Source organism: Solimonas variicoloris DSM 15731 (genome assembly GCF_000382285.1).
Taxonomy (GTDB): Bacteria; Pseudomonadota; Gammaproteobacteria; order Nevskiales; family Nevskiaceae; genus Solimonas; species Solimonas variicoloris.
Map to the genome: position 1 here is coordinate 1 of NZ_KB907942.1, position 55,231 is coordinate 55,231.

Annotated in this window: 56 protein-coding genes (1 of these 56 cut by a window edge); 24 read left to right on the forward strand and 32 right to left on the reverse strand. The window is 71.0% G+C overall.

What is annotated here, in order from left to right; translation table 11 throughout:
- The first annotated feature begins 571 nt into the window (after positions 1-571).
- The 5 genes from H149_RS23655 to H149_RS0115800 all read left to right on the forward strand — a co-directional run bounded on the left by H149_RS23655 (position 572) and on the right by H149_RS0115800 (position 4,401).
- Positions 572-895 carry a hypothetical protein gene (locus H149_RS23655; protein WP_169518364.1) on the forward strand — a complete coding sequence of 108 codons (324 nt, stop codon included), beginning with the start codon at positions 572-574 and terminating at the stop codon, positions 893-895.
- 487 nt (positions 896-1,382) lie between these two features.
- On the forward strand, positions 1,383-3,038 hold the full coding sequence (locus H149_RS0115785) for an outer membrane protein assembly factor BamB family protein (protein ID WP_020650738.1): 1,656 nt from the start codon (positions 1,383-1,385) through the stop codon (positions 3,036-3,038).
- A gap of 43 nt (positions 3,039-3,081) precedes the next feature.
- Positions 3,082-3,351 carry a YcgL domain-containing protein gene (locus tag H149_RS0115790; RefSeq protein ID WP_039749214.1) on the forward strand — a complete coding sequence of 90 codons (270 nt, stop codon included), beginning with the start codon at positions 3,082-3,084 and terminating at the stop codon, positions 3,349-3,351.
- A gap of 100 nt (positions 3,352-3,451) precedes the next feature.
- Entirely contained in the window at positions 3,452-3,736 is a 285-nt protein-coding gene (locus tag H149_RS0115795; RefSeq protein ID WP_020650740.1) for a hypothetical protein, read from the forward strand.
- On the forward strand, positions 3,733-4,401 hold the full coding sequence (locus H149_RS0115800; protein WP_020650741.1) for a glutathione S-transferase: 669 nt from the start codon (positions 3,733-3,735) through the stop codon (positions 4,399-4,401). Before H149_RS0115795 ends, H149_RS0115800 begins: the two co-directional genes overlap by 4 nt.
- Before the next feature lie 68 nt (positions 4,402-4,469).
- Here H149_RS0115800 and H149_RS0115805 read toward each other — a convergent pair whose 3' ends face one another.
- From H149_RS0115805 to H149_RS22340, 3 genes are all read right to left on the reverse strand, one after another.
- Complete coding sequence (locus tag H149_RS0115805) at positions 4,470-4,841, reverse strand: VOC family protein (protein WP_020650742.1); 372 nt, start codon at positions 4,839-4,841, stop codon at positions 4,470-4,472.
- Between the two features lie 83 nt (positions 4,842-4,924).
- Positions 4,925-5,629 (reverse strand): MBL fold metallo-hydrolase, encoded by a 705-nt coding sequence (locus H149_RS0115810; RefSeq protein ID WP_020650743.1) that lies wholly within the window; start codon positions 5,627-5,629, stop codon positions 4,925-4,927.
- A 171-nt stretch (positions 5,630-5,800) separates the two neighbouring features.
- Positions 5,801-6,394, reverse strand: a complete 594-nt coding sequence (locus H149_RS22340) for a porin family protein (RefSeq protein WP_020650744.1) — start codon at positions 6,392-6,394, stop codon at positions 5,801-5,803.
- 238 nt (positions 6,395-6,632) lie between these two features.
- On the opposite strand from H149_RS22340, the gene H149_RS0115820 reads away from it, so the two are divergent.
- From H149_RS0115820 to H149_RS21330, 6 genes are all read left to right on the forward strand, one after another.
- On the forward strand, positions 6,633-7,706 hold the full coding sequence (locus tag H149_RS0115820) for a diguanylate cyclase (RefSeq protein ID WP_020650745.1): 1,074 nt from the start codon (positions 6,633-6,635) through the stop codon (positions 7,704-7,706).
- An 88-nt stretch (positions 7,707-7,794) separates the two neighbouring features.
- Positions 7,795-8,703 carry an oxidoreductase gene (locus H149_RS0115825; protein WP_020650746.1) on the forward strand — a complete coding sequence of 303 codons (909 nt, stop codon included), beginning with the start codon at positions 7,795-7,797 and terminating at the stop codon, positions 8,701-8,703.
- 86 nt (positions 8,704-8,789) lie between these two features.
- Complete coding sequence (locus H149_RS0115830; protein WP_020650747.1) at positions 8,790-9,245, forward strand: YybH family protein; 456 nt, start codon at positions 8,790-8,792, stop codon at positions 9,243-9,245.
- 17 nt (positions 9,246-9,262) lie between these two features.
- Entirely contained in the window at positions 9,263-9,661 is a 399-nt protein-coding gene (locus H149_RS0115835) for an NINE protein (RefSeq protein WP_020650748.1), read from the forward strand.
- Positions 9,662-9,809: 148 nt separating this feature from the next.
- Entirely contained in the window at positions 9,810-11,744 is a 1,935-nt protein-coding gene (locus tag H149_RS0115840) for an OPT family oligopeptide transporter (RefSeq protein ID WP_020650749.1), read from the forward strand.
- Between the two features lie 61 nt (positions 11,745-11,805).
- Entirely contained in the window at positions 11,806-12,585 is a 780-nt protein-coding gene (locus H149_RS21330; RefSeq protein ID WP_020650750.1) for a hypothetical protein, read from the forward strand.
- Positions 12,586-12,595: 10 nt separating this feature from the next.
- Here the strand turns inward: H149_RS21330 and rssA are convergent, their stop codons facing one another.
- Together rssA and dinB are read right to left on the reverse strand one after the other, a co-directional pair.
- On the reverse strand, positions 12,596-13,561 hold the full coding sequence (rssA, locus tag H149_RS0115850) for a patatin-like phospholipase RssA (RefSeq protein WP_020650751.1): 966 nt from the start codon (positions 13,559-13,561) through the stop codon (positions 12,596-12,598).
- Positions 13,562-13,610: 49 nt separating this feature from the next.
- Entirely contained in the window at positions 13,611-14,711 is a 1,101-nt protein-coding gene (dinB, locus tag H149_RS0115855) for a DNA polymerase IV (RefSeq protein WP_020650752.1), read from the reverse strand.
- A 286-nt stretch (positions 14,712-14,997) separates the two neighbouring features.
- Between dinB and H149_RS22345 the strand changes: the two genes are divergently transcribed.
- The gene (locus tag H149_RS22345) at positions 14,998-16,002 is read left to right on the forward strand and encodes a hypothetical protein (RefSeq protein ID WP_020650753.1); all 1,005 of its coding nucleotides are present in this window, start codon (positions 14,998-15,000) and stop codon (positions 16,000-16,002) included.
- An 87-nt stretch (positions 16,003-16,089) separates the two neighbouring features.
- Here H149_RS22345 and H149_RS22865 read toward each other — a convergent pair whose 3' ends face one another.
- Positions 16,090-16,254 carry a DUF1328 domain-containing protein gene (locus tag H149_RS22865; protein ID WP_020650754.1) on the reverse strand — a complete coding sequence of 55 codons (165 nt, stop codon included), beginning with the start codon at positions 16,252-16,254 and terminating at the stop codon, positions 16,090-16,092.
- Positions 16,255-16,272: 18 nt separating this feature from the next.
- Entirely contained in the window at positions 16,273-16,491 is a 219-nt protein-coding gene (locus H149_RS0115870) for a CsbD family protein (RefSeq protein ID WP_020650755.1), read from the reverse strand.
- A gap of 176 nt (positions 16,492-16,667) precedes the next feature.
- Between H149_RS0115870 and H149_RS0115875 the strand changes: the two genes are divergently transcribed.
- Positions 16,668-16,943 carry a hypothetical protein gene (locus tag H149_RS0115875; RefSeq protein ID WP_154654862.1) on the forward strand — a complete coding sequence of 92 codons (276 nt, stop codon included), beginning with the start codon at positions 16,668-16,670 and terminating at the stop codon, positions 16,941-16,943.
- A 34-nt stretch (positions 16,944-16,977) separates the two neighbouring features.
- Here the strand turns inward: H149_RS0115875 and H149_RS0115880 are convergent, their stop codons facing one another.
- Entirely contained in the window at positions 16,978-17,871 is an 894-nt protein-coding gene (locus H149_RS0115880) for a c-type cytochrome (RefSeq protein WP_020650757.1), read from the reverse strand.
- Between H149_RS0115880 and H149_RS23365 the strand changes: the two genes are divergently transcribed.
- Positions 17,870-18,022, forward strand: coding sequence for a hypothetical protein (locus tag H149_RS23365; protein WP_154654863.1), 153 nt, complete (start codon positions 17,870-17,872; stop codon positions 18,020-18,022). The two genes, H149_RS0115880 and H149_RS23365, sit on opposite strands and share 2 nt — an antisense overlap.
- Here the strand turns inward: H149_RS23365 and H149_RS0115885 are convergent.
- Together H149_RS0115885 and H149_RS0115890 are read right to left on the reverse strand one after the other, a co-directional pair.
- Positions 17,989-18,780 carry an acyl-CoA thioesterase gene (locus H149_RS0115885; protein ID WP_020650758.1) on the reverse strand — a complete coding sequence of 264 codons (792 nt, stop codon included), beginning with the start codon at positions 18,778-18,780 and terminating at the stop codon, positions 17,989-17,991. The two genes, H149_RS23365 and H149_RS0115885, sit on opposite strands and share 34 nt — an antisense overlap.
- A 106-nt stretch (positions 18,781-18,886) precedes the next feature.
- Entirely contained in the window at positions 18,887-21,025 is a 2,139-nt protein-coding gene (locus H149_RS0115890; RefSeq protein ID WP_020650759.1) for a M3 family metallopeptidase, read from the reverse strand.
- Between the two features lie 177 nt (positions 21,026-21,202).
- Here H149_RS0115890 and H149_RS21340 point away from each other — a divergent pair, with 177 nt between their 5' ends.
- From H149_RS21340 to H149_RS0115915, 5 genes are all read left to right on the forward strand, one after another.
- Positions 21,203-22,144 carry a lysylphosphatidylglycerol synthase domain-containing protein gene (locus tag H149_RS21340; protein ID WP_169518365.1) on the forward strand — a complete coding sequence of 314 codons (942 nt, stop codon included), beginning with the start codon at positions 21,203-21,205 and terminating at the stop codon, positions 22,142-22,144.
- Positions 22,125-23,159, forward strand: a complete 1,035-nt coding sequence (locus H149_RS0115900) for a glycosyltransferase family 2 protein (RefSeq protein ID WP_020650761.1) — start codon at positions 22,125-22,127, stop codon at positions 23,157-23,159. The genes H149_RS21340 and H149_RS0115900 overlap by 20 nt, the downstream gene beginning before the upstream one ends.
- On the forward strand, positions 23,152-24,687 hold the full coding sequence (locus H149_RS0115905; RefSeq protein WP_020650762.1) for an ArnT family glycosyltransferase: 1,536 nt from the start codon (positions 23,152-23,154) through the stop codon (positions 24,685-24,687). Before H149_RS0115900 ends, H149_RS0115905 begins: the two co-directional genes overlap by 8 nt.
- 12 nt (positions 24,688-24,699) lie before the next feature.
- On the forward strand, positions 24,700-25,524 hold the full coding sequence (locus tag H149_RS22350) for a phosphatase PAP2 family protein (protein WP_020650763.1): 825 nt from the start codon (positions 24,700-24,702) through the stop codon (positions 25,522-25,524).
- 145 nt (positions 25,525-25,669) lie between these two features.
- Positions 25,670-26,470: an aspartyl/asparaginyl beta-hydroxylase domain-containing protein gene (locus tag H149_RS0115915; RefSeq protein ID WP_020650764.1), complete on the forward strand. Its 801-nt coding sequence runs from the start codon at positions 25,670-25,672 to the stop codon at positions 26,468-26,470.
- Between the two features lie 19 nt (positions 26,471-26,489).
- Here the strand turns inward: H149_RS0115915 and H149_RS0115920 are convergent, their stop codons facing one another.
- The 15 genes from H149_RS0115920 to H149_RS21370 form a co-directional block, all read right to left on the reverse strand.
- Positions 26,490-27,689: a phosphorylase family protein gene (locus tag H149_RS0115920; RefSeq protein WP_020650765.1), complete on the reverse strand. Its 1,200-nt coding sequence runs from the start codon at positions 27,687-27,689 to the stop codon at positions 26,490-26,492.
- A 23-nt stretch (positions 27,690-27,712) separates the two neighbouring features.
- On the reverse strand, positions 27,713-29,263 hold the full coding sequence (locus H149_RS0115925) for an amidase (RefSeq protein WP_020650766.1): 1,551 nt from the start codon (positions 29,261-29,263) through the stop codon (positions 27,713-27,715).
- 14 nt (positions 29,264-29,277) lie between these two features.
- A complete protein-coding gene (locus tag H149_RS0115930) occupies positions 29,278-30,804 on the reverse strand; it encodes an amidase (RefSeq protein WP_020650767.1) in 1,527 nt (508 codons plus the stop codon).
- Between the two features lie 11 nt (positions 30,805-30,815).
- Positions 30,816-32,345, reverse strand: a complete 1,530-nt coding sequence (locus H149_RS0115935; RefSeq protein ID WP_020650768.1) for an amidase — start codon at positions 32,343-32,345, stop codon at positions 30,816-30,818.
- Positions 32,342-33,919 carry an amidase family protein gene (locus H149_RS21350; RefSeq protein WP_020650769.1) on the reverse strand — a complete coding sequence of 526 codons (1,578 nt, stop codon included), beginning with the start codon at positions 33,917-33,919 and terminating at the stop codon, positions 32,342-32,344. Before H149_RS21350 ends, H149_RS0115935 begins: the two co-directional genes overlap by 4 nt.
- Before the next feature lie 5 nt (positions 33,920-33,924).
- Complete coding sequence (locus H149_RS21355; protein WP_020650770.1) at positions 33,925-35,586, reverse strand: amidase; 1,662 nt, start codon at positions 35,584-35,586, stop codon at positions 33,925-33,927.
- On the reverse strand, positions 35,574-37,667 hold the full coding sequence (locus tag H149_RS0115950) for a TonB-dependent receptor domain-containing protein (protein WP_169518366.1): 2,094 nt from the start codon (positions 37,665-37,667) through the stop codon (positions 35,574-35,576). Before H149_RS0115950 ends, H149_RS21355 begins: the two co-directional genes overlap by 13 nt.
- A 199-nt stretch (positions 37,668-37,866) precedes the next feature.
- Positions 37,867-38,973, reverse strand: a complete 1,107-nt coding sequence (locus tag H149_RS22355) for a FecR family protein (RefSeq protein ID WP_020650772.1) — start codon at positions 38,971-38,973, stop codon at positions 37,867-37,869.
- A complete protein-coding gene (locus H149_RS21365) occupies positions 38,970-39,566 on the reverse strand; it encodes an RNA polymerase sigma factor (protein WP_020650773.1) in 597 nt (198 codons plus the stop codon). The genes H149_RS22355 and H149_RS21365 overlap by 4 nt, the downstream gene beginning before the upstream one ends.
- A gap of 238 nt (positions 39,567-39,804) precedes the next feature.
- On the reverse strand, positions 39,805-40,443 hold the full coding sequence (locus H149_RS0115965; RefSeq protein WP_020650774.1) for a PqiC family protein: 639 nt from the start codon (positions 40,441-40,443) through the stop codon (positions 39,805-39,807).
- A complete protein-coding gene (locus tag H149_RS0115970) occupies positions 40,443-42,098 on the reverse strand; it encodes a PqiB family protein (RefSeq protein WP_020650775.1) in 1,656 nt (551 codons plus the stop codon). Before H149_RS0115970 ends, H149_RS0115965 begins: the two co-directional genes overlap by 1 nt.
- A 22-nt stretch (positions 42,099-42,120) precedes the next feature.
- Positions 42,121-42,798 carry a paraquat-inducible protein A gene (locus H149_RS0115975; protein ID WP_020650776.1) on the reverse strand — a complete coding sequence of 226 codons (678 nt, stop codon included), beginning with the start codon at positions 42,796-42,798 and terminating at the stop codon, positions 42,121-42,123.
- Positions 42,795-43,403 carry a paraquat-inducible protein A gene (locus H149_RS0115980; RefSeq protein ID WP_020650777.1) on the reverse strand — a complete coding sequence of 203 codons (609 nt, stop codon included), beginning with the start codon at positions 43,401-43,403 and terminating at the stop codon, positions 42,795-42,797. Before H149_RS0115980 ends, H149_RS0115975 begins: the two co-directional genes overlap by 4 nt.
- A 100-nt stretch (positions 43,404-43,503) precedes the next feature.
- The gene (locus H149_RS0115985) at positions 43,504-43,890 is read right to left on the reverse strand and encodes a group II truncated hemoglobin (protein ID WP_020650778.1); all 387 of its coding nucleotides are present in this window, start codon (positions 43,888-43,890) and stop codon (positions 43,504-43,506) included.
- Positions 43,891-43,914: 24 nt separating this feature from the next.
- Positions 43,915-44,433, reverse strand: a complete 519-nt coding sequence (locus H149_RS21370; protein ID WP_169518367.1) for a TlpA family protein disulfide reductase — start codon at positions 44,431-44,433, stop codon at positions 43,915-43,917.
- Between the two features lie 259 nt (positions 44,434-44,692).
- On the opposite strand from H149_RS21370, the gene H149_RS0116000 reads away from it, so the two are divergent.
- Together H149_RS0116000 and H149_RS0116005 are read left to right on the forward strand one after the other, a co-directional pair.
- On the forward strand, positions 44,693-45,379 hold the full coding sequence (locus H149_RS0116000) for a phosphoadenylyl-sulfate reductase (protein WP_020650781.1): 687 nt from the start codon (positions 44,693-44,695) through the stop codon (positions 45,377-45,379).
- Positions 45,380-45,404: 25 nt separating this feature from the next.
- Complete coding sequence (locus H149_RS0116005) at positions 45,405-45,791, forward strand: RNA-binding S4 domain-containing protein (protein WP_020650782.1); 387 nt, start codon at positions 45,405-45,407, stop codon at positions 45,789-45,791.
- 76 nt (positions 45,792-45,867) lie between these two features.
- Here H149_RS0116005 and H149_RS0116010 read toward each other — a convergent pair whose 3' ends face one another.
- The 4 genes from H149_RS0116010 to H149_RS0116025 all read right to left on the reverse strand — a co-directional run bounded on the left by H149_RS0116010 (position 45,868) and on the right by H149_RS0116025 (position 50,224).
- Positions 45,868-46,203, reverse strand: a complete 336-nt coding sequence (locus tag H149_RS0116010; RefSeq protein WP_020650783.1) for a BON domain-containing protein — start codon at positions 46,201-46,203, stop codon at positions 45,868-45,870.
- A 206-nt stretch (positions 46,204-46,409) separates the two neighbouring features.
- Positions 46,410-47,537, reverse strand: coding sequence for a transaldolase (tal, locus tag H149_RS0116015; protein ID WP_020650784.1), 1,128 nt, complete (start codon positions 47,535-47,537; stop codon positions 46,410-46,412).
- Between the two features lie 135 nt (positions 47,538-47,672).
- On the reverse strand, positions 47,673-49,478 hold the full coding sequence (locus H149_RS0116020; protein ID WP_020650785.1) for an ABC transporter transmembrane domain-containing protein: 1,806 nt from the start codon (positions 49,476-49,478) through the stop codon (positions 47,673-47,675).
- Positions 49,475-50,224 (reverse strand): alpha/beta hydrolase-fold protein, encoded by a 750-nt coding sequence (locus H149_RS0116025; RefSeq protein ID WP_039749243.1) that lies wholly within the window; start codon positions 50,222-50,224, stop codon positions 49,475-49,477. Before H149_RS0116025 ends, H149_RS0116020 begins: the two co-directional genes overlap by 4 nt.
- A gap of 86 nt (positions 50,225-50,310) precedes the next feature.
- On the opposite strand from H149_RS0116025, the gene H149_RS0116030 reads away from it, so the two are divergent.
- A complete protein-coding gene (locus tag H149_RS0116030; RefSeq protein WP_083931057.1) occupies positions 50,311-51,690 on the forward strand; it encodes an MBL fold metallo-hydrolase in 1,380 nt (459 codons plus the stop codon).
- Between the two features lie 38 nt (positions 51,691-51,728).
- Here the strand turns inward: H149_RS0116030 and H149_RS0116035 are convergent, their stop codons facing one another.
- The 3 genes from H149_RS0116035 to purM all read right to left on the reverse strand — a co-directional run bounded on the left by H149_RS0116035 (position 51,729) and on the right by purM (position 54,322).
- Entirely contained in the window at positions 51,729-52,481 is a 753-nt protein-coding gene (locus tag H149_RS0116035) for a DUF3108 domain-containing protein (RefSeq protein WP_020650788.1), read from the reverse strand.
- A complete protein-coding gene (gene purN / locus H149_RS0116040) occupies positions 52,478-53,140 on the reverse strand; it encodes a phosphoribosylglycinamide formyltransferase (RefSeq protein WP_020650789.1) in 663 nt (220 codons plus the stop codon). Before purN ends, H149_RS0116035 begins: the two co-directional genes overlap by 4 nt.
- A gap of 150 nt (positions 53,141-53,290) precedes the next feature.
- Entirely contained in the window at positions 53,291-54,322 is a 1,032-nt protein-coding gene (purM, locus tag H149_RS0116045) for a phosphoribosylformylglycinamidine cyclo-ligase (protein ID WP_020650790.1), read from the reverse strand.
- 171 nt (positions 54,323-54,493) lie between these two features.
- Here purM and H149_RS0116050 point away from each other — a divergent pair, with 171 nt between their 5' ends.
- Together H149_RS0116050 and H149_RS0116055 are read left to right on the forward strand one after the other, a co-directional pair.
- On the forward strand, positions 54,494-55,120 hold the full coding sequence (locus tag H149_RS0116050; RefSeq protein WP_020650791.1) for a DUF8605 domain-containing protein: 627 nt from the start codon (positions 54,494-54,496) through the stop codon (positions 55,118-55,120).
- Positions 55,120-55,231 carry the 5' portion of an AI-2E family transporter gene (locus tag H149_RS0116055; protein ID WP_020650792.1) on the forward strand. Its footprint extends 1,004 nt past the window's final position, so 112 of the gene's 1,116 nt are visible here — the first part of the coding sequence; the start codon lies at positions 55,120-55,122; the stop codon falls past the right edge of the window. The genes H149_RS0116050 and H149_RS0116055 overlap by 1 nt, the downstream gene beginning before the upstream one ends.

The window sequence follows — 55,231 nt, forward strand, 5'->3', positions numbered from 1 at the left end:
TCTCCGAAACCGACCGAATAGGCCGCCACGATCGAGTCCTTGTGAACGTCCAATCCCACAAAGACGGTGCTATCGTTTGCCATGCTGACCTCCGCTAAAGGAAACCGATCCATGAGCGTAGTGCTTACTCGCTCCTGCGGCTCTGGCGCTTCGCTAACCCGCGTTACGGCCTTTGCGGAGGTCAGCGCCTCTGACTGCGGAAGTCATACTGTCTGGGCCTAAACGAACAGATGAGAAAGCTCATTCCATTTCTCCTGGCTTTCGCGGCGTCGGTCATTAGCGCGGTTTTCTGGGCAACCATCTTTGAGGGTGATCGGTGCGCTGACGCCGGCGGTGCATTCAACCTCACAGGCTGGTCCTGCTCAGTGGCTAGCGGTGAGGCCTACGTTCCTCTCTTTTCGCGGCCCGGCCTTTATGTCTTCTGGGCTTTGTTCGCATTGCTTGTAGCAGTTCCCGGTTGGCTCACCTTTCTTTTCACTCGTAGGACTGTGCTTGGCCCAACCAAAGCTTCAAGCGGACGGGCCATAAAGCCGGCCCGCCGCTTAAGCTGAGCGTTGCCCCCCACAAAAGCATGGTATCTGAGCGCACATTCATACGGTGGTTTCGGCTCTCGCTTGTCTTCGCGTGTGGCTGGCTCTTCGTTGCTGCTCTTTTGCTCGTTCAGTTTTGGCCGTCCATTCCTCAAACCAAAACTCAATGGGCGCTGTTCATCGCTTTTGCTCCACCGTCGTATTTTTTGGTGGAGTTCGTCATGGAAAAAATCCTTCCAGCAGAGCACGGCTCTCACATTGCACCAGAGGGTTTTTCTTTCAAGCGTGTCTTTGTTGCGCTGTCTGTCGTCTTTGCCTTTCTTGCCGTCGTTTTGGGTGTTACATGGCTGCTTGCTCGGCAATAGTCAGGCCCAACAACGCGTACATGGACTCCTCCCGCAAGCCCGCAGGTGAAGTGAAACGCTGATCGCGGCGTGCGAAGGTGGTTGCAGTCGTACATTCGGCTTCGTCGAGGGCCGGCGATGCAGGCAGAGCCTTCCTGGGAATCCGCGCCGGGAAGGCCACACGTTCGCAACGAGCTTTGCCTCGCTCACGCTGGTTATCGGCTTTGTTTCCCGGACGGTCCGACCGTCTACGCCATGATCCCGCCTCCGGCAGTTCTGCCGCTGAACCTGGACGTCGCGGAGCCTCGCCGATCCGTCATGCCATCTCGATAGATCTCACGTCGAGCCCCGTCGACACGCCGGGACCGCGAACGCGTCCATGTCGCTGTGCGAAATCAGCGCGCGCCCTTGTCACCCGGACGCGCAACACTGGAGCGGACCGACGAACGGTGCCGCGCGAACGCATTCGCTGACTATCGTGGCGCCGCATTCCGGCCGGAAGCCCCGCATGCGCCAGCTCGTGTTCGCCTTCGCCCTCCTGTCGCTGGCGCTGGCGACCGCTGCGCCGGCGGCGGCGGGCGCGATCTGCACCGAAGCGCTCGACGTCGCCGCTCCCGTGCTCGCCAATGGCTTCGCCGCCGACCGGCGCAACACGCGGCGCTATGCCTCGGCGATCACCGCGGACAATGTGGCGACACTGCAACTCGCCTGGGTCGACGTCGCCGCTGGCAGCACCGAAAAGCGCGGCACGCCGGCCGTCACCGAGCAGGCGGTGTTCTTCTCGGCCGGGCGGCGGATCGTCGCCGCCGACCGGCGCAGCGGCTGCCGCTATTGGGAGTACGAGATTCCGGCCAAAACCACGCCGCTGGTCGGCAGCAACGCAGTGCGCTCGTCGGCGATCTACTTCGTTGCCCCCGACGGCGACCGGCCGGCGCTGGTCCTGGCCGGCGACTTCTACGGCAACTTCTACGCGCTGAACGCTGCCGACGGCCGCCTGCGCTGGTCGCGCTTCCTCGGCACCGAGCGCGATCACCACATGATCACCGGCGCACCGCAACTCGCCGACGGCAAGCTGCTGGTGCCGGTATCGAGCAAGGAAGTGCTGTCGACGATCGTCGAACTGCTGCGCCCCTGCTGCAGCAGCCACGGTCTGCTGCAGGCGCTCGACCCGTACACGGGCACGACGCTGTGGACCTACCACGCCACCGCCGACGCGAGATACCAGTTCGGCAGCGGCAAGATGGCGCCGAACGGCGTCAGCCTCTGGGGCACGCCGGCCGTCGATCTCGCGCGGCGCCGCGTCTACGTCGGCACCGGCCAGAACCTGACGCCGCCGACGACCGACAACAGCGACGCGGTGCTCGCGCTCGATCTCGACAGCGGCGCGCCGCTGTGGACGTTCCAGGCCACCGCCGGCGACGCCTTCAACGTCGGCTGCGAACTCAACGCGCTGCTCGGTTTCGACTGCGTGCGTCCGGGCGGGCCGGACTTCGATTTCGGCGCGCCGCCGATGCTGGTGCACACGAGCGCCGGCGACGCGGTGATCGCCGGCGCCAAGAACGGCGTCGTCTACTCGCTCGATCCGGACCGCGGCACGCCGAACTGGTCGCGCCGCGTCGGCGCCGGCGGCACGCTCGGCGGCATCCACTGGGGCATGGCCAGCGACGAGGCGCGCGTCTACGTCGCGGTCAGCGACGTCACCACGCGCAAAAGCTCGGGCCTCAGCATCGGGCAGCGGCTGGAAAAGGCGCAGATCACGCCGGTCGAGGGCGCGCGGCCGGGCATCTACGCGCTCGACGCGGCCAGCGGCGCCTTGCTGTGGGAAACGCATCCGACGCATCCGGCCGACGGCGTGCCGACCCCGTCGATCTATTCGGCGGCGCTGAGCCTGAGCAATGACCTGCTGTTCGCCGGCGCACTCGACGGCGAGCTGCTCGCCCTGCGCGCCAGCGACGGCGCCGAGCGCTGGCGCCACGCGAGCGCGGTGCCGGTCACCGGCGTCGACGGCAGCGCCGGCAACGGCGGCACGATCGATTCGGTCGGGGCGATCGCCGCCGGCGACAGCCTGTTGCTGAACTCCGGCTACGACACCTTCGGCAGCCGCAACGCCCACCAGGCCGGCCCCGGCAACGCGCTCTACGTGTGGCGCCTGCCGCCGCCGTAGCCGCGCCTTGCCGCAGCGCGCGCGGCTCGCGGACAATGCGCCGATGCGCACCCCCTGTCTCATCTACCGCTGTGCCAAGCAGGACGAGATGTATCTCTACCTGCGCGCCGATCTCAGCCTCGACGACGTCCCGGAAGCGCTGCGCCAGCGCACCGGCCGGCTGACCGAGGTGATGAAGCTGGAGCTGACGCCGGAGCGCCGGCTCGCGCGCGCCGATGCCGCGACGGTCATCGAACGTCTGCGCGAAACAGGCTACTACCTGCAGATGCCGCCGCAGGCGCAGATCAAGGCGCAGCTCTACTTCGGCGACTGAGCACGGCGTCGCGCCGCGACTTGCGGAGGCCGGCGTTTGCCGGAACACTGCGGACGTCACCGGCCATCGTTCCGCCCGGCCGGTCCGCCAGGAGACTCGCATGCCGCGCGCCCAGATCATCGTCCACCTGCCCTCGCACCGGCGCACCGCGCTGAAGATCGAGGGCGATACCCGCGAAGCTGAAGAAACCTACGACGGCCAGATCGGCGCCTATCTGGAATTCCTGAAGCGCGAGGCGCTGGCCGCCGGCTTCCAGATCGAGACCGACGAGCGCGACTGGGGCCCGGTCTTCACCATCGACGAGCTCGACCACGACGCCAAGAAGGCCGCGCACGACTGGCTGAACACGCAGCCGGACTTCTGGAACTGGCTGCCGTCGGCGTGATCGTCGTCCACCACCTCAACAACTCGCGCTCGCAACGCGTGCTGTGGCTGCTCGAGGAACTCGGGCAGCCGTACGAGGTGCGGCACTATCAGCGCGATCCGAAGACCCTGCTGGCGCCGCCGGCGTTGCGCGCCGTGCATCCGCTCGGCAAGTCGCCGGTCATCACCGACGGTCAGGTCACGCTGGCCGAGACCGGTGCGATCATCGAATACCTGCTCTCGCGCTACGGCAACGGCCGTCTGCAGCCGGCAGCCGGTTCGCCGGAATGGCTGCGCTACCTGTACTGGATGCACTACGCCGAAGGCTCGCTGATGCCGCTGCTGGTGATGCGCCTGGTGTTCGGGCGCATCGCACCCCGCACACCGGCGCTGCTGCGGCCGGTGGCGCGCCTCATCGTGCGCGGCGTCGAGCAGGCTTTCATCGCACCGAATCTCGACACGCATCTGGCCTACGTCGACCGCGAGCTCGGCCGCGACGGCTGGTTCGCCGGCAAAAAGTTCAGCGCCGCCGACATCCAGATGAGCTTTCCGTGCGAGGCCGCCGCCACGCGCGGCGGCTTGCGCGACCACCGCCCGCACATCGCCGACTTCCTCGAACGCATCCATGCGCGGCCCGCCTATCTGCGCGCGCTGGATCGTGGCGGGCCGTACACGCTGCTCGATTGAGGCAGCGGCCCGCCGGTACGGCCCGACCATGCGCGACGCCGTCGCGCACGGTCGGCCGCGGCGCGGCTTCAGCCCTTCATGCAGAAGAAGTTCAGCTTGTTGCCGTCGAGGTCGCGGAAATAGCCGGCGTAGAAGCCGCCGCCGCGATCGCCCGGCGCGCCTTCGTCGCGGCCGCCGAGTTCGAGCGCCTTGCGATGCAGGCGGTCGACCGTCGCCGGCGAATCGGCGGCCAGGCCGATCATCGTGCCGTTGCCGACCGTCGCCGCCTGGCCGTCGTACGGCTTGGTGACGCCGAAACCGGGCGCCTCCCTGCTGGTTCCCCAGGCCACGAAACGCTCGGTCTGCATCGTCCGCCGTGCGCCGAGTTCGGCGAACAAGGCGTCGTAGAACGCCGCCGCGCGGTCGAGATCGTTGGTGCCGAACAGGGTGTAGCCGATCATGGAAGCTCCTCTGGTGGTCTTTAATCGTGTGATGCCGCCGCAGCGGCGGGCGCCATCGTAGCAGGGCGCCCGCCGCGCGCCGCTCAAGCCGCCTTCGGCTGTCCGCAGGCGAGATTGGCCGGCACGGCTATGTCCATCAGCTTCGGGCTGGCGAGCTTGAGCCCGCGCATCAGCGCGACGTAGTCGGCCTCGCCGCGGCCGGCGATGCGCGGGTTGTAGCGCTTCTCCTCACCGATCGACGACACCGTCCAGCCCTTGTAGTCGTGCGCCGGATAGACCAGCGTCTCGTCGGGCAGACGGAACAGGCGGTTGACGATCGAATCCCAGGAGCGCTGCGGATCGCCGTTCTGGAAATCGGTGCGGCCGGTGCCGCGGATCAGCAGCACGTCGCCGGTGAACACGGCGCGCGGCCGGCCGGGGTCGAGCACGAAGCTGAACGAATCGTCGGTGTGGCCGGGGGTGTAAAGCGCCTGCAGACGCAGGCCGTCGACTTCCAGCAGCTCGCCGTCGCAGACGCGCTGCGACACGCATTCGGCGCGCGTCTGCGCACCCATGACGGTGACGCAGCCGCTGGCGTCGCGCAGATCGCCGAGGCCGGTGATGTGGTCGGCATGCGTGTGCGTGTCGATCGCGCGCACCAGGTGCAGGTCGAGCTGCTCGACCGCCTGCAGATACTGCGGCACCTGCTCCTTGACCGGATCGACGATCAGCGCCTCGCGTCCCGGAGCGGACGCCAGCAGATAGGTGTAGGTCGAGGAAAGCGGATCGAAGAACTGGCGGAAGAGCATGCACGGCACTCGCGGGAACCGGCGCGACGGCCGGCAGGGGCACCGATCATCGCAGCCGCATCCGCCGCCGCACGATAGGCGATCCGCCGACGTCGGCGTCGGCGGATCGCCATCGGCGCGGGTGCGCCGCTCACCTGCGGTCGATCGCGCGGGTTTGCGCGCAGCCGGTCCTCAGAAATTGAACTGCAGGTTCAGCGACGCCGCGTCGATCCGCGTCTCGACGTGATCGCCGTCGAGATCGTAGCGCTCGTATTCGGCGCGCAGGTCGACCGCCTCGCCGAGCGGCACACGCAGGCCAAGACCCCAGAAGAAATCGGTGCCGTCGTCGCTCGCACGCAGCGTGTCGCTCAGGCCACCGCGCACGTGCGCGTCGGTGTTCCAGAACAGCGCGCCGGCCTTGGCATACGGCTGCACGTAGCGCAGCGGCAGGTCGGCGACCAGCGCCGCTGTCCAGCCGTCGGCCTCGGCGCGCGCCGTATTGCTCTCGGCGTCGCCGAAATCGACGTACTGGCCCTCGATCGACAGCACCGGATTTAAGCGGAAGCCGGCGAGCGCCTTCCACGACACGCGCTCGTCGTCGAAGTCCTCGTCGTCACTCGGAAAGTCCGCGGTACTGTAGAACTCGTTCCTGGCACGCGTGTAGATCGCGCCGCCCCCGGCGAAAAAGCCAGGCTCCTTCTGCGCGTAGTCCTGAGCGGCGGCGGGCAGCGCGACGGCGGCGCCGCCGAGGGCGAGCAGCGGCCAGATCAGCTTGGACGACTTCATGGGCAGATTCCTCCTTGAACCGGAATGACGAAACGCGCTCCGCACGCGAAGCGCCGGATCACCTTGGCCCGCCGGCTCTGAATCGACCCTGAACTCGCCGCGTCGCCGCGCTTGTCGCACAGATGCATGACAGGCGCAGAAGCCATGCATGCAGCATGCGATGTGCCTGTGATCGACTGCGCGGCGCGGCGCGCGCGCTCCCCTGTGCGACCGCCATCGGGGCTGGCACACTGTGGCGATGCCGCACTCCTCCACCCACGCGCGCGACGCCGACGCCGACGAACGACGCTTCGCGCAGCGCGTCTACCGGCTGCGCGTGCTCGGCCTCGGCCTCGGCGCCTGCGCGGTCGCCACCGCCTTTCACGAGATCGGCGCCGGACTGCTGAGCTGGGCCGGCATGCTCGCGCACGGATTGATCTGGCCGCATCTGGCGGCCTGGCGCTCGCGCCACGCCGCCCAGCCGCAGCAGGCCGAGTTCCAGAATCTGCTCGTCGACTCGGCGCTCGGCGGCGTGTGGATCGCGACCATGCATTTCATGCTGCTGCCGAGCGTGCTGCTGGCGACGATGCTGTCGATGGACAAGCTCGCGGTCGGCGGCTGGCGCTTCCTCGCGCGCACCGCCGCGGCGCAGTTCACCTGCGCCGCGATCGCCGGCGTGCTGCTCGGCTTCCCGTTCGAGCCGCAGACGCCGCTGATGGTCGTGGTCGGCTGCCTGCCGCTGCTGATGGCCTATCCGCTCGCCGTCAGCTCCGCGACCTACGGCCTGGTGCACAAGGTGCGCCGCCAGAACCGGCAGCTCGCCGAGCAGAGCCGCCACGACGCGCAGACCGGCCTGCTGAACCGCTCGCACTGGGAGGACGCCGTCGAGGCCGAGCTCGAGCGCATGCACCGCCATGGCGGCACGGCGTCGCTGCTGATGATCGACATCGACCTGTTCAAGAACATCAACGACCGCTACGGTTCGGCCGCCGGCGATCAGGTCGTGCGCGGCGTCGCCACGATCGTGCGCGACAGCATCCGCAGCGTCGACGTCGCCGGCCGCTACGGCGGCGACGAGTTCGCGGTGATCCTGGTCGGCACGCCGCTCGCGGGCGCGCTGCAGGTCGCCGAGCGCATCCGCCACCGCGTCATCGAAACCAGCTTCGACGCGACGCTCAAGGCCAGCTGCACGGTCAGCATCGGCGTCGCCGAGGTTGACGGCGCGACTCACAACACGCGCGCCTGGGTGCGCCACGCCGACGCCGCGCTGTACCAGGCCAAGACACACGGCCGCAATTGCGCGAGCGCGATCGCCGCGCCGATCGCCGCCTGAGGCGGCCCGTCCGTTCGCACGAGGCGGCCGTCGCCGCCGCTGCGCAGGATGCGCCCGCGCATGTGCGCGCCCCGCTACGGATCCGCCGATGTCGCGTTCCTGGTCACCGTCCGACATTCCGCCGCTCGCCGGCCGCATCGCCGTCGTCACCGGCGCCAATCGCGGCATCGGCCGCGAGCTCGCGACCGCACTGGCGCGCGGCGGCGCGACGGTCATCGCCGGCTGCCGCGATCTCGCGCGCATGGAAGCCACGATCGCCGCGATCCGCCGCACCGTGCCGCAGGCGCGGCTGCTGGCGCTGCCGCTCGATCTCGCCGATCTCGCCTCGGTGCGCGCGTTCGCCGCACGCGTGCTCGCCGAGCATCCGCAGCTCGATCTGCTGTGCCACAACGCGGCGGCAATCATGGTGCCGCAGGGCCGCACGCGCGACGGCTTCGAAACCCATCTCGGCACCAATCAGCTCGCGCCGTTCGCGCTGACCGGCCTGCTGCTCGACGCGCTCGGCCGGGCGCCGGCGGCGCGCGTCGTCAGCACCGGCAGTCTCGCCCACCGCCTGACGCCGGGCCTCGATCTCGACGACCCGTATTTCGAGCGGCGGCCGTACCGCGAGATGGACGCCTACGGCGCCAGCAAGCTCGCCGCGCTGGTCTGCACGTTCGAACTCGAGCGGCGCCTGCGCCGCGCCGGATCGCCGGTGATCGCGCTCGCCGCGCATCCGGGCTACACGGCGACCAATCCGGACTTCGGTTCGTTCTTCATGCGCCTGTCGACACGCCTGTTCGCGCAGCCGCCGGCGGCCGGCGTCCTGCCGGCGCTGTACGCGGCGACCGCCGCCGACGTGCGCGGCGGCGACTATTTCGGCCCGTCCGGCTTCAAGGAACTGCGCGGCGCGCCGGGCCGCGTCGCAGCGCGCGCCGAGGCTCACGACGCCGCGCTCGGCGCGCGTCTCTGGCAGTGGTCCGAACAGGCCACCGGCGTGCGCTACCTGGACGTCTGAGCCGCACCTTGCGCGGACCCGCGGCGCACAGGCTATAGTGCGCGCCACGGCGCCCTTCGGCGCCGTTGCCGTTTTGGAGGTCTGTCATGCATCTGTCACTTCGCGCCGGCCTCGCCGCCGCGCTCTGCATGCTGTCCTGCGCCGTCGCGGCCAGCGAGCCGCGCAGCCCGCGCGAGGACGTCGCCGACACCGAGCGCGCGTTCGCGCGCACGATGGCCGACCGCGACTTCGCCGCGTTCGGCAGCTTCCTCGCCGACGACGCCATCTTCTTCGGCAATGGCTGCGAGCCGCTGCGCGGCAAGGCTGCAGTGCTGGCCGGCTGGAAAGCCTACTTCGACGAAGCGGTCGCGCCGTTCTCGTGGCAGCCGACGCAGGTCGAGGTGCTCGCGTCCGGCACGCTCGCCATGAGCCGCGGACCCGTGCATGATCCCGACGGCAAGCGCATCGGCGGCTTCAGCTCGGTCTGGCGCCGCGAAGCTGCCGGCGTCTGGAAGATCGTCTTCGACCAGAGTCTGGCGCTGGCACGTTGCCCCGAATCCTGACCACCACGGAGAACGCCATGAACGACTCGAAGAGCCATAGCCTGCTGCTCGGCTACGTCCTGTGGATCTTCGGTTTCATGGGCGCGCACCGCTTCTACTACGGCCGCCAGATCAGCGGCACGATCTGGTTCTTCACGCTCGGCCTGTTCTTCGTCGGCTGGATCGTCGACCTGTTCCTGATTCCCGGCATGGATCGCGACGCCGACATCCGCTACCGCAGCGGACCGAAGGACTACTCGGTCGCCTGGCTGCTGCTGACTTTCCTCGGCGTGTTCGGCATCCACCGCTTCTATCTCGGGAAATGGGTCACCGGTCTGATCTACCTGTGCACCGTCGGCCTGTTCGGCATCGGCATCCTCTACGACTACTGGACGCTCAACGGCCAGGTCGACGAGATCAACGCGCACGGCGGCTGAGCGCGCGTCCGGTTCGCGCATTCGCGGCGGGGAAATCCCCCAGGCGCGCGCCGAAGGCCTCATCACCGCGGCGAGCCATGACACAATCGGCGCCATTGCAGCCGCCTGCCGGCCGCGTTCCGACTGCATCCGATTGGGAGTGAAAATAATGAGCGCACCCGCGCCGGCCGTTCCGCAGCTCACGCTGCGCGCGGTCATCCTGTCCATGATCCTGGCGATGATCCTCGCCGCCGCCAACGCCTATCTCGGCCTGTTCGCCGGCCTGACGATCGCGACGGCGATCCCGGCGGCGGTAGTGTCGATGGCGGTGCTGCGCGTGCTCGGCGGCGGCTCGATCCTCGAAAACAACATCGTGCAGACCGGCGCCTCGGCCGGCTCGTCGATCGCCGCCGGCGTGATCTTCACGATCCCGGCGCTGATCATTCTCGGCTACTGGCAGGACTTCAAATATTCGTGGGTGCTGGCGATCGCCGGCCTCGGCGGCCTGCTCGGCGTGCTGTTCTCGGTGCCGCTGCGCCGTTCGATGATCGTCGAGGAACCGCTCGCCTTCCCCGAAGGCAAGGCCGCCGCCGAAGTGCTGAAGGCCGGCGAGAATCCGGGCCCCGGCATCCGGATCCTCGCGCTCGCCGGCGCGATCGGCGCGCTGGTCAAGCTCGCCGCCGCCTCCGGCCTGCGCGCGATCCCGGACGCCGCGATCGGCGCCACGTTCTTCGGCCGCTACTTCGCGTTCATGGGCACCAATCTGTCGCCGGCGCTGCTCGGCGTCGGCTACATCGTCGGCCTCAATGTCGGCATCGTCGTGGTGTCCGGCTCGATCCTGTCCTGGCAGTTCGCGATCCCGATCTATCACGCCTTCTTCCTCGACAGCGACCCGGCGCTCGCCGCGCGCATCGCCGGCGCCGACGCGGAAACGGTCGGCTACGCGATCTGGTCGGCGAAGATCCGCTACCTCGGCGTCGGCACGATGCTGATCGGCGGCATCTGGACGCTGTTCTCGCTGCGCAAGTCGCTGGTCTCCGGCATCCGCTCCGGCCTCGCCGCCGCGCGCAAGGGCAGCGGCGCCGTCATCGCCGAAACCGAGCGCGACCTGCCGATGAAATGGATGCTGGTCGCGCTGGTGCTGTTCGTGCTGCCGCTGGCCTTCCTCTACCAGCAGATCGTCGGCCAGTGGTCGGTCGCGATCCCGATGACGATCATCATGATCGTCGCCGGCTTCCTGTTCGTGTCGGTGTCCGGCTACCTCGCCGGTCTCGTCGGCTCGTCGAACAATCCGGTCTCCGGCATCACCATCGCCACCATCCTGTTCGCCTCGCTGGTCCTGCTGCTGCTGCTCGGCCGCGGCTCGCCGATCGGCGCCGTCGCCGCGATCATGATCGGTGCCGTGGTCTGCTGCGCGGCCGCGGTCGGCGGCGACAATCTGCAGGACCTCAAGGCCGGCTACATGGTCGGCGCGACGCCGTGGAAGCAGCAGCTGATGCTGGCGATCGGCGCGTTCTCGTGCGCGCTGGTGATGGCGCCGGTGCTGAACCTGCTGGCCGCCGCCTACGGCATCGGCGCGCCGACGCCGGAACACCCGAATCCGCTCGCCGCCCCGCAGGCGACGCTGATGGCCTCGGTCGCCAAGGGCCTGTTCGGCGGCCAGCTGCCGTGGACGATGATCGCGATCGGCGCCGTGATCGGCGCGCTGGTCATCGCCCTCGACGAATTCCTCAAGGCGCGCGGCACGCACTTCCGCGTGCCGGTGCTCGGCGCCGCGATCGGCATCTACCTGCCGCTCGAACTGATGGTGCCGATCTTCCTCGGCGGCCTGCTCGCGCATCTGGTCGAGCGCAAGCACGGCGTGCGCATCGACGATCACGACGCCAGGGATCGCATCCACCGGCCGGGCACGCTGTTCTCGGCGGGCCTGATCACCGGCGAGGCGCTGACCGGCATCCTGATCGCGATCCCGATCGTCGTCTCCGGCCGCGCCGACGTGCTGGCCCTGCCGGCCGGCCTGCAGTTCGGCCAGGCGGTCGGCCTCGTCGTGCTCGCCGCCGTCGCCTGGCTGCTGTACCGCACCGCCGCCAGGACCAGGCTCTGATGCCGCGCCCCGCGCCGCCGCGTTCAGCGGCGGTGCGGGCACGCCCGGCACACTGCGCGCGATGAACCTCCGCGCCCTCCTCGCCGCCGCCCTGCTCGGCGCCGCTCTCGCCCCGTCGGCACAGGCCGACGCCACGCTCGATTACGTCGACGCCGGCAACGACGCGCCGCAGGGCCGCCTGTTCGTCGGCGGCGGCAAGCTGCGCATCGACATCGCCTACGCGCCGGGCCATCACTACGTGGTCGTCGACCCGTCGGCGCGCACGCTGACCCAGATCAACCCGCAGACGCGGACCCTGGCGACGGCCACCGCCGAACAGGCGCAGCAGCTGATCGCCGGAATCGACGGCGCCGCCGATCCGGCGGCGCAGCCGCTGCTGCAGCTGGCGCTCGGCGGTCTCGATGCCGAGCAGCGCGCGCAGGCCGAAGCCCTGCTGCGCCAGTCGCGGCGCGAGGCTGCAATCCCGTACGCGAAGACCGGCGCGCGCGAACGCGTCGCCGGCATTGCCTGCGACGTCTACACGCAGAAACTCGACAGCGGCGAGCCGCGCAGCTTGTGCCTCGCGCACTACGCGGACCTCGGCCTCGACACCGCCGACGCGCGCACGCTGCAGGCGGCGATCGAGCTGCTGCGCCAGACCGGCGGACCGTGGCTGCCGCTCGCCAGACTGCCGGGCCTGCCGCTGCGCTACGCCGGCAGCTTCGGCGATCCGGCCTATGCCGGCGCCGGCCGTCTGCGCGCGATCTCGCGCCAGCCGCTGTCCGCCGCCGTGTTCGCCGACCCGCCCGCTTACCGCATCATTTCGCTGTTCGAGATGCTGGCGCTGCTCGGCGCGCGCTAGCCAGGCGCGCTCAGGCCGGCGGCGACGCGCCTGCCGCCGGCGCCGCGGCCGCAGCGCCGCCCGCCGCAACGCCGGTCCACGCGCGAATTTCCGCTTCGTGCGCGCGCACCAGCCGCCGCCCCTCGTTGATCGCCTCGTCGGCGCGATGAAAGTCCATCAGCGCGAAGTCCTCGAGCCGCGGCTGCAGCGTCACCTCCGGCGGATCGCCGGCCATGCGCGAGCGCGTCAGGCGGTCCTGCATGATGTTGACGCTGGAGGCGACCGCGTCGAAGAAGCTCGGCGTGTCGCCGCTGCTGCTCTGCAGATAGGTGACGACCTTGTGCCAGAAGCTGCGGTTCTTCTCGTCGCGCCGCTCTTCCTCGCCGGCCTCGCGCTGCGCTTCGAGCCGGCTCGCCGCCGACATGTGGCTGCCGATCAGCTGCGTGTTGAGATTGACGGCGATGACGACGTCGGCGCCGAGCGCGCGACAGGCCGAGACCGGCACCGGATTGACGAGGCCGCCGTCGAGCATCCAGCGCTCGTTGTGCTTGACCGGCGTGAACAGGCCGGGAATCGCACAGGACGCCCGTGCCGCCGCCCACACCGGGCCGCGCGTGATCCAGATTTCGCGGCCGCTCTTCATCTCGGTGGCGACCGACACGAAGCGCTGCGCGAGATCCTCGATGTTCGGATTGGCGTGCTGCTCGTTGAAAAAGCCGAACAGGCGCTCGCCCTTGACGAAGCCGCCGGAGAACGTGAAATCCATCAGGCCGACGACGTCGCGCACGCTGAGCTTGCGCACCCAGTCGGCGAATTCGCGCAGCTGGCCGGCCACGTAGACACCGCCGACCAGCGCGCCGACCGAGGTGCCGGCGACGACCTGCGGACGAATGCCCATTTCCTCGAGTTCGAGAATGATGCCGATGTGCGACCAGCCGCGCGCCGAGCCGCTGCCGAGGGCCAGACCGACGACCGGGACCTGATGTTCGGATTTCATGCGCGGATACCGGCGAAGACACTGAGCCTATTGAAACAGAAAGCCGCGCTCACGAGGCTTGCGCGCCGAACAGGTCGGGCTGCAGCTTCGGATCGTCGGCCTCGTGGAAGTTGGCGAGACCGACACCGACCAGCCGGTACAGCGTGTCGGGCGCCACGGTCGGATCCTCGGCGATGCGCTCGCGCAGCAGCAGCGCGCAGGCCAGCAGATCCTGCGCCGACGCCGGCGGCTGCGGCGGCGTCAGGCTGCGCGTGAGGATGCGGAACTCGCGCGTCTTCAGCTTCAGCACCACGGTGCGCGCCACGCGCTCGGTCTTGCGCGCCGCCGTCCACGCCTTGTCGGCGAGCCGCGCGACGTGCGTGTCGAGCGCCGCCAGCGGCAGATCCTCGGCGAAGGTGTCCTCGGCCGACACCGATTGCGTCGGCCGGTCCGGCTGCACCGGCTGATCGTCGATGCCGCGCGCCAGCTCGGCGAGGCGGCGGCCGTAGCGGCCGAAGCGCGCTTCGAGCTGCGCGGCCGGCAGCGCGCGCAGTTCGGCGACGCTGCGCACGCCGAGCGCGGCAAGACGTTCGTCCATCACTTTGCCGACACCGGGCAGGCGCGCCACAGGCAGCGGCGCGAGGAAATCGAGCACTTCGCGCGGACGGACCACGAACAGGCCATCGGGCTTTTTCCAGTCGGACGCTATCTTGGCGAGAAACTTGTTCGGCGCGACGCCCGCCGACGCGGTCAGCGCCAGGCGTTCGCGGATCTCGGCGCGGATGCGCTGCGCGACTTCGGTCGCCGACGCCAGCTGCTGCTTGTTGTCGGTGACGTCGAGATAGGCCTCGTCGAGCGACAGCGGCTCGACCCGATCGGTATGCGCGAGCATGATCTCGCGCACCTGCCGCGAGACGTTGCGGTAGCGCGTGAAGTCCGGCGCCACGAACACCGCCTGTGGGCACAGGCGCTCGGCGCGCACCGCCGGCATCGCCGAGCGCACGCCGTAGGCGCGTGCCTCGTACGAAGCGGCGCAGACCACCGAGCGCGCGCCGCGCCAGGCGACGACGACCGGCCGTCCGCGCAGCGCCGGATCGTCGCGCTGTTCCACGGACGCGTAGAAAGCGTCCATGTCGACGTGAATGATCTTGCGGGCACGAACCTCGGACATGCGCGCGTATGATGCCCGCATCGTTGCGATTCAGGAACGAGACATCGCGCCGGCATCAGGGTATGCAGCGCACAGGCCAGCAGGAAATCGACGGATGCGGCGACACCGGACGGACGTGAAGCGGACAGCGACGGCAGGCCCATGGCGCGTACTCGCGTTCGGCCTGCTCGCCTGCGCGCTCGGCGCCTGCGCCGGCCCGCGGCCGCGGCCGACGCCCGCACCCGCATCAGCACCCGCGCCGGCGCCGGCGCCCACGGACACCACGGCCGGTCCGCCGGCGCCCACGGTGTACGAAGCCGACGTGCGCGGCGAGGTGCCGGCCAGCGGCGTCGTACCCAAGGCCGAGCGCGCCGCCGACGACACCGCGCTCGACCCGACGCATCTCTGCGATCAGCGCCCGCCGCAGCTGGAACAGGCGATCGACACGGCGCGGCGCCGCGTCGAGGAAATGGTGTGCAGCGCCTCGACCTGGTTCGACGGCCTGTTCGGCGACCGCTACTACCTGCACGAGTCGCGGCGCGTCTACGGCAGCATCGAGCTGGCGGAGAACTACTCGCAGTTCTACGGCAACAAGGTGCGCCTGCGCTTCGATGCGCGCGTCGACCTGCCGAACCTCGACAAGCGCCTGTCGGCCTTCATCGGCCGTGACGACGAGGAAGCCTTCATCAGCGACCGCTTCGACAATACCGCGCTGCGCAACAACTTCCCGCAGGTCCGCGACCACGACCGCATCTTCGCCGGGCTCGGCTACGCCCTGCCGAGCAACCGCCTGCTGCAGACCAGCTTCCGCGTCGGTGTGCGCGGGCTCGCCAGTCCGGAAGCCTTCGTGCAGGGCCGCGTGCGCTACCTGCCGTATTCCGACGACCGCAACCTGCTGCAGTTGCGCGCGACGCCGTTCTGGACGACCAGCGATCATCTCGGCATCACGCTCGGCGTCGACTACAGCCACGTCCTCGCCGAGAACTACCTGGCGCGCTGGAGCAACGTCGGCACGTTCTCGCAGTCGATCCATGGCTTCGGCTGGCGCACGACCTGGACGCTGTACCAGGCGCTGCGCTCGATCAAGAGCGGCCTGGCCTACGAGCTGTTCGTGCGCGGCGAGACCGGCGACGACGTGCCGCTGCACGAGTACGGCGTGCAGACCACGCTGCGCCACCCGCTGCTGAACGAACGCCTGTACCTCGAATGGGTGCTCGGCTACAGCTTTCCGCGCGAGGACGTCGACGACGACCGCCGCGGCTCGGTGCTGCTCGGCGCCGGCGTGCAGATGCCGTTCGGACAGCGTCGCTAGGATCTTCGAGCGGCGGTGCCCCGCGCGACGCGGGGCGGTCCGCGGGATGCTCACGCACCCCGCGGACGCTCCGCTGTCAGGACATTTTCAGGAAGTACGGCGACGGCCGAAGATCAGCGAGCCGACGGCCAGTACCAGGAAGACGAGGAACAGGATCTTGCCGATCGACGCGGCGCCGGCGGCGATGCCGGAGAAGCCGAGGAACGCGGCGATCAGCGCGATCACGAAGAACAGCAGGGCGTAATGCAACATGGCGCTCGGCCCTGCCGTTCAATGCCGGCGCGGCGGCTCGTCGGCCGCATCGAGGAAGCGGTCGATCTGGCGCTCCGCCTCGTCGCGGGTCAGGCCGTAGCGCTCCTGCACCAGCCCCGACAGCCGCTCGGCGCTGCCTTCGATGCGCATCAGTTCGTCGTCGGTGAGCTGGCCCCAGGTCTCCTTGGCACGGCCCTTGAGCTGCTTCCACTGCCCTTTGAGCGTATCGCGGTTCATGCTGCCTCCTTTCGCCGGATGGCGATGTGATGGCGAATGTGACGGCGTGTGTGTCCGCCGCGATCTACCTTCGGCGCACGGCACTGAACTCGTCCTGAACTCCGGCGTCGACATCCGTCGACAAATGTTCATAATGCGGTTCGCTCGCCTGCGACGACATCGCCCCCGCATTGATCATGTCCTCGACGATCCGCTCCCGCGCCACGCTCTCTTTCCTGCTCGCCGCCGCCTGCGCCGCGCTCGCCGCCTGCGCCTCGGCGCCGCCCGCGTCGGTCGCGCCGTGCGCCGGCGAATGCAGCTCGCACGACGACGGTTATCAGTGGGCGATGCGCGGCACGCTCGACGACGCGCGGGTCTGCGACGAGCAGAAGGCGACGCCGGAGTTCATCCGCGGCTGCAAGGACGCCGTCAACGACTTCAGCCAGATGCGGCCGGCATCGACCGGCCTCTGAGCCGGCATCCGCGCCGGCGACGGCGCACGCGCCTTCAGTTCACCGCCGCCGGCGGCAGCGCGCGCAGGAACATCCACAGCGCGCGCAGCTCGGTCTCATCCATCTTCGCGAAGGCCGGCCACGGCATCACCTCGGGCCGCAGCGCGCGGCCTTCCGGCGTACGCCCCTCGCGCATCACGGTCAGGAAGTCCGCTTCACTCCAGTCGCGCAGCCGGCCGGCCGGCGTCAGGTTGGCCGATGCAGGCGTGCCCGGCGGACCGTTGACGATGCCGCCGGCGAAGTGGCCGCCGTGACAGGTCAAGCAGGTCGACGCGACATAGCGGCCGTAGTCGACGCTCGCAGCCGCCGCCGGCACCGCCGCGCGCGGCGCGGCATGATCGATCGTCTCCGCCGACAGCCACGGCGCGCCGGCATAGGCCAGCAGCACGCGCGCGGGCAGATGCAATTGCGAGCCGCCGAGCACGCGATCGACCGGAGACAGCTGGCGCAGGTAGGCGATCAGCGCCGCGACGTCCTCGTCGCCGAACGGGTAGTAGTCCGCCGTCGGCATCAGCAGCAGCGAGCGGCCGTCGCGACGCAGGCCGTGGCGGATCGCGCGCGCCAGTTCGGCGTCGCTGTAGGCGCTCAGCACGCCGCCCTGCCCGGCCGTCAGGTTCGACGCGACGATGCGCGCCGTCGGATCGTCGACGAGAACCCGGCCACCGAGATCGGCGCCATGGCAGTCGTTGCAGCCGCGCGTGGCGGCCAGATGCGCGCCGCGCGACGCGCGCGAATCGTCGGCGCCGATCGCGAGCGGCATCGCCGCCACATCCCAGCTGCGCGTCAGCCGCGCGTCGACCTGGAACCCGGCGTACGCCAGCGCCACGCCGAGCAGCGCGAGCACGACGAGCAGTACCGCGCCGGCACGGCGCAGGATTTTCTTCCACATGTTGAATCACCCCGGAAAAACGAAGGCGCGGATTATTCGCAGCCGCGCGGCGCCGGAACGTGAAATCGATCATGCGGCGCCGGCGGCGAGCGCGGCGACGAGCGCTGCTTCGCAGTTTCAGGCGAAGGCGACGACGCTCTGCCGGCTGTAGGCGATCGCGCGGCGGTCCGGGCTCCAGAGGGTCGCGGTCTGGCTCAGGTAACCGCTGTGCGCCGCGCTGACTTCGGCGTCGATCAGCCACCAGCCGTCGGCGCTGCGCTCGTATTCCGGATGCAGGAATTCGAGCATCCAGGTCAGCGAGCTGGCGGCCGCCGGCTTCTTCAGCATCGACAGGGCCGGGCTCGGGATCGTGTCGGCGAGCGCGATCAGCTGCAGCTCGCCGATCTCGGCCGCGTCCTTGAGGCGCACGTAAATCTGCGTGCGCGGCTCGCGCGCGCCGGAGAACGGAAAGCCGCCCTGCGCCCAGCGAAAGCCGACGTTCTGCGTGAACGCCGGCGTCACGCCCTCGATGTACGGCAGCTCGCGCGCCGCGTCGGCGGCGAGCGGCACGGCCGGCATCGCCGGCGCCAGCGCCAGCGCCGATTCGCGCGGCAGGCCGAAGATGCCGAGCGTGCGGCAGGCCAGCTGCTCGCCGTCGTAGAGATCGGCCTCGACATGCGTCGCCGACTTGCCGCTGCGCAGCACGCGCGCGGCGACGCGCAGCTCGCCGGCCGGCGCCGGCGCGATGAAGGTCGCCTGCAGGGTGCGCAACGGCGCCGCGGCCGGCAGCAGGGCCCGCATCGCACGCACGGCGAGCGCCGCCTGCAGGCCGCCGAACACGGTGCGGCCCTGCAGCCAGTTGTCCGGAACGGGCGCGCGCCAGTCGCCGCCCTCACCGCGCATCGCGGCGATGACTTCAGAAAACCGCATCGGAATCTCCAGGAGCCTGAAAAGGGATGCCGCGATTGTGAAGCAAGCGCGCGCCCGACAAAAAGGCCGCCCGAGGGCGGCCTTTTCGAGATCCGGGAAAGCCCGATTACGGCGACTTCGGCAGCGTCAGTCCGCGCCGTTCGAGCAGCGGCGCGATGTCCGGGGCACGACCGCGGAAGTTGCGGAACAGCGTCATCGCCTCCTCGCTGCCGCCGCGCGACAGCAGCGCGGCGCGGAAGCGGTCGCCGTTGGCGCGCACCAGGCCGCCGTTCTCCTCGAACCATTTCACGGTGTCGGCGTCGAGCACTTCGCTCCAGATGTACGCGTAGTAGCCGGCGTCGTAGCCGCCCGAGAACACGTGCGCGAAATAGGTGCTGCGATAGCGCGGCGGCACCTGCGGCAGGTCGACGCCGGCATCGTGCAGCGCCGCCGCCTCGAAGGCATTGACGTCGGCGACCTCGGCGCGCTCCGGCGGCAGCTGGTACCAGCGCTGGTCGAGCAGCGCCGCCGCGAGGTATTCGGTGGTCGCGAAGCCCTGGTTGAACTTCTGCGTCGCCAGCACCTTGTCGACCAGCGCCTTGGGCATCGCCGCGCCGGTCTTGTAGTGACGCGCGTAGTGCTTCAGCACTTCGGCGTCGGTCGCCCACATTTCGTTGACCTGCGACGGGTATTCGACGAAGTCGCGCGGCACGCTGGTGCCGGCGAACATCGGGTACTTCACGTTCGAGAACAGGCCGTGCAGCGCGTGTCCGAACTCGTGGAACATGGTGGTGACCTCGTCGAAGGTCATCAGCACCGGCTGGCCGGCCGAAGGCTTCGGGATGTTGAGGTTGTTGACGACGACCGGCTTGCTGCCGAACAGCGCCGACTGCGAGACGAACTCGTTCATCCACGCGCCGCCGCGCTTGGCGTCGCGCTTGAACGGATCGAGCAGGAACAGGCCGAGCGGCGAGCCGTCCTCGTTGAAGACCTCGAACACGCGCACGTCCGGGTGGTAGACCGGCAGATCCTTGCGCTCCTTGAAGTCGAGGCCGTACAGGCGGTGCGCGGCATAGAACACGCCGTTCTGCAGCACGCTGTCCATTTCCAGATACGGCTTCATCTGCGCTTCGTCGAAGTCGTAGCGGGCCTTGCGCACCTTCTCGGCGTAATAGGCCCAGTCCCAGGCGGCGAGCGCGAAGCCGCCGTGCTGCCGGTCGATCAGCTTTTGCATGTCGGCGATCTCGCGCCGGGCATTGGCGACCGCCGCCGGCGCCAGGCGCCCGAGCATGCCGTTGACCGCCTCGGTGGTGCGCGCGGTCTCGTCGGCGAGCACGTAGGCGGCGTGGTTCGGGTAGCCGAGCAGCGCGGCGCGACGGGCGCGCAGCGCGACGATCTGCGCGATCACCGCCTTGTTGTCGTAGTCGTTGCCGTTGTTGCCGCGGCTGATCGAGGCCTTGAAGATGCGCTCGCGCAGCGCGCGGCTGGTGAGGCTGGTCAGCGGCGGCTGGCCGGTGGTGTTCATCAGCGTGATGACGAACTTGCCGTCGAGGCCGCGCGCCTTGGCGGCTTCGGCCGCGGCGGCGATCTCCTCGTCGCTGAGGCCGTCGAGCTCGGCGCGCGTGTCGACCACCACCGCCGAAGCGTTGGTGTCCTTCAGCAGATTCTGCTCGAACTGGGTGTCGAGCTTCGACAGCGCCTCGTTGATCTTGCGCAGCTCGTCCTTCTGCACCTCGCTCAGCTGCGCGCCGGCGCGCACGAAGTCGGTGTGGTAGCGCTCGAGCAGGCGCAGCGATTCGGCATCGAGGCCGAGCAGCCGGCGCGTGTTGTACAGCGCCTGGATGCGCGCGTAGAGGCGCGGGTTGAGGAAGATCGCGTCGCGGTGCGCGGCGAGCTGCGGCGCGAACTCGGCCTGCAGCTTTTCCAGCGTGTCGTTGGTGTTCGACGAGGTCAGATTGAAGAACACCGTCGACACCCGCGCCAGCAGGCGGCCGCTCTTCTCGAGCGCGACGATGGTGTTGTCGAAGCCCGGCGCTTCCGGGCTGTTGGCGATGGCGTCGATCTCGCGGCGCTGCTCGGCCATGCCGGCAGCGAAGGCCGGCGCGAAGTCGGCGTCGTGGATGCGATCGAAGGGGGGCAGCTCGTAGGGCAGCGTGCTAGGCTGGGCAAACGGATTGTCGGCAGTCATGGTGTCGGTGGTCGCGGCGTAGGCGCCGGACGCGAACAGCAGGCCGGCGGCGAGCGCCAGTGTAGCGGGGGTTTTCATGTCATCTCCCGAAGCGGCAGGGGGCCTGCGCGGCCCCCGGGGTGCGGATCAGCGGGCGATCGTTTCACAGCGACGCACGCCGGAACAAGCCGGATTCTTCACCAGAACGGCGCCGTCACGGCGCTTTCATGACGCTGTCGCGACAGCATCATCGCGCGGCCCTAGATTGCGCGCGCCGTGAATCCCGCCGCCCCCCGCCTGCGTCCGTCCCGCCGCCAGCTCGTTCTCTTGCTGCTGATCGCGGCCCTCTACGTCGCCGCCGTCGAATGGCTGTGCGGCTGGCGCCGCCTGTCCGAAGCCTGGTCGACGCTGCCGTGGCGACTCGTGCTCGCCTTCGTCGCGGCGATGCTGGCGAGCTACGCGCTGCGCGCCTGGCGTCTGTATCTCGGCGCGCGCGACGTGCTGCCGGCCGGCAGCTACGGCACGACGCTGCGCCTGCTGTGGCTGCACAACGCCGCCAACCTGCTGCTGCCGGCGCGGCTCGGCGAGTTCACGCTGCCGTGGATGCTCGGCCGGCGCTTCAAGGTCGCCTGGGCACACGGCGGCGGCCTGCTGGTCTGGCTGCGCGTGCTCGATCTGCACTGCGTCGCCGCGCTGGCGCTGGCGGCGCTGGCGCTGCGCCTGCGCCACCTGCTCGGCCCGGCCTGGCTGGCGATGGCCGTCGCCGTCGCCGCGCTGCCGCTGGCGTTCTATCTGCTGCGCGCGCCGCTGGCCGCGCGCCTGGCCGCGCGGCCGCGCTGGCGCGACGCGCTGCGCGCGGTGCCGCAGGGCGTGCCGGCGCTGCTGCGCGATCTGGCGCTGACCTGGCTGGCCTGGCTGCTCAAGCTCGCGGTGTTCGCCGCCGTGCTGCACGCGCTCGCCGGCGTGCCGGCCGCGGTCGCGCTGCTCGGCGCGATCGGCGGCGACGCCAGCACGCTGCTGCCGCTGCACGCGCCGGCCGGCGCCGGCACCTTCGAGGCCGGCGTGCTGGTCGGCCTCGGCGACGGCCTGTCCGGCGACGCGCTGCGCGCCGCGATCACCCTGCACCTGCTGCTGCTCGGCAGCGCGCTCGGCGGCGCGCTGCTGGCGCTGCCCGAACTTCCCGTCCTGATGCAAGGCCATGATGCCGCTGCCCACTGAAACCATTGCCACTGCTCCCAGCACGACGGCCACCGGCCGCGCGCCGAGCCTGTCGGTCGTCGTGCCGGTCTACAACGAAGAGGACAACGTGCTGCCGCTGGTCGCGCGTATCCACGAAGGCCTCGCCGACTATCGCGGCCGCTGGGAGCTGCTGCTCGTCGACGACGGCAGCAGCGACCGCAGCGCCGCGCGCATGGGCGAGGCGATCGCCGCCTACGGCGCGCACGTCAAGCGCATCCGCCTGGCGCGCAACAGCGGCCAGACGGCGGCGATGCAGGCCGGCATCGACCACGCCCGCGGCGAGCTGATCGCCACGCTCGACGGCGACCTGCAGAACGATCCGGCCGATATCCCGCGCATGGTCGACGAGCTGGTCGCCGGCGATCTCGACCTGCTCTGCGGCCTGCGCCTCGACCGCAAGGACGCCTGGCTGTCGCGCAAGCTGCCGTCGCGCATCGCCAACCGCTTGATCGCGCGCGTCACCGGCGTGCGCCTGCACGACTACGGCTGCAGCCTCAAGCTGATGCGCCGCGACGTCATCCGCCAGGTGCGCCTGTACGGCGAGATGCACCGCCTGATCCCGGTCTGGGTGGCGACGGTGACGGCGCCTTCGCGCATCGCCGAAACGCCGGTGCGCCATCACCCGCGCCTGCACGGTCGCTCGAAGTACGGCCTGTCGCGCACCTTCCGCGTGCTGCTCGACCTGCTGACCGCGTTCTTCTTCCTGCGCTTCCAGGCGCGCCCCGGACACTTCTTCGGCGCGATCGGCCTGGTGGTCGGCGCGCTCGGCTCGGTCGCGATGCTGCATCTGGCCTTCGTCAAGTTCGTGCTCGGCGAGTCGATCGGCGGCCGTCCGCTGCTGCTGATCGCGATCCTGATGATGATGTTCGCGGCACAGTTCATCACCACCGGCATCGTCGCCGAGATCATGACGCGCGTGCTGCACACGCCGCTCGCCGAACGCCACGCCAGCGCCGACCGCGCCTCCGACGCCTGGAGAGAACCGCATGCCTGAGCGCGCCTGGCTGGTCGTCTTCGCCGCGCTCGGCTTCCTGCTCGGCGCTTGGCAGGTGCCGCTGTTCGATCTCGACGAAGGCGCCTTCAGCGAAGCGACGCTGGAGATGATCGACAGCGGCAACTACGTCAGCACCACGCTCAACGGCGAGCCGCGCTACGACAAGCCGATGCTGAGCTACTGGCTGCAGGCCGCCTCGGTGCACCTGCTCGGCCGCACCGAGCTGGCCTTCCGCCTGCCGTCGATCCTGTGCGCGACGCTGTGGATGTGGCTGATCTACGGCTTCGCCCGCGAGCGCGAACGTGAACGCGGCGAGGCGCTGGTCGCCGCCGGCGCCGTCGCCTTCGGCCTGATGAGCAGCCTGATCGGCCACGCCGCGACCGCCGATGCGCTGCTCAACCTGCTGATCGCGTCCGCCGGCCTCGACATCTTCCGCTGGTACGAACGCCAGCGCCGCGCGACGCTGCTGCGCGTGTACCTGGCGATCGGCCTCGGCCTGCTCGCCAAGGGCCCGGTCGCGCTGGCGATTCCCGGCGCCGCCTCGCTGCTGTTCTTCGTCTGGCAGGGCCGCTTCGGCCTGTGGCTGCGCGCGGTGCTCGATCCGCGCGGCTGGCTGCTGATGATCGCCATCGTCGCGCCGTGGGTGCTGGCCTCGATCCATCACGACGGCGGCGCTTTCCTGCGCCACTTCCTGCTCGACCACAATGTCGGCCGCTACACCGAGACGATGCAGAACCACGGCGGCCACTGGTGGTTCTATCTGGCGACGCTGCCGCTGATCGTGCTGCCGTTCACCGGCGTGCTGCGCGCCGCGTTCGCCGGCGCCTGGCGCGAGAGCGAGCCGTTCGACCGCTACGCGCTGGTCTGGTTCGCGCTCGTGCTGCTGCTGTTCTCGGCCTCGGCGACGCAGCTGCCGCACTACCTGCTGTACGGCTGCACGCCGCTGTTCGTGCTGTTCGGCCGCCATCACGCGCGCGTGCGCTGGCGCCGCGTCGCGCTGCTGCCGCCGCTGCTGCTGGCCATCGTGCTGTGCCTGCTGCCGTGGCTGCTGCCGGCGCTGGCGGCCCAGGCGCATCGCGCCTACGAACGCGGCGTGCTCGAACTGGCGGTCGGCCAGTTCGGCGCAACCTACCGCGTCTGGGCGCTCGCCGCGCTGCTGGCGATGCTCGTCGCCTTGATCGTCGCGCCGCGCCGCTGGCCGGCGGCGCTGCTGCTGGCCGGCGGCGTGCAGGCGGCGCTGCTCTGGGGCGTGGCGCTGCCGGCCTTCGCCGAGGCCTACCAGCGGCCGACGCAGCTCGCCGCCTACAAGGCCCGCGCGCTCGGCCTGCCGACGGTGATGTACCGAACGTACCTGCCGACCTTCAGCGTCTATCGTGGAGCCCCGACGCCGCAGCGCGCGCCACAACCGGGCGAGCTGGCCTTCATCCGCGCCGACCGCCTGCCTACGCTCCAGAAAGAGTTTCCGCAAGCCGAACTGTCAATGGAATTTCAAATGGGCGGCGTACTCTTGATACGACGCCGTTCCTGAGTCCTCCAGCCGATGAATACCACCGACTCCCGATCACAGGACACGCCGCTGGTCGCCGGGCGCTGGCTGCTGTGGACAGCGGCCGCGTTCGCCGTCGCGGCCGCGCTGCTGCTGATCGGCGGCGGCTACGAGGCCGGCTTCTTCGCGATCAACGACGCGGCACGCGTGCTCAGCGACGGCGAGCTGTCGCGCCTGACCCAGCTCGGCGACTCGCTGACCGCGCTGAGCCTGTTCCTGATCTTCGCCTGGCGCTATCCGCGCGCGCTGTGGCTGGCGGTGCTCGGCGCGCTGATCGCGACGGCGCTGTCGCACGGCATCAAGCCGATCGCCCACCTGTCGCGTCCGCCGGCAGTGCTCGACCTCGAGCTGTTCCGCCATCTCGGCCCGCTGTGGAAGCGCGACAGTTTTCCGTCCGGGCACACGGTGACCGCCTTCGTGGTCGCCGGCGCGCTCGCCTGCGAGCTGCGCGTGACCGGCCGCGTGCTGCTGCTCGGCGCCGCGCTGCTGGTCGGCCTGAGCCGGGTCGCCGCCGGCGTGCACTGGCCGGTCGACGTGCTCGCCGGCGCCGCGCTGGGCCTGGTCTCGGTGCGTCTCGGCGGCCTGCTGATGCAGCGCTGGCGCTGGGGGCTGCGCCCGTTCGGCCATCGCCTGCTGGTGCTCGCGCTCGCCGGCTGCGCGATCGCCGACTTCATCCGCGTACCGTCCTACCCGGGAGCGCACGGCCTGACGCGGCTGATCGCGGTGCTCGGCCTGGCGCTGAGCTTCTTCCACTACGTGATCCTACCGCGCCTGCAGGCGCGCATGCACGGCGCACGCGCGGCGACGCAGCCGCACTGAAGCGGCGCCGGCCCGACCGTTCCGGGCGCGGCAGTTCAGTCCGGGTTCACCGCGAATCGCCAAGCTGCGGACACGCCCGGCCGGCGCTTTCGCGCGCCAGCCGGCGACGGCAGAATGCCGCGACAAGAACGAATCGGTCCGCGCCATGAACGACACGCCGCCCGCGGCTTTCGCTCCGCCTTCCGCGGACCTCAACACACGCGCCCATACGCTCGGCCCCTCGCGCGGCGTGTTCGCGCGCCTCGGCATCGGCGCGCAGACGCGGCTCGAGAACTTCGTCGCCCGCGTCTCGCGCTTGCCGGATGCGCCGGTCTACGACCAGCGCGACTTCGCGTGGACGCGGACGCTGGAGGCGCACTGGCCGGCGATTCGCGCCGAGCTCGACCAGGTGCTGCAGATGCGCGATCAGCTGCCGGCCTTCCACCAGATCCTCGACGAGGTGCGCACCATCACCAGCGACGACCGCTGGAAAACCTACTGGCTGCTCGCCGCCGGCGTCGACTGCCGCGAAAACCAGGCGCGCTGCCCGCAGACGACGGCGCTGCTGCGGCAGATTCCCGGCGTGCTGACGGCGTTCTTCTCGATCCTCGCACCCGGCAAGAAGATTCCGCCGCACCGCGGCGCCTACAACGGCATCCTGCGCTGCCACCTGGGCCTGATCGTGCCGGAGCCGGCCGAACGGGTCGCGATCCGCGTCGGCAACCGCATCTGCCACTGGCGCGAGGGCGAGACGCTGATCTTCGACGACAGCTTCAATCACGAAGTCTGGAACGACACCGACGGCTGGCGCGTGGTGCTGTTCATCGATTTCGCGCGGCCGCTGCGCCAGCCCTGGCACGCGCTGAACCGCCTGTTCCTCGGCATCGCCCGCTTCCTGCCGCTGCTGCGCCGCGCCAACCGCCGTCACCGCGACTGGAAGCGCGCGTTCTACGCGCCGCGTCCGTAAGGACGCCGCCGACGCCCGCTCAGCGGGCCGCGGCCGCCGCGCCGGTCGCGTGCGGCGCGTCATCGTCATCGGCCGCGCCCAGTTCGTGCACGACCGGGCGCAGCGTCAGCGCGATCAGCCGGTAGAAGTACGACCAGTCGAAATGCTTGGCGTGCGACTGCTGGCCGTTCGCGGCGAGCCAGGCCGGAATCTCCTCGGGCCGGTCGTAGAGCGCCAGCGGAATGCCGGCCGCGGCGCTCTTCTGCGCGGCCAGATCGACGACGACGCGGACGATGAACCACGGCACGCCGTGCTCCTCGCTGGCCAGCACCGCGGCGAAATCCTCCTGGTCGACGACGAAGCGCGGCGGCGGCGGCAGGCCGAGGCGCTGCGCGGCCAGCGCCATGCGCCGCTCGATCGTGCTGCGCGCGTGATGGCTGGTGACGAACTGCGAGCCGCTCGCCGACCAGCCGTCGAGCCACAGCGCGGGCCGGTACGGCGCGACGCCGTGGAAGGCGGCGACCTCGTCGCCGATCGGCGGCAGTTCGAGTCCGGCGACGCTGCGGCCGATGCGCGCCAGCAGCGCCGGATCGGGCTGCAGCACCAGCCGCGCGACGCGGCCGGCGTCGGACAGCAGCGGCTGGCCGCGCATCTGCCAGCTGAGGCCGGCGAAGGTCTGGCCGCCGTCGAGCGCGAAGTCGTACCAGTTGCCCTGATCGTGCTGCACGGCGGCGGCCGCGACGATCACGTCGCCAACGCGGGTCGCGCCGCCGCCGCCGGCGATGCCGACGAAGCCGAGCGCGCGCACGTTGAAGTGCTGCAGCAGCACGGTGGCGCCGATCGCGGCGTTGTCCATGTTGCCGCCGGCGACGGCGGCGATGATGTTGGCGCCGGCCCAGCGGCCGACGTGGAACTCGCGACCGACGATGCGATACACGGCGTCGATCTGCGCGTCCTCGACGATCGCCGAAATCTCCTGATAGGCCGAGGCCAGCAGCGCGATGCTCGGCGCATCCGGCAGGCGCGCCGCATCGGGCAGGCGCACCCAGCCGCGCGCCGCGTCGAGGCCCGGATTGGCGGCGCGCAGCGCGGCGACGCTGACGCCGTGGCGCAGCGCGATGCGCGCCCAGCTGTCACCGTCGGCGGCGCGGTACGCGACCGACACGCCGGCCCAGGCCGGCAGCGCCGCCGAAAGCCCGAGCAGCAGCGCCAGCAGCAGGCCGCCCGCCGCCCGCCGCATCACCGTTCCTGGCCGGAGCGTGCTCACAGCGGCGGCCGCGTCCAGCCGCCGCTGCGGCCTTCGATGTAGCGCGCGACGGCCAGCGCCACATCCTCGCGCCACGGCGGCGCGACGACCTGGATGCCGATCGGCAGCCGGCCGTCGGCCGAAGCCCCGCAGCGCACGACGACGACCGGCCAGCCGGTCGAGTTGAAGACGCCGACGTCGCTGAGCATGCCGCGATAGTCGCCGGGCACCGACGGGTCCCAGTCGATCGGCGTCGCCGGTTCGCCGGCGACCGGACACAGCAGCACGTCGTACTGCGCGAACCAGCCGAGCAGGCGCGACTTCGCCGCGTCCGACTGCTCCCAGGCTTCGACGAATTCCGAGGAGCGCAGCGGCTTGATGGCGCGGATCGACTCGTCCATCGTGCCGGACAGGTGGTGCGTGCCCCACTTCTGCGCGAGCCGCTGGTACCAGGCCCAGCCGTCGCCCATCGACAGCTTGCCGCGCATCTCATGCAGCACGGCGAGATCGGCGGTCGGGCAGTCCTGGCGCACGTCGGCCGCCACCTCGCCCAGCCAGGCGGCCGCCTGGCGGATCAGCCGCTGCGTGTCGGCGTCGACCTTCGACAGCCCGTTCTCGGGCCAGAACACGACCTTGAGCGCGGCCAGATCGACGCCGTCCGGATCGGCCCAGGCGATCGGCACGCAGGCCGCGTCGCGAAAATCCGGGCCGCTGATCAGCGGCGCGATCAGCGCGAGATCCTTGACCCGCCGCGCCAGCGGACCGATCTGCTGCCAGGAGTCGAGCACGCCGCCGTAATCGACGATGTGGCCGGTGCGCGGCACGCGCCCGGCCGTCGTCTTGAGACCGGCGACGCCGTTGACGTGCGCCGGCAGGCGCAGCGAGCCGCCGATGTCGGAGCCGACGTCGAAGGCCGCGCCGCCGGCGGCGACGTTGGCGCCGGCGCCGCCCGAGGAGCCGGACACGGTGCGCGTCAGGTCATAGGGATTGTGCGTCGAGCCGTACAGCATGTTGCTCGTGGTGTTGATCGCGCCGACGCCGCCGACCGTGAACTCCGGCGTGTTGGTCTTGCCGAGCAGGATCGCGCCCTGCGCACGCAGGCGGCGGACCACGGTCGCGTCGCGCGGCGGCACGTACTGCTGGCGGCCGTAGGTGCCGCCGGTCGAGATCACGCCCTCAGTATCGAACGAATCCTTGATCGTCATCGGCACGCCGTGCAGCGCGCCGGCGAAGTCGCCGCGCGCGGCGCGCTGGTCGAGCGCGCGCGCTTTGGCGCGGGCGCGCTCGTAGCAGTTCATGACCACGGCGTTGAGGCGGTCGTCGATCGCGAGCTGGCGCGCGATGTAGGCGTCGACCACTTCCAGCGCCGACAGCTGGCGCGCGCGCAGCAGGTCGGCGAGCTTGCTCGCCGACATGTAGAGGATCTCGTCGGAATCGACGTCGGCGGCGACGCGGGCGACCGCCTTGGCGCTGACCCGGCTGCTCGCCGCCAGCGCCGCGGCGCTGGCCGCGCCGCGCAGGAAGACGCGTCGCGAGACACGGGCGGCCGAAGAGGAAATCGCGGGCATGGGCAAGCTCCGGTTCAGATCGGGGGACGGCGGTAACCGCCGGTATAGGCTTCGATGTGGCGCAGCGCCGCGATCAGCTGGTCCTCGCGCCAGGGCCGCGCGATCAGCTGCACGCCAACCGGCAGCGCCGGCTCGCCGGCGGCGCTGCCGGCGCGCACGACACCGGCCGGCCAGCCGTTGGTGTTGTAGATGCCGAGGTAGTACGGGCTCATCCGCCGCCGCGGCGCGGGCGCGGCCGCCGGCGCCTGCTTCGCCGCCGGCGGCAGCGGCGTCGGCCGCTCGCCGATCGGCAGCGCCGCGCGCGTGCTGGCCGGGCACAGGATCAGGTCGTACTGCTCGAACCACGCCAGCTGCTCGCTGCGCACCGCGTCGAGTTCTTCGGCATAGCGCGTGAAATCGGCGCTGGGCAGCTCGTCGCCGCTGGCTGGCGGCAGGCTCGGATACGGCGTCGCGGTACCGGCGCGCTGCAGCAGGCTGCGCGTCAGATAGCCGCCGGCGGCGCCGCTGTAGGCACCGCGCAGGCCGGCCAGCTCGCCCATCTTCGGCGGCATGTCCTCGCGCACGCGGCAGCCGGCCTCGGCCAGCGACTGCGCGCAGCGCCGCACCAGTTCCTGAATCTCGGCGCTCGGCGGGTTCTCGCCGTTCGTCGCGTAGACGGCGACGCGCAGGCCGCGCAGGTCGACGGCGTCGGCATCGCCGAGCGGCACCGGCTGCACCGCCGCGTCGCGCGCGTCGGGGCCGGCGATGATCGGCAGCAGCAGCGCCAGATCCTCGACGCGGCGCACCAGCGGGCCGATGCCCTGAAAACTGTCGTAGGCGCCGCCGTAGCCGATGATGTGACCCGTGCGCGGCACGCGGCCGTGCGTCGGCTTGAGGCCGACGACGCCGCAGGCATGCGCCGGATCGCGGATCGAGCCATAGAAGTCCGAGCCGAGATCGAAGCTCGCGCCGCCGGCGGCGACATTGGCCGCCGAGCCGCCCGACGACGCGCCCGGCTGGTAGTCGGGATGGTAGGGATTGCGGGTGACGCCGTAGACCAGGTTGTCGGTGCCGCGCGGACCGACACCGAGCGTGAACTCCGGCGTGTTGGTCTTGCCGAGCAGGATCGCGCCGGCGGCGCGCACGCGGGCGACGACGGTGGCGTCCTGGCCGGGGATGAAATGCGCGCGGCCGAGCGTGCCGCCGGTCGACACCAGGCCTTCCGTGTCGAACGAATCCTTGATCGTCATCGGCACGCCGTGCAGCGGCCCGAGCGGCTTGCCCCTGGCCTGCGCGGCATCGGCCTCGCGCGCTTCGTACAGCGCGCGCTCGAAGCATCGCGCGACCACCGCGTTGAGGCGCGGATGGAGCGCTTCGATGCGGGCGATGTGCAGGCGCACCGCCTCGCTCGCCGACAGCTGGCCGGCGCGGATCAGGCCGGCGAGCTTGGTCGCCGACATGAACAGCGGATCGTCGCTGCTGTCGCTCGACACGCGGTAGCGCGGCGCGGCGGCCGGCAGCGGCGCGGCGCCGAGCAAGGCGCGGCGGGTCGGCGCGGGCATGGATGTGGCACTCAAAGCGGAGGTCTCCGGTAGCCGCCGGCGCGGCGTTCGATATGGGCCATCGCGGCGAGCACGAGCTCGTCGCGCCAGGGCTGGCCGACGACCTGAATGCCGAGCGGCAGGCCCGGATCGAGGCTCGACGTGCCGGTGCGCACGACGCCAGCCGGCCAGCCGTTGTTGTTGAATACGCCGAGATAGGAAATGCCGGCGACGCGCGGCCCCGGCGGCGGCGGCAGGCGTTCGAGATCGATCGGCAGCGCCGCGCGCGTGCCGGCCGGACAGAGGATCAGGTCGTAGCGCTCGATCCACGCGAGCTGCTCGCTGCGGATCGCATCGAGTGCTTCGGCGGCGCGCGTCAGCTCGGCGACCGGCGCTTCCTCGCCGCCGAGGTAGAGGCCCGGCGAAGCCTGGGTCGTGCCGCTGGCCGCCAGCAGGCGCCGCATCGGATCGCTGCCGGGCGCACCGGCGTAGGCGAAGCGCGCCGCCGACAGCGCCGCCATCTTCGGCGGCATATCCTCGACCACGCGGCAGCCGAGTTCGCGGAACCAGGCCGCGGCCTGCCGCACCAGCGCCTGGTTCTCCGCCGTCGGCGCGTTGAGGCCGTTGCTCGCGAACCAGGCGACGCGCAGGCGCGACAGCTCGACCGCGGCCGGATCGCCGAGCGGCACCGGCTCGATCACCGCGTCCTGACGGTCGGGGCCGGCGATGATCGGCAGCAGCAGCGCCAGATCCTCGACGCGGCGCGCGATCGGGCCAATGCCCTGGAAACTGTCGTACGGCCCGCCGTAGCCGATGATGTGGCCGCTGCGCGGCACGCGGCCGTGCGTCGGCTTGAGCGCCGCCAGCCCGCAGGCGTTGGCCGGTCCGCGCAGCGAGCCGCCGAAATCGGAACCGATATCGAAGCTCGCGCCGCCGGCGGCGACGAGCGCCGCCGCGCCGCCCGACGAGGCGCCCGGCTGATAGTCGGTGTCGTAGGGATTGCGCGTCAGGCCGTAGACCAGATTGTCGGTGCCCTTCCAGCCGCCGCCGAGCGTGAACTCCGGCGTGTTCGACTTGCCGAGCAGGATCGCGCCGGCGGCGCGCGCGCGGGCGACGACGGTGGCGTCGCGCTTCGGCACGAAATCGCGCCGACCGAGCGTGCCGGCGGTCGAGATCACGCCCTCGGTGTCGAACGAATCCTTGATCGTCATCGGCACGCCGTGCAGCGGGCCGCAGCGCGCGCCGCGCGCCAGCGCCGCGTCGGCGGCCGCCGCTTCCTGCAGCGCGCGCTCGAAGCAGGTCGCGCCGAGCGCGTTGAGGCGCGGATTGACCGCTTCGAGCCGCGCGATGTGCAGACGCACGACCTCGCTCGCCGACAGCTGCCGAGCGCGGATCAGCGCCGCCAGCCGCGTCGCCGACATGAACAGCGGATCGTCGTCGCCGGGCGCCGCCGCGGCCGGCACCGCGGCCCGCGTCGCCGCCGGCGCGGCGATGCCGGCGACGGCACCGCCGAGCAGCTGGCGGCGGCTCAGCCGCGACGGCGGCGCAGGCGGGGTCGTCATGGCGTCTCCGCGTAGTCGAAGCGCTCGCCGGGCAGCGCCGGCGTCAGCGGCGGCGCGCGGCGGCGCTGCGTGCGCGCCTCGTAGCCGCTGGCCAGCCGGATCAGCGTCGGCTCGGCGAACGGCCGGCCGATCAGCTCGATCGAGAACGGCATGCCGTCCGGCTCGAAATAGCCGCCGGGCACCAGCACCGCCGGCAGGCCGGTATACGCGTGCAGGCCGTTGCGCATCTCGCGCCGCGCCGTGCCGCCGAGGCTTTCGTCGACACCCGGCGCCGTCACCGTGCGGTACGGCAGCACCAGCGCGTCGAGGCGGTGGCGCTCCATCAGCGCGAGCAGCGCATCGCGCAGGCGCGCCTGCTCGCGCAGCGCGGCGAGAAACGGCGGGTAGCGGTCGAGCGAGCGGATCGCCGCGACTTCGCGCAGGTACGGATCGACGGCGTCGCCGCCCTTGCGCAGCATCTCGTCGAGCGAGCGCATCGGCGCGCCCGGCGGCAGGCTGCGCAGATAGGCATCGGCGGCGATGCCCTGCTCGTAGGTGGCGCTGCTGGCCGCGCCCTGCGCCTGCGGCAGATCGATGCCGCTCAGCAGCGGATCGACGAGCACCGCGCCGGCCGCGGCCATGGCCTTGAGCTCGCGCTCGAACAGCGCGCGCCCGGCGGCGTGCGCCGGACCGCCGCGCACCATCTCGCGCAGCACGCCGATGCGCGCGCCGCGCAGGCCCTGCGCATCGACGTACGACGCGTACGGCCGCTCGGGCAGACGGCCGAGACCGGCCAGCGTGCTGAGGTCATCGGGATCGAAGCCGGCGATCGCGTCGAGCACGGCGGCCGCGTCGTAGACGCTGCGCGTCATCGGCCCGGCCCGCTCCTGCACCGGCGAGTTCCACATCATGCCGCGGCGGCTGACCAGGCCGCGCGTCGGCACGATCGCGACCACGGCATTGAGCGCCGCCGGAATCAGCAGCGAGCCGCCGGTGTCGCTGCCGAGCGCGACACTGCCGAACCAGGCGGCGGCGGCGACGCCGGAACCGGAGCTCGACGCGCCCGGATAGCGCGTGAGGTTGTACGGGCTGCGCACCGGCCCGCCGAGCGAGCTGCCGCTGCCCGACGCGCTGCCGTACCAGTCGGCGAGATTGAGCTTGGCCAGCACGATCGCGCCGGCCGCGCGCAGACGCTCGACGACGAAAGCGTCGCGCGCCGGCTGCGAAGTCGCCATCGGCGCGAAGCCGCCGGTGGTCGGCAGATCGTGGGTGTCGAAGACGTCCTTGACCACCACGACGACGCCGTGCAGCGGTCCGCGCGGGCCCTGGCGCCGACGCTCGGCGTCGAGCGCGCGCGCCTCGTCGAGCGCGCGCGGATTGAGCGTGAGCACGGCGCCGAGCCGCGGTCCGTCGTGGTCGTAGGCGGCGATGCGCGCCTGGTACAGCTCGACCAGGCGCTCGGAGCTGAGCGCGCCGGCCGCGAACGCGGCGTCGAGATCGGCGACGGTCGCGGTCGACAGCTCGAAGTGCGCGGCCTCGGCCGGAACGAGCGCGCCGGCCAGCAGCGCGGCGCAGAGGAATCGTGGCAGGCGCATCGGGATCAGTAGCGGAAGCGCTCGCCGGGCAGCGGCGGCGTGTGCGTCGGCAGCGGCAGCGGCGGACCGCCGTGCTCGTAGGCATCGGCCACGCCGATCAGCAGCGGCTCGCTGAAGGCCGGACCGACGAAGGAGATCGAAATCGGCAAACCGTCGCGGCTGAGGCCGGCCGGCGCGACCAGATCGGGAAAGCCGGTGATGTTGCCGATGTTGGTCAGGCCGACGCCGATCGACTTCACGCCCGGCGGTGGCGGCGGCACGCCGCGTCCGGTCAGCGGCTCGTCGGCGATGATGCGGTGCGGCGGCCGCGGCCGCGTCGGGTAGACGAGTACGTCGACGCGCTGCTGCTCGAAGACGCCGAGCACGCCGTCGGCAACCATGGCGACGCCGTGCTCGCGCGCCGAGCGGTAGGCGAGCGAACTCATGCCCTGCCCGCTCGTCACGCGCTTGGCGAGCCCTGCGTAGACGACCGGATACGGCGACCACGTACCCTGCGGCGCGCGCAGCGCCAGGCCGCGCTCGGCCAGTTCGGCCAGCGTCTTCGGATAGCCCGGCGCGAGGCGGCCGAGGTAGGCGTCGAAATAGACCGCCTTCTCGGTGTCGCAGACGACCTTGACGATCGCACGGCGCGTCGCCGGATCGACGACCTGCGGCGGATAGGCGACGTCGACCAGCTCGGCGCCGAGCTTGCGCAGACGCTCGAGCGCTTGCGCGAACGCGGCGTCGACGTCGGCATCGGCGCCGCTGCCTTCGCGCAGCACGCCGATGCGCAGGCCGTCGAGCGAGCGGCGGCCGAGGAAGACACGGTAGTCACGATGCGTCTTGCCGAGGCTGTCGGCGGTATCGGCGTCGCCGGGCTCGTAGCCGGTCATCGGGCCGAGCATCGCCGCCAGATCGCTGACGTGGCGCGCCATCGGTCCGGCAGCATCGTAGCTGTAGCAGGTCGGGATGATGCCGTCGCGCGACAAAAGGCCGCGCGTCGGCTTCAGGCCGTAGACGCCGCCGACCGAGGACGGACTGCGCAGCGAGCCGCCGGTGTCGGTGCCGAGCGCCAGCGGCGCCAGCCAGGCGGCGAGCGCGGCGCCGGAACCGCCGGACGAACCGAGCGGCGTGAAGTCCGGATCGTAGGGATTGCGCGTCTGGCCGTGGATCGAGCTGAAGCCGGCGCCGCCGGCGGCGAAGTCGTCGAGATTGACCTTGGCGAGAATGATCGCGCCGGCCTCGCGCAGGCGGCGGATGATCGGCGCGTCGGCCTGCGGCTGCGCGCCGGCGAGCACGAACGAGCCGCCGGTGGTCGGCATCTCGACGGTGTCGATGTTGTCCTTGACCACGACCGGAATGCCGTGCAGCGGCCCGCGCGGGCCCTTCTGCCGGCGCTCGCGGTCGAGCGCGCGCGCCTCGTCGAGCGCGTGCGGATTGAGCGCGATCACCGCGTTGATGCGCGGCCCGGCCTGGTCGTAGGCCTGAATGCGCTGCAGATAGAGCGAGACCAGCTGCTCGGCGCTGAGCGTGCCGGCCGCGTAGGCGGCGCCGATGTCGGCGACGCTGGCGCGCGACAGCTCGACGCTGGCGGCGCCGGCGACGGGCGCGGCGCCGAGCAGCGCCGCACCGAGCCACAGCGCAGCGCCGGCCGCGCGCGCCGCCGTGCCCGCGTTCAGAAGCGCCATTCGGCGCCGCCGTAGACGCCGCGCGGCAGCGCGCGATAGCCGTAGACCTGGTCGTAGCTGCGATCGAAGAGGTTCTCGACGCGCAGCTTCAGCGTCAGCTGATCCCAGAGCTTGTAGCTGGTGTAGACGCGCGCGACCAGATAGTCGTCGGCGCGGCCGGTGCTCTCGATGCTGTCGTAGGCCGCGTTGGCGCCCATGCCGACGGTCCACACCGGCAGGAGGTCGAGCGAGGTCGAGGCGTCGATCGAGTGTCGCGGACGGCGCGTCAGGCGCGCGTCGGTGGTGCTGTCGGTGGCGTCGAGGTAGGTGTAGCCGAGGCGCAGATTCCAGATCGAGGTCGGGCGCAGCGTCACGCCGAACTCGGCGCCCTGGGTCTCGGCCTTGGCGCGGTTGACGTACATGCCGGCGTAGGTCGTCAGATCGGTGTACTCCCAGTCGATCAGATCGCGGAAACGGTTCTGGAAGTAGGTGGCGCTGAGCGTCGCCATGCCGTCGAACAGCGACTGGTCGACACCGACGTCCCAGCCCTTCGACTTCTCCGGCTGGATGTCCGGATTCGGCTGCTGGTTCCAGGCCGGCACGCCGTAGCGGTCCGACGAGCCCGGCGCGGCGAAGCCGGTGCCGTAGGTCGCGCGCAGCTTGGTCTTCGGCAGCACCATCCAGGCCAGGCCGGTGCGCCACGTCGTCGCGCCGCCGACGGTGTCGTAGTCGTCGCGGCGCAGGCCGGCGTTGAGCGTCAGCGTGTCGGTGATCTGATAGGTGCCGGACAGGAAGCCGGCGACGATCGTGTCGTCGCTGCTCGTCGCGTTGATGTCGTACTTGGACGATTCGTAGTTCGCGCCGGCGACCAGTTCGAGCCCGTCGAGCGCCTTCCACGCCGTCTGCCAGTCGACGATCGTGCGGCGGTTGGCGAGATCGCTCTTGCCCCAGGAATCGGTCCAGGTGTAGTCGCGCCGGTGCAGCGCCGCCGAGACGTGCGAGGTCACGCTGTCGCTGGCGCGCCACTCGGCGTAGACGGTGCCGAGATAGTTCGCCGAATCGACGACGCCGGGCGCGAAGTAGTAGCGCGAGCCGTTCGAGTGATACTCGCCGGACTGGCCGCGAAAGGTCGCGCCGATGTCCCAGTCCGGATCGAGCGCGTACGACAGGCGCGCCGAATAGTTCTGGCTGTCGTAGTCGTTGTTCGGATCGTGATTGTCGGTCTGGTAGTGGTTGAACGAGGCGCTGTAGCCGAGATCGCCACTGCTGCCGGTGGTCGCCAGCGAGGCCGAGAAGGTATCGAAGGAGCCGCCGGTGACCGACACGCCGCCGGCCGGCTTGGCCGAACCTTCGGCGGTGTTCATCAGGATCACGCCGCCGATCGCGGCGCTGCCGTACATCGTGCTTTGCGGGCCGCGCAGGATTTCGACGCGGTCGAAGCCGGACAGATCGGCGCCGCCGAGAAAGTTGTCGTAGGTCGCGGCGCGGTCGTTCATGCGCACGCCGTCGACGATGAACAGCGTGTGGTGCGGATACGCGCCGCGGATGTAGACCGCCGACTGGCCGCCGACCGCGCCGGTGTTCATGACCGAGACGCCGGGCTGCGCGGCGAGCGCGCTCTTCAGATCGTCGACCTGCGCCTTCTTCATGTCGGCCAGCGAGACCACGCTGACACTGCTCGAAGTGTGGCGCGCCGACTGCGGCGTGCGCGACGCCGACACCACGATCGTGTCGATGCCGTCGTCGAGCGCCGCGCCCTTGTCGGCCGCCGGCTCGACCGTCTTCGCCGGCGCCGCCGGAATGATGCCGACCGTCTTGTCGCCGACGGCGTGGAACGCAAGCGGGCTGCCGTCCAGCATCGCCGCCAGCGCCTGGCTCAGCGGCATGCGGCCCTGCACCGGTTTGCTGGTCTGACCGTTGACCAGATCCGAGGGCATCAGGATCTGCACGCCGCTCTGCTTGGACAGCGCGATCAGCGCGCTGGTCAGCGACTGCGCCGGCACGTTGACCTCGACCGGCTTGGCCAGCACGCCTTCCTGCGCCCCGGCCACGCCCACGCCCGCCACACTCAACGCCAGCACGATACCGGCCGACGAACTCATGCCCGCCGCGCCCCGCCAGAACCTACGCATATGCCCCCCGAAAATGGATGGATGCCGAATTGGTTTTCCGGTAGCTATGACGTACGAGTCCGGCGCGGCGGCGCTCGCCGCCGCATTTTTTTCGCGCAACGGAGCGCTATCGCTATGGCAGACACAAAAAAGGCGCCGCGAGCGGCGCCTTTGGCAGACAAGCCCTTGTTCAGTCGCCGTGCGCGGCGCCGGCGCGCGCCTGGATCACGATGCCACTGCCCTGCTGCAGCACCTCGACCGGGAACTCGCTCGGCAGTGCGCGCAGCCATTCGTCGGTCGCGGACGTCAGCAGCGTGCCCGAGAAGCGCAGCTTGCCGACGTCGCCGTGGATGAAGACCGGGCGTCGCGTGTAGCGATTGAGATCGGCGATGACAGCGCCGAGCGGCTCGTTGTTGTATTCGAGACGGCCCTCGCGCCAGCCGAGCACCGCCTGCGGGTCGACGGCACCGACCGTCGGATCCTTCTGCCCCTCGTCCCAGCTGACCTGGCCGCCGGCCGAGACGACGACGGCATCGCCTTCCGCCACGGCCGCGGTCTGCGCGCCGGTGCGATAGACCTTGACCACGCCTTCGGTGACGGTGACGACGACCCGGTCCGCCGCATGGCGCACGTTGAACGCGGTGCCGACCGCGCGAATGCGGACGTCGCCGGCGGCGACGATGAACGGCCGCCGCGGATTGTGCGCGACCGAGAAGAATCCCTCGCCACTGTCCAGGCTCAGATTGCGCTGCGCCTCGTCGTAGTGCACGGTCACCAGCGAATTGGCCGCCAGCTCGACGCGCGAGCCGTCCGACAACGTCGCCGCGTGCACGGTTTCCGTGCTGGGCGCGACGACGGCATCGTCGTCGAGCAGCGACGGCTCCGACTGGTCGCGCAGCGTCCAGCCCAGGCCAAGTGCCAGCACGCAGGCGCAAGCCGCGCCGAGCACCGCGACGCGGCGGCGGCGCACGCTCAGCGGCTCGAAGAAATCGAGGGTCGTGGCGACCAGCGTGCCACGCGCGCGGCGCAGCGCGCCGGTGCGGCGCCGCGGTGCCGCCGGCCGGGCGGCGAGCAGCTCGCCGTCGACGACCTCGTCGGCCAGACCACCGCTCAGCGTCCACAGCTCGCGCACACGTTCGTAGGCCTGCTGGTTGCGCGCGTCGGCTTCGTACCACTGCACCCAGCTGACGATCTCGGCCTCGCTCGCCGCGGCGTCGCGCAGGCGCTCCATCCACTCCGCCGCCGCCTCGAGGCGCTGCGCGTCGATCTGACTGTGCCGGCGGCCGTCAGGCTTCATTGAAATATCCGTTCCTTTGCTTCTGCGCTCGTCAGGCCATCCAGCCGCAGGCGGCAGTAGGCTACGACACGGCGCAGGTATTTTCTGGTCTGGCTGTCACGCAAGCCCAGCTCCTCGCCGATTTCCTCGACGCTCTTCTCCTCGATCCGCGACAGCAGGAACGCCCGGCGATAACGCTCGGGCAGCTCCAGCAGCGCCTGCCGTACGATAGCCAGATCCTCGCGCGCCGCATACAGCCGGTCGGGGCTGAGCGTATCGGTCAGCTCGTCGAGATCGTAGACCTTCTCGATCTGCTCGCCGCGAATCCGGTGCCGCAGGCGATCCTGGGCGATGTTCACCGCGGTGCGGAACAGGTACGCGCGCAGATAGCTGACCGCGCCCGGTTCGTGCAGCTGCAGCATGCGCACGTACGCTTCCTGCGCGACCTCGCGGGCCTCGGCCTCGGTGCCGAGCCGGTGCTGCAGCATCGACACCAGAGTGCGGTTGTGGCGCTCGAACAGCTCCGCCAGTTCCGATGCGCGCGGCGGCGCGTCCGCGCGCCGCTCGTCTCCCGAGGACGGCTCCTCGAGGAGGAAAACACCGTTGATAGCCATGGACTCCAGCACTGAGGATGAGGCCCCGATCTGGATAAGACGTCCGAGCGCCGCTTTGCGGCGCTCGCCAACGCAAATCAGCGGAGCGATTGCACTGGCGAATCCATAGTCAAGAATCGTGCCTTGCGCCGCGCGCGGGCCTGCGCCGCGGCCACGCGATCCACGGCGCCGGCGGCGCGGACTGCGCGCCGGTCGCGCGCGCTTCGGGGCCTCGGCCGACGCCGCGCGACGCGCCGGCTCAGCCCGGGCAGCGCACCGCGGCGCGATCGCGCTGCGCGGCCTCGACCACGCCGGCGATGTCGGCGGCGAGCCGGGCCAGGCCGGCCTGGGCGCCGTTGACCAGCGCGTCGTAGCCGGCGCCGACCGGCGCCGTCACCTGTGTCGAGCAGGTCCAGCGCGCCTTCAGCGTGCCGGGGGCGCTGACGTCGAGCACGGTCCAGACCGCGTCGAGGCGCACGCTGGTGGCGAGCCGGGCGTCGAGACGCTGCACGTCGACGAGCACGCGATAGACCGGCGCGCCCGGCGGCGGCGCGACCCGCGAGACGTCCTGCGCCCCGAGCGCGGCGCCGAGCTCGGCGACCAGCGCGCCGCGCACCTCGTCGGGCAGCGGCGCGATCCAGCGCCGCGTCTCGACCAGCGCGACCTCGCCGTTGCCCTGGCGCACGACCAGCTCCGGCTGATTGACCTGCGCCGGCACCCGCACCGGCTGCACGTCGATCGCGAATGCCGCCTGGCCGGCGGCGAGCGGCGCCAGCGGCGTCGGCCGCACCAGCGTGTAGAAACGCGTCGGCGCCTCGCCGCCGCAGGCCGTCACCGCAAGCGTGGCGAGCGCGAACGCGCCGAGTCCCCGCAGATTCCGCTGCTGTGCGCTGCGCATCACTTGCCCTCCTGCTGTCCGTTCTCGCGCGGCTCGGCGGCTTCCGGCGCGCCGAACACCATCGACTGCGGATGCCGCTTCAGATAGTCGGCGAGCTCGCGCATCGAGCGAGCCATGCGCTCGACCGAGTCGAGCGTGGCCTGCGCATTGCGCTGCAGCGGCGACTCGCCGGCGATGAAGTTCTGGTTGGCGGCGTCGACCGCCTGGCGCGCGTCGCGCAGCAGGCCGGTGGCTTCCGGCGCCAGCTTGCCGTCGAGCTGCCGGAGCAGACTGTCGGCGCTCTGCAGCGTGCTGTTGAGATTGTGGCCGATCTCGCCGAACGGAATCTCGTCGAGCTTGTTGACGATGCTGGCGATCTGCTGCTGGATCTCCTCGAGCCCGCCGGTCACGGTCGGCAGCTCGAACGGGCTGGCCTGGGCATCGACCTTGACCGGCGCCGCCTTGCGCTCGAAGTCGAGCGAGACATAGAGCTGGCCGGTCAGCAGATTGCCGGGTCGCAGCTGCGCGCGCAGGCCGTAGCCGATCATGCGCGTGAAGAATTCGCGGCCGGCGCGCGCCTCGTCGCCGGACTGATGGATCTGGCGCTGGAACATGCGGCCGAGGCGTTCCGGGTAGATGCGCGCGTCGACCACCGCGTAGAGCTTGCGCGCGTCGCGGTCGTAATCGAGCGCGGCGGCGGTGACGTTGCCGAGCACGACGCCGCGGAAGTCGATCGGCGCGCCGACCGACAGACCGCGCATCGACTGGTTGAAGTACATGCGCACGTCCATCGCCAGCCCGTCGGCCGGCGCCAGCGCCGTGCTGCGGTCGTCGAACAGCGTGAAGCGCGCGTTCTCGTCGACCACGCGGCCGGCGTCCTCGAGCGGCGGCACCTCGAAGGCGATGCCGCCGGCGACCACCGCCGCCAGCGATTCGGTGTCGAGCTTGAAGCCGGACGCGTTGACGGTGACGTCGACGCCGCTGGCGTTCCAGAAGCGCGTGTTGAGGGTCACGAAGCGGTCGAACGGCGCGTCGACGAAGATTTCCAGCGTCACGCCGCGGCCGTCGGCGCGCAGCTGGTGGCCGACCACGCGGCCGACCTGGGTACGGCGGAAATACAGCGGCGAGCCGATGTCGAGCGAGCCGAGGTCGCTGGCCTCCAGGTAGTAGCGCCGGCCCTGCTGGTCGTTGGTCACCGCCGGCGGCACTTCGAGGCCATCAAACTCCTTGCGTTCCTCGTGCGAGGCGCCGAGGTCGACGCCGATGTACGCGCCGGACAGCAGCGTGGTCAGGCCCGACACGCCGCCGAGACCGACGCGCGGCCGCACCACCCAGAACTTCGAGTCCTGCACGGCGATGTTGGAGGCGTCGTTGGTCAGCTCGACCTTGACCAGCACGCTCTGGCGGTCCTCGCTGAGCTGGATGCGGCGCACCTGGCCGACCACCACGTCCTTGTAGCGCACCTCGGTCTTGCCCGCTTCGAGCCCTTCGGCAGTGTCGAAACGGATCGTGATCAGCGGGCCCGAGGCGAGCCAGGCGCGGAGCACCAGGATCACGCCGGCGAGCGCCGCCACCGCCGGCACCAGCCAGATCAGCGACAGGCTCCAGCGTTGTCCGCGCCGCACGTCCGGCTTCGGCAGCGCCGCCACGTCGGGCACGGTTTCGTTCTCGTTCATGGTGCGCTCTTCACAGGCGGGTTCATCGTTCCGGCTCGTCCCAGATCAGGCGCGGATCGAAGCTCATCGAGGCCAGCATCGTCAGCACGACGACCGCGCCGAACGCGATCGCGCCGGGTCCGGCGCGCACCTCGGCGATCGACTGGAAATTGACCAGCGCCACCAGCAGCGCGACGACGAAGACGTCGAGCATCGACCACTGGCCGACGAATTCGAGGAGCCGGTACAGGCGCGCGCGCTCGCGGCGGCGCCAGCGCGAATGCCGCTGCGCGCTGAGCAGCAGCACGACCAGCGCCACCATCTTCAGCAGCGGCACGCAGATGCTGGCGATGAACACGATCAGCGCCAGATCCCAGGAGCCCGACAGCCACAGCACGCGCACGCCGCCGAGGATGGTGTCGTTCTCGTTGTAGACGAGCGTCGCGGTCTGCATGATCGGCAGCGCGTTGGCCGGCACGTACAGCAGCATCGCGGCGATCAGGAACGCCCAGGTGCGGCGCAGGCTGTCCGGCTTGCGCGCGTGCAGCGGCGCCTCGCAGCGCGGACAGCTCGCGCCGTCCAGGCCGGGTGCCTCGCGGCAGACGAAGCCGCAGGCGTCGCAGGGCAGCAGGCCGAGCGCGCGCGCGCTCGGCGGCTCGGCCACGGCCGGCGCGGCGTCGCGCGCCTGGCGCCGGTCGAACGCGTCGGCCCGGGCGCTCATGCGTCGAGCGCCTCGCGCGCATCCCACAGCAGGCGCAGGTCGAAGGAGTTGATGACCGTCAGCAGGATGGTCAGGACCGCGAACGCGAAGATGCCGACCTCCGGCTTGACCGAGGCCATGCCGGCGATCTTCACGACCGACACCAGGGTGCCGAGCATGAACACCTCGACCATGCTCCACGGCCGCATCAGGCGCAGCGCATGCATGAGATCGACGAAGCCGCGCGGCACGCGCCGGCGCAGCAGCGCGCCGAGCACGTAGCCGAACATCACGATCTGCGCGAGCGGAAAGAAGAACACCGTCAGCGCCGCGAGCACCGCGACCGGGCCGACGCCGGTGTCCCAGGTGGCGCGGATCGCGCCCCACAGCGTGGTGCCGCTCGACACGCCCTGCAGCTGGAGCGTGACGATCGGATAGACGTTGGCGATGACGAAGACGATCAGGCTGGTGACGGTCAGCGCCAGCATCGTTTGCAGGTCGGCGAGCTGATCGCGGTACAGCTCGGCGCCGCAGCGCAGGCACAGCGCACGCTCGCTGCGGCGCAGTGGCCGGCGCGTGTAGACGGCATCGCAATGTTCACAGACGACGTATGGGCTGGCGTGCATCGCGTGACGGCGGGAGTCCCCGCCCGGCTTTCCCTGCGGACGCTGGCAGTCTAGAGCCTGGCCGCGCGTTTGGCACCGTCGCCGAAGCCGCCTGCCGTGCTCAACCCTCGCGGTTGCGCATCCAGTCGGCGACCGGCACCAGCGCCTCGTGCAGCTCGCGGGCCAGGACCGGCTCGATGCCGCTGTCGCGCAGCGCGTCGGCCATGCAGGCCAGCCACTGGTCGCGCTCGCGGCTGGCGATCGCCACCTGCAGATGCCGCGCGCGCAGCCGCGGGTGTCCGAAGCGCGCCACGTAATGCGGTTCGCCGCCGGTCCAGCCGCAGAGGAACCAGTACAGCTTGTCGCGCGAACCGTCGAGGCTCGGCGGATGCAGGGCGCGCAGCTCGGCATAGGCCGGGTCGCGGTCCATGCGGTCGTAGAAGGCGTCGACGAGACGGCGGATGGTCGCCTCGTCGCTGCCGAGGCGTTCGTAAAAGCTGGTGATCATCGTGCGCCCATCATCGCACGCCGCTCACGATGCCGGCGACGCGCCGGCCGGCGCCGGCCCTGCGGACGGCAGGCGCGGCAGCAGGCGGTTGATCTCGTCGACGAGGCGCGGCAGCGAGGTCTCCGGGTCGTAGCCGGTATGCGTGTAAGCGACGCGGCCGTCGGCGTCGACGAGGAACAGGCGCGGGATCGCCTCGACGCCGTAGCGCGCGCCGATGCGGCCGCGCGGATCGTGGGTCAGCGTCAGCTGCAGGCCGGCGAGGCGGCGCAGGATCTCCTGGTAACGGGCGCGGTCTTCCTTCCAGTTGACGCCGACCACGGCCAGGCGCTCGCGGCCGACCACCTGCTGCAGGCGCTCGAGCAGCGTCAGCTCGCGCAGGCACGGCCCGCACCACGACGCCCAGAAGGTGGTGATGAGAATGCGGCCGCGAAAGTCGCTGGCGCGCACCGCCTGCCCGTCGCGATCGTCGCCGAGCGCGTCGGGCGGCAGCTCGCCAACCGCCGGCGCCGCCGCCGCCGGACCGGCGAGCAGCGCCGCCGTCATCAGGAGCGCCGCAACCGCCCGCGCCGGGCGGCGGAACAAGGGCGGGCGCGGGCATCCGATCATCGGCCAAGCTTAGCGGAAGCGCCGGCGGCTGCGATTTGGTTATTTGCTTATAACCTTCCGTGCGAGCGCGGTGCCGGCCCCGACCCTTTCCCTTAAAATCGGCGCCCCGGGGAACCGCTGGCGCGCGCTGCATCGTGCCGGCAGCTCCTCATCGCCGAACCGCAGGAAGTCCCACGTGTCGATCGCCCCAGCCGTCATGCCGAGCCCCGAGGGTGCGGCGCTCAGCCCGGACGACATCGCCGCGCTCAACGCCCGCTATGCTCCGCTCGATTTCGAGCAGCGCATCCGCCAGCTGTACCGCGAATTCGACGTCGACCGGGTGCTGGTCACCTCCTCGTTCGCGGCGACCTCGGCCTACTTCCTGCACCTGATCTCGACGATCGAGCCGCGCCAGAAGTTCGCCTTCATCGATACCGGCTACCACTTCCCGGAAACGCTGGCCTACCGCGACTACCTGATCGAGCTGTTCAAGCTGAACGTGTTCAGCGTGCGCGCCGAGGACTGGAAGCACCAGTTCACGAGCGACGACAAGACCTACGAGCGCGATCCCGACTTCTGCTGCGCGATCAACAAGGTCGAGCCGCTCGACGCGATCAAGCCGAACTACCGGATCTGGGTGTCGAGCCTGATGCGCGCCGACACCGAGCACCGCGCCCAGCTCGACATCTTCGAAGTCCGCAACGGCATCGTGAAGTTCAATCCGATGATCGACGTCACGCACGAAACGCGCGACGCCTACATCCGCGAGCACGCGCTGCCGTTTCACCCGCTGGTCGCGCGCGGCTACCAGTCGATCGGCTGCATCCACTGCACGGTGCCGGGCGAAGGCCGCAGCGGCCGCTGGGTCGGCAAGCCGAAGACCGAGTGCGGGCTGCACCGCTGAAAGCGGCCGCGGTACGATCTCGCCGATGAGCGAATCCGTCCGTCTCGACCAGTGGCTGTGGGCCGCGCGCTTCTTCCGCACGCGCACGCTGGCCAAGGAAGCAATCGAAGCCGGCCACGTGCGCTGCGCCGGCGAGCGCTGCAAGGTCGCCAAGGACGTGCGCATCGGCATGCCGCTGACAGTGCGCCGCGCCGGCGAGGAATTCGAGATCGTCGTCGACGGCCTGTCGGTGCAGCGCGGCGGTGCGGCCGAGGCGCAGCGCCTCTATCACGAGTTGCCGGAAAGCCTGACGCGCCGCGAGCAGGCGCGCACCGCCCGCCAGCTGGCGGGTCAGGCCGTCAGCAGCGAACGGCCGAGCAAGAAGGGCCGGCGCATGCTCGAGCGCTTCAAGCGCAGCCTCGGCGTCGATTGATCGGCCGAACAGAGGCGGGCGGCGACGCAAAAGGCCCCGCCGCGCGGCGACGGGGCCCCTCTCGATAGCGACGACCTCACTCGATCGCGGTCTTCAGGCGCAGGTCGTTCTTGACGTCCTTCACGCCCTTGACGTGACGCGCCACATCGACGGCCTGGTCGATCTGCGCCGACGAGGTCACGAAGCCCGACAGCTGCACCATGCCGTTCTCGGTCTCGACGCTGATGTCGGTGGACTTCAGGCCCTTCTCGGCGAGCAGCGCCGTCTTCACCTTGGCAGTGAGCGCCGAGTCGGACACGTATTGGGACGCTTCGTTCTTCTGCGCCGGCGCGGTGCCGGACTGAGCCTGGGCCATCAGCGGCGCGGAACCGAGCGTGATCATCGCGGCGACGAACAGGGGTTTCATCTTCATGACGTCTCCTTTCATGGCGGGGCGCGCCGGGCGCCCTCTCGCTGATCCGGATCATTCCGGACGCCCTCCATCCTCCGCGCCGGCCGTGAACTCGCCCTGAACCCTGAAGCCGCGCCGTTCATCGCTCGCTCAGGCGCGTCGACGTCGCCGGCCGCAACAAAAAAGCCCCGCATGAGGCGGGGCCGGTCCGAAACCGCGCCGCCGTTTCAGCCGCGCATCGCGTCGCGTTTCTTCGCCACCGCGGCGAGCAGCTTGTCGTCGGCATCGACGAACAGCTGTACGCCGTCGACGACCAGGCGTTCGATGATCTCGGTGAACGGCAGCTGCAGCGCGCCGATCGTGTCGAACACCTCGCGCGCCTCGCCGAGCGCGTACTCGAGCCGCGAGCGCGCCTCGCCGTGATCACGGAAGGCATCGAGCGTCGCCGGCGGCACGGTGTTGACGGTGTCGACGCCGATCAGCTCCTCGACGTAGAGCGTGTCGCGGTACGCCGGGTTCTTGGTGCCGGTGCTCGCCCACAGCAAGCGCTGCGGACGCGCGCGATGCTGCTGGGCGAGCTGCTGCCAGCGCGGCTCACCGTAGAGCGACTTGTAGTCCTGATAGGCGAGCCGGGCATTGGCGATGGCGACCTTGCCGACCAGCGTCTGCAAACGCTCGGTGTGCACGGCGCCGTCGGCGATGCGCCGCAGCAGCTCGGCGTCCATCGCCGCGTCGATGCGGCTGACGAAGAAGCTGGCGACGCTGGCGACGCTGGCGGCGTCGCCGCCGCGCTGCGTCCATTGTTCGAGGCCGTCGATGTAGGCCAGCGCCACGTCGCGGTAAGCCTCGCGCGAGAACAGCAGCGTGACGTTGACGTTGATGCCCTCGCCGATCAGCGTGCGCAGCGCGTCGACGCCGGCCGGCGTGCCGGGCACCTTGATCATCAGGTTGGCGCGGCCGACCGCCTGCCACAGGCGCCGCGCCTGGGCGACGGTGCCGTCGGTGTCGTGCGCCAGCCGCGGCGAGACTTCGAGACTCACATAGCCGTCGGCGGCGCGCGTGCGGTCGTAGACCTTGCGCAGCTCGTCGGCGGCGAGGCGGATGTCCTCGATCGCGATGTGCTCGAACAGCTCGGCCGGATCGTCGACGCCGGCCCGCACCAGCGCGCGCAGCGCCTCGTCGTACTCGCTGCTGCCGCCGATCGCCTTCTCGAAGATCGCCGGGTTCGAGGTCAGGCCGCTGATCGCGTCGTCCTCGATCATGCGCCGCAAGCCGCCGCCGCTGAGCAGATCGCGGCGGATGTAGTCGAGCCAGAGCGACTGGCCCAGCGCGTGGACGGCCTGGAGGCGATTCATGGTCCTGGTGGCGGTAATCGTGAGTGGAAAAATTAGATCAGGCACAGATTACACAGATTTCACAGACGGGCAGCAGCGCAGCGCTGCGCTGCGCAGTTGTCGAGCGGCGGGACTCGCCGCAAGCGGCGCCAGGCTTCACGCGACCAGCTGCAGGCTCGCGAGCCGGGCGTAGAGGCCGCCGCTGCGCGCGAGCTCGGCCGGCGTGCCGGTCTCGACGATGCGGCCGTGTTCGAGCACGACGATGCGATCGGCGCGCTGCACCGTCGCCAGGCGATGCGCGATCACCAGCGTCGTGCGCCCCTGCATCGCCGCCTCGAGGCCGCGCTGCACCAGCGCCTCGCTCTCGGCGTCGAGCGCGCTGGTCGCCTCGTCGAGCAGCAGCAGCGGCGGGTTCTTGAGGATCGCGCGGGCGATGGCGAGGCGCTGGCGCTGGCCGCCGGACAGGCGCACGCCGCGCTCGCCGACGAAGGTCTTGTAGCCCTCGGGCAGGCGGGCGATGAACTCGTCGGCAAGCGCGGTGCGCGCCGCGGCGATCACGTCCTCGTCGCTGGCGCCGGGGCGGCCGTAGCGGATGTTCTCGAGCGCGTTGGCCGAGAACACCACCGCCTCCTGCGGCACCACGCCGATCTGCGCGCGCAGCACGCGCGGGTCGAGCTCGCGCAGGTCGACGCCGTTGAAGCGGATGCCGCCCTCGCCGACATCGTAGAAGCGCTGCAGCAGCTGGAACGCGGTGGTCTTGCCGGCGCCGCTCGGGCCGACCAGCGCGACCGTCTCGCCTTCGCGTACGTCGAGGTCGAAGTCGGCCAGCGCCGGCGTCTGTGGCCGCGACGGATAGCGGAAGCCGACATGCTCGAAGCGGACGTGCGCGCGCTGCGTCGCCGGCAGTGGCTGCGGCTGCGGCGGCGCGGCGATCGTCGGGCGCGCCGACAGCAGCTCCATCAGGCGCTCGGTCGCGCCGGCGGCGCGCATCACGTCGCCCCAGACCTCGGCGAGCACGCCGACGCCGCCGGCGGTGATCGCCGCGTACATCACGAACGAAGCCAGCGCGCCGGCCGTCATCTGCCCGGACATTACCGCCTGCGCGCCGAGCCACAGCACGAAGACGATCGAGCCGAACACGCCGGCGATGATGCCGCCGGTCAGCAGCGCGCGCATGCGCGTGCGGCGGATCGCCGACGCGAAGCTGCGCTCGACGGCGGCGTCGAAGCGCTGCCGCTCGTACGGCTCGTTGGTGTAGGCCTGCACGGTCGGGATCGCGTTGAGCACCTCGCCGGCGACCGCCGAGCTGTCGGCGATGCGGTCCTGCGATTCGCGCGACAGCTTGCGCACGCGGCGTCCGGCCCAGATCAGCGGCACGATGACGGCGGCGAGCAGCACCAGCGTGATCGCGAACAGCTTGGCGCTGGTCAGCGCCAGCATCACCAGGCCGCCGGCGAACTGGAAGGCGCTGCGCAGGCCCATCGACAACGAGGAACCGACCACCGTCTGCACCAGCGTGGTGTCGCCGGTCAGGCGCGACAGCACCTCGCCGGTCTGCGTCGTCTCGAAATACTGCGGCGACTGCTCGAGCATGCGCCGGTAGACGGCGCTGCGCAGGTCGGCGGTGACGCGCTCGCCAATCCAGCTGACCTGGTAGAAGCGCCCGGCGGTCGCCAGCGCCCACAGCACGGCGATGCCGAACAGGCCGAGGAAGTGTCCGCCGATCGCCCCGCCGCCGACGAAGCCGTGGTCGATCAGGCCGCGGAACGCGAGCGGCACGACGAGGAAGGTCGCCGAACTGACGCAGAGCAGCGCGAAGGCGGCGAACAGGCGCCGGCGGTACGGGCGCAGAAACGGCAGCAGCCCGCGCAGCGCGCCGAGCCGGCGCCGCGACGCCGACGCTGCGGCGTCCTCCAGCGCGGTCGCCACGCCGCTCGCGGGATCGGCGTCCGCCGCGCTCATGCGCCGCTCTCCGCGAAGATGCCGGCCGCGGCTGCGCTCCAGACGCTCCAGCGGTGGCCGCCGTCGCGCTCGCGGTAATGGCCCTCGGGCAGCAGCGGCGCGATCATTCGCGCCGCCGTCACGAAGCCGTCGTCGCGGCCGCAGACCAGCCAGACGCGACGCGCGTCCTGCGGCTGCCGGGCCCAGTCGTGGACGACGCGCCAGGCCTCGCGCGGCGGGTTGTCGGCATCGAGCTGCGCCGGCCGCGGGCCCGGCTGCCACGCCGCCGGCCCGCCCGCCGCCTGCACGTCCTCGATGAGCGCGCCACCGCCCATGTACGGCGCGAGCAGCAGCAGGCCGTCGAGCTGGCCCGGATGCTCACGCTCGTAAAGCAGCGCGCCGAGACCGCCCAGCGACGCGCCGACCATCCAGACCTCGCGGTAGCGGCTGCGGGCCGGCTCGATGAGCGCGTGCAGACGCTCGATCAGACGACCTTCGAAGTAGTACGGCAGCGTCGCGCCGGCGAGCAGCACGTCGGCGTCCGGCCGGCCGCCCTGGATCGCCTCGACGATGCCGGACGCGCGCAGTCCGGCCAGATCGTCGCCGCGCCCCGGCAGCACCACGACCAGCATCTGCGCCGGCGCCCGCGCCGGCACCTGCTGCGTCGGCATCACCGCCGCCGGCCGGCCCGGCAGACAGGCGGCCAGGCCGAGCAGCGGCAGCACCGACAGCGCAACGCGCAGGCCCCGCGCCAGCCTTCGTTTCATCGGCTTCTCCATACGCGTCGCATCGTCGCCCGCGCGCGCGGGCGCGTCAAAGCGCGGGTTTGGCCGGCCCGGCGCCGGGCGCGATAATGGCGGACGTCCCCCGCCCGAGCGCCGAGATGAAGATCGTCGATGCCGTCACCGCCGTCGTCACCTGCGGTGACGAACTGCTGATGGTGCAACGCCAGCCGTTCCTCAAGTCCTTTCCGGGCTTCCACGCCTTCCCGGGCGGCAAGATCGACGCCGAGGACGCCGACGGCGCGCCGCTGCCGGACTGCTGCGCGGGCCACGAGCCGCGCCTGCTGCGCGGTCTGCTGCGCGAGCTCGTCGAGGAACTGGCGCTCGATCTGACGCCGTTCGCGGCGCTGCAGATCCGCGCACTCGGCGTCGCGCTGACGCCGCCGACGATGCCGGTGCGCTTCAACACCTATTTCTATCTCGTCGACCTGCCGCAGCGGCCGCCGCTGACGGTCGACACGCGCGAGATCGCCAGCGCCGAATGGGCGCATCCGCGCGAGTGGCTGGCGCGCTTCCGCGCCGGCGAGCTGCTGCTGGCGCCGCCGACGCTGGCGGTGGTCGAGGCGCTGGCGGCCAACCCGCAGGCGCCCGAGGTGCCGGGGCTCGATTTCCGCACGCGCGTCGACTACGAGCTGCCGGTGATCGAGCACGTCTACGGCGTGCGCAACATCCTGGTGCGCTCGCACACCCTGCCGCCGGCCCAGCACACCAACTGCTTCCTGCTCGGCGACGCGCAGTCGCACCGCGTGCTGGTCGACCCTTCGCCGGCCGACGCCGATGAGTTCGAGAAGCTCTGCAGCCTGGTGCCGCGCTTCGGCATCCACGAGGTATTCCTGACGCACCACCATCCGGACCATCACCAGCAGGCGCCGGAACTGGCGCGCCGCTTCGGCGTGCCGATCGGCATGTCGGAGGACACGCACCGGCGGCTGCTCGACAAGAAGGGCCACGACTACTTCCACGATCTGGCGATCCACCACTACCGCGAGGGCGACACGCTGTGCCGCTGGCTCGACCGGCCGGTGCGCGTGCACGAGGTGCCGGGGCACGACGAAGGCCAGCTGGCGCTGATGCCGGAGAACCGCGCCTGGTGCATCGTCGGCGATCTGATCCAGGGCATCGGCACGGTCGTGATCGCCAAGCCCGAGGGCGACATGCGCAAGTACTACGCGACGCTGGAGCGGATGATCGCGCACGCCCCGCGCGTGATCATGCCCTCGCACGGCATCGCGCTCGGTTCGGTCTACCGCCTCGAGGAAACGCTCAAGCACCGCCGCCTGCGCGAACAGCAGGTGCTGAGCCTGTGGCGCGAGGGCCACGATCTCGAATCGATGCTCAGGCTGATCTACGCCGATCTCGATCCGCGCCTGCTCGGCCTGGCGCGGCTGAACATCGAAAGCCACCTCGACAAGCTGCGCATCGAAGGGGTGCTTGACGGTGCGACGGCCTAGGGCCGGCTAACACCCATGGCGGCGCGCCGCGCCGGCGCTCACTTCGGGCCGAGCAGCGCCATGCGCAGCTCGACCTTGCCCTTGTTGATGTGCTCGATCTTCACCGGCACGAAGTGGCGCGACGGCGCCAGCCAGTAGCGGTACGACTTCTTCGGGTTGTCGACGCGCGCGACGCGAATCGTCTCGAAGCGCCCGGCCGGCGTCTGCACCGTCTCGCGCCCCTGGATCTGGAAGCGATAGAGGCGCAGCTTGTCCTCGTCGATGAACGAGAACTCTTTCTCGGCGCCGATGCGCTCGGCGTTGCCGGCCGCCCACAGGCGCACCGCCTCGCGGATCGAGAAGCGGTCGTAAGCCGGCGTCGGCGCCTTGATCTCGACGATGTTGCCGCCGCGGATCATCTTGGCGCGCTCGCTGGCGGGATCGAAGTCGAGCGTGAAATTGTCGCCGCTGCGCTTGTCGTTGCGGTACTCGAAATGGCGCGGCTGCACGACGCCGTCGACGATGCAGAACGCGCTGCTCTCGCGCGGCGAGCCGTAGGTCCAGCGCACCAGCGCGATCGGATCGGTCGTCGAGCTGTAGTCGAAGCAGCCGTCACCGCGCGGCTTGAGCGCAATGGTGCCCTCGCCGAGCGAGATGTCGCCCCACTCGACGCTGTAGCGGTCGGCGCGCGCCGCCCAGAAACCGGCGTCCACCGCCGCTGGCGCCGGAGCCTGCGCCGCCGTACCGCCCGCCGCCGCCAGCAGCAGCAAGGCCATCAGGTGCCGCAGACCGCCGCCCGCCCGGATCTTCATCGAAAGGCCTCCTCGACCGCGTCCATCCCGACTGGAGCCGCCAGTATGCGCCCCCGCAGCTCGACGCCACGCGACGTCAGCGCCAGTTCGCCGCGCGCCATCCAGGCGACCGCCTGCGGATAGATCTTGAGCTCGATCTCCGCCATCACCCGGGCCGCCAGCGTCTGCGGCGTATCGTCCGCCCGCACCTTGAACTGCCCCTGAATGACGCGCGGCCCGCCGTCGAGCTCGTCGGTCACGAAGTGCACCGTGGCGCCGTGCTCGGCGTCGCCGGCGGCGAGCGCGGCTTCGTGCGTGTGCAGCCCCGGATGGCGCGGCAGCAGCGAGGGGTGGATGTTCAGCATGCGACCGGCGTAGGCGCCGATGAACAACGGCGTGAGGATGCGCATGAAGCCGGCGAGCACGACGATGTCCGGCCGGTAGGCGGCCAGGCGCGAGACCAGCGCCGTGTCGTAAGCCTCGCGGCTGGCGTAGTCGCGATGCGACAGCAGCTCGACGGCGATGCCGGCGCGCAGCGCGCGGGCGATGCCACCGGCATCGGCACGATTGCTGAGCACGACGACGATGCGACCATCGATGCGGCCGGCGGCGCAGGCATCGATCAGCGCCTGCAGGTTGCGGCCCTCGCCGGAGATGAGGACGGCGATGCGCGCCGTCATGCGCACGCCCCGCAGGGCCGGCGCCACGTCGCGCGCGAAGGCCGTCGGTGCGCGCGCAGAACGGCCAAGCCGACACGGCCATGGCCGTGCGCGGCCATCGCGGACGGCGCCGTGGCGCGCGCGGCCCGGCGCAGCAGCTTCAGCGACGCCTCAGGCAAAGCGGACGTCCTGCTTGCCCTTGACGATCTCGCCCATCAGGAACGGCTTGGCGCCCGACTTCTTCAGCGACTTGAGCGCCGCGTCGGCCTCCAGGCGCGGCACCACGAGGATGAAACCGACGCCGCAGTTGAACACGCGCCACATCTCGTCCTGCTCGACGCCGCCCTGCGCCTGCAGCCAGTCGAAGATCGCCGGGCGCTGCCAGGACTCGGTGTCGACGACGGCGGCGATGCCCTTGGCGAAGCAGCGCGGCAGATTGCCGACGATGCCGCCGCCGGTGATGTGCGACATGCCGCGCACCTTGATGCCCTGTTCGAGCAGCTTGAGCACCGGCTTGACGTAGATGTGGGTCGGCGCGAGCAGCGCGTCGGCCAGCGTGCCTTTGCCGAACGGCGCATCGAGATCGGCCTTGGCGCGCTCGAGGATCTTGCGCACCAGCGAGTAGCCGTTCGAATGCGGGCCCGACGACGGCAGGCCGATCAGCACGTCGCCGACCTTGATCTTGCTGCCGTCGATGATCTTGCTCTGCTCGGCGACGGCGACGCAGAAGCCGGCGAGGTCGAAGTCGCTGCCGTGGTACATGCCCGGCATCTCGGCGGTCTCGCCGCCGACCAGCGCGCAGCCGGCCAGCTTGCAGCCCTGGGCGATGCCCTTGATGACCTGCGCGGCGTTCTTCTGGTCGAGCTTGCCGGTCGCGTAGTAATCGAGGAAGAACAGCGGCTCGGCGCCGGACACCAGCACGTCGTTGACGCACATCGCGACCAGATCCTGGCCGAGGCCCTGCACGCGGCCGGTGTCGATGCCGAGGCGCAGCTTGGTGCCGACGCCGTCGGTGCCGGACACCAGTACCGGCTTCTTGTACTTCTTCGGCAGGCCGACCAGCGCGCCGAAGCCGCCGACGCCTGCCAGCACCTCAGGCCGCCGCGTCGACTTGACGATCTTCTTGATGTCGTCGACCAGCGCGTCGCCGGCGTCGATGTCGACGCCCGCATCGCGGTAGCTCAGCCCGCTGCTCTTCTTCATTCGCTTTGCCTTGTGTGCCTGAATGGGAATGCGCCGGCCCGGAGCCGGCGCGATCCGGCTATTTTAGCGGGACGCCCCGGCGCTCCGCAGGCGTGCCGGCGATCCACCCCGCCGCCGCCCTGTATCATTTCGCCGGCCCCGCGCCCTTTCGCCCGACGATCCGACCCGCCGATGACCCGACTCGCCCGCCTGCTGCTGCCCACCTTCGTGCTCGCCGCCGCGCTGGCCGCGCCCGTGGCCGCGCAGACTGGGCCGGTGGCTGATCCGTACGAGGGCCGCGCGACGGTCGCCGACCAGAGCGCCGCCAGCCGCGACCAGGGCCTGCGCGGCGCCCTCGCCGAAGTCGTCGACCGCGTCAGCGGCCCCGGCGCGGCCGGCGGCGCCGCGGCGCCGCTGCTGGCGCGCGCCGGCCAGTTCGTGCAGCGCTACGCCTACGTGCCGGACGCCGGCGCCGGTCTGCAGCTGGTCGCACGCTTCGACCAGAACGCGGTCGACGGCCAGCTGCGCGCGCTCGGCCTGCCGGTCTGGGGCTACAGCGCGGCGCCGGCCGAGGACATTGCCGTCAGTGTCGGCGGCGTGCGCTCGGCGGCCGACTACGCGCGCGCGCTGGCGACGCTGCGCGCCACGTCCGGCGTGCGCAGCGTCGCCGTGCGCGGCACCGACGCCGATCGCCTGCAGCTCGCGGTACGCGCCGACGGCGGCGCCGCGCGTCTCGCCGCGACGCTCGCCGGCCAGCGCGCGCTGCGCGTCGAGCCCGGCGCGCCCGCCGACGGCCTCGCGCTGCAGCTGGCGCACTGATGGACGGCCTCGACGACATGGATGCCTCGCTGCGCCGGCACTGGCCGTGGTATGCCGGCGCGCTGGCGGCGCTGGCGCTGCTGTGGGTCCTGACGCCGATCCTGGCGCCGT

Coding starts and splice junctions, on each gene's coding strand:
- H149_RS23655 (WP_169518364.1), top strand. CDS start 572: ATGGTATCTGAGCGCACATTCATACGGTGGTTTCGGCTCTCGCTTGTC.
- H149_RS0115785 (WP_020650738.1), top strand. CDS start 1,383: ATGCGCCAGCTCGTGTTCGCCTTCGCCCTCCTGTCGCTGGCGCTGGCG.
- H149_RS0115790 (WP_039749214.1), top strand. CDS start 3,082: ATGCGCACCCCCTGTCTCATCTACCGCTGTGCCAAGCAGGACGAGATG.
- H149_RS0115795 (WP_020650740.1), top strand. CDS start 3,452: ATGCCGCGCGCCCAGATCATCGTCCACCTGCCCTCGCACCGGCGCACC.
- H149_RS0115805 (WP_020650742.1), bottom strand. CDS start 4,841: ATGATCGGCTACACCCTGTTCGGCACCAACGATCTCGACCGCGCGGCG.
- H149_RS0115810 (WP_020650743.1), bottom strand. CDS start 5,629: ATGCTCTTCCGCCAGTTCTTCGATCCGCTTTCCTCGACCTACACCTAT.
- H149_RS22340 (WP_020650744.1), bottom strand. CDS start 6,394: ATGAAGTCGTCCAAGCTGATCTGGCCGCTGCTCGCCCTCGGCGGCGCC.
- H149_RS0115820 (WP_020650745.1), top strand. CDS start 6,633: ATGCCGCACTCCTCCACCCACGCGCGCGACGCCGACGCCGACGAACGA.
- H149_RS0115825 (WP_020650746.1), top strand. CDS start 7,795: ATGTCGCGTTCCTGGTCACCGTCCGACATTCCGCCGCTCGCCGGCCGC.
- H149_RS0115830 (WP_020650747.1), top strand. CDS start 8,790: ATGCATCTGTCACTTCGCGCCGGCCTCGCCGCCGCGCTCTGCATGCTG.
- H149_RS0115835 (WP_020650748.1), top strand. CDS start 9,263: ATGAACGACTCGAAGAGCCATAGCCTGCTGCTCGGCTACGTCCTGTGG.
- H149_RS0115840 (WP_020650749.1), top strand. CDS start 9,810: ATGAGCGCACCCGCGCCGGCCGTTCCGCAGCTCACGCTGCGCGCGGTC.
- H149_RS21330 (WP_020650750.1), top strand. CDS start 11,806: ATGAACCTCCGCGCCCTCCTCGCCGCCGCCCTGCTCGGCGCCGCTCTC.
- rssA (WP_020650751.1), bottom strand. CDS start 13,561: ATGAAATCCGAACATCAGGTCCCGGTCGTCGGTCTGGCCCTCGGCAGC.
- dinB (WP_020650752.1), bottom strand. CDS start 14,711: ATGTCCGAGGTTCGTGCCCGCAAGATCATTCACGTCGACATGGACGCT.
- H149_RS22865 (WP_020650754.1), bottom strand. CDS start 16,254: ATGTTGCATTACGCCCTGCTGTTCTTCGTGATCGCGCTGATCGCCGCG.
- H149_RS0115870 (WP_020650755.1), bottom strand. CDS start 16,491: ATGAACCGCGATACGCTCAAAGGGCAGTGGAAGCAGCTCAAGGGCCGT.
- H149_RS0115875 (WP_154654862.1), top strand. CDS start 16,668: ATGTCCTCGACGATCCGCTCCCGCGCCACGCTCTCTTTCCTGCTCGCC.
- H149_RS23365 (WP_154654863.1), top strand. CDS start 17,870: ATGTTGAATCACCCCGGAAAAACGAAGGCGCGGATTATTCGCAGCCGC.
- H149_RS0115880 (WP_020650757.1), bottom strand. CDS start 17,871: ATGTGGAAGAAAATCCTGCGCCGTGCCGGCGCGGTACTGCTCGTCGTG.
- H149_RS0115885 (WP_020650758.1), bottom strand. CDS start 18,780: ATGCGGTTTTCTGAAGTCATCGCCGCGATGCGCGGTGAGGGCGGCGAC.
- H149_RS0115890 (WP_020650759.1), bottom strand. CDS start 21,025: ATGAAAACCCCCGCTACACTGGCGCTCGCCGCCGGCCTGCTGTTCGCG.
- H149_RS0115900 (WP_020650761.1), top strand. CDS start 22,125: ATGATGCCGCTGCCCACTGAAACCATTGCCACTGCTCCCAGCACGACG.
- H149_RS0115905 (WP_020650762.1), top strand. CDS start 23,152: ATGCCTGAGCGCGCCTGGCTGGTCGTCTTCGCCGCGCTCGGCTTCCTG.
- H149_RS22350 (WP_020650763.1), top strand. CDS start 24,700: ATGAATACCACCGACTCCCGATCACAGGACACGCCGCTGGTCGCCGGG.
- H149_RS0115915 (WP_020650764.1), top strand. CDS start 25,670: ATGAACGACACGCCGCCCGCGGCTTTCGCTCCGCCTTCCGCGGACCTC.
- H149_RS0115920 (WP_020650765.1), bottom strand. CDS start 27,689: ATGCGGCGGGCGGCGGGCGGCCTGCTGCTGGCGCTGCTGCTCGGGCTT.
- H149_RS0115925 (WP_020650766.1), bottom strand. CDS start 29,263: ATGCCCGCGATTTCCTCTTCGGCCGCCCGTGTCTCGCGACGCGTCTTC.
- H149_RS0115930 (WP_020650767.1), bottom strand. CDS start 30,804: ATGCCCGCGCCGACCCGCCGCGCCTTGCTCGGCGCCGCGCCGCTGCCG.
- H149_RS0115935 (WP_020650768.1), bottom strand. CDS start 32,345: ATGACGACCCCGCCTGCGCCGCCGTCGCGGCTGAGCCGCCGCCAGCTG.
- H149_RS21350 (WP_020650769.1), bottom strand. CDS start 33,919: ATGCGCCTGCCACGATTCCTCTGCGCCGCGCTGCTGGCCGGCGCGCTC.
- H149_RS21355 (WP_020650770.1), bottom strand. CDS start 35,586: ATGGCGCTTCTGAACGCGGGCACGGCGGCGCGCGCGGCCGGCGCTGCG.
- H149_RS0115950 (WP_169518366.1), bottom strand. CDS start 37,667: ATGAGTTCGTCGGCCGGTATCGTGCTGGCGTTGAGTGTGGCGGGCGTG.
- H149_RS22355 (WP_020650772.1), bottom strand. CDS start 38,973: ATGAAGCCTGACGGCCGCCGGCACAGTCAGATCGACGCGCAGCGCCTC.
- H149_RS21365 (WP_020650773.1), bottom strand. CDS start 39,566: ATGGCTATCAACGGTGTTTTCCTCCTCGAGGAGCCGTCCTCGGGAGAC.
- H149_RS0115965 (WP_020650774.1), bottom strand. CDS start 40,443: ATGCGCAGCGCACAGCAGCGGAATCTGCGGGGACTCGGCGCGTTCGCG.
- H149_RS0115970 (WP_020650775.1), bottom strand. CDS start 42,098: ATGAACGAGAACGAAACCGTGCCCGACGTGGCGGCGCTGCCGAAGCCG.
- H149_RS0115975 (WP_020650776.1), bottom strand. CDS start 42,798: ATGAGCGCCCGGGCCGACGCGTTCGACCGGCGCCAGGCGCGCGACGCC.
- H149_RS0115980 (WP_020650777.1), bottom strand. CDS start 43,403: ATGCACGCCAGCCCATACGTCGTCTGTGAACATTGCGATGCCGTCTAC.
- H149_RS0115985 (WP_020650778.1), bottom strand. CDS start 43,890: ATGATCACCAGCTTTTACGAACGCCTCGGCAGCGACGAGGCGACCATC.
- H149_RS21370 (WP_169518367.1), bottom strand. CDS start 44,433: ATGACGGCGGCGCTGCTCGCCGGTCCGGCGGCGGCGGCGCCGGCGGTT.
- H149_RS0116000 (WP_020650781.1), top strand. CDS start 44,693: ATGCCGAGCCCCGAGGGTGCGGCGCTCAGCCCGGACGACATCGCCGCG.
- H149_RS0116005 (WP_020650782.1), top strand. CDS start 45,405: ATGAGCGAATCCGTCCGTCTCGACCAGTGGCTGTGGGCCGCGCGCTTC.
- H149_RS0116010 (WP_020650783.1), bottom strand. CDS start 46,203: ATGAAGATGAAACCCCTGTTCGTCGCCGCGATGATCACGCTCGGTTCC.
- tal (WP_020650784.1), bottom strand. CDS start 47,537: ATGAATCGCCTCCAGGCCGTCCACGCGCTGGGCCAGTCGCTCTGGCTC.
- H149_RS0116020 (WP_020650785.1), bottom strand. CDS start 49,478: ATGAGCGCGGCGGACGCCGATCCCGCGAGCGGCGTGGCGACCGCGCTG.
- H149_RS0116025 (WP_039749243.1), bottom strand. CDS start 50,224: ATGAAACGAAGGCTGGCGCGGGGCCTGCGCGTTGCGCTGTCGGTGCTG.
- H149_RS0116030 (WP_083931057.1), top strand. CDS start 50,311: ATGGCGGACGTCCCCCGCCCGAGCGCCGAGATGAAGATCGTCGATGCC.
- H149_RS0116035 (WP_020650788.1), bottom strand. CDS start 52,481: ATGAAGATCCGGGCGGGCGGCGGTCTGCGGCACCTGATGGCCTTGCTG.
- purN (WP_020650789.1), bottom strand. CDS start 53,140: ATGACGGCGCGCATCGCCGTCCTCATCTCCGGCGAGGGCCGCAACCTG.
- purM (WP_020650790.1), bottom strand. CDS start 54,322: ATGAAGAAGAGCAGCGGGCTGAGCTACCGCGATGCGGGCGTCGACATC.
- H149_RS0116050 (WP_020650791.1), top strand. CDS start 54,494: ATGACCCGACTCGCCCGCCTGCTGCTGCCCACCTTCGTGCTCGCCGCC.